This window comes from Streptomyces sp. DI166 (assembly GCF_900091315.1).
In the GTDB taxonomy this organism is placed as follows: domain Bacteria; phylum Actinomycetota; class Actinomycetes; order Streptomycetales; family Streptomycetaceae; genus Streptomyces; species Streptomyces fuscus.
This window is the reverse complement of record NZ_FLSP01000054.1, coordinates 1-56,376: the sequence shown is the minus strand read 5'-3', so window position 1 is coordinate 56,376 and position 56,376 is coordinate 1. Positions and strand designations below refer to the sequence as shown.

Below are 56,376 nucleotides of genomic sequence, written 5' to 3'. Positions count from 1 at the left end.
GGCCTCCTGGACCGCGGCGAGGGAGTGCATACCGGGGCGGCCGGCGAAGTATTCGAGCAGTTCGACCGTCCGTACCGCGGACTTGACCTGCGCGCCGCCCCCCGTCTCGCCTGCCGACATCGCGCTTGACCCCTTCGTTCGACGGGAAATAGTCTCACCAGCGTATTCACCATGAAAGACAGCGTTCAGTATATCGAACAACCCTGGTGAATGACCCCGTACCGCGCAATACATGTGGAGGGACCCGCGGTGGCAGCAGCACCAGTCTGGAGTGTCGACCCCCGAACCGGGAAGCAGCGCGAACAGGTTGCGGTGGAGGCCACAGCCCAGGAGGTGGACGCCGCCGTCCGCGCCGCCGACCAGGCACGCGGCGCCCTCACCGACCGCGCCGTCCGGGCCGCCTTCCTGCGCACCGCGGCCGAGCGGCTGGAGGCCGCCAAGGACCAGCTCGTCGAGGCCGCCGACGCCGAGACCGCCCTCGGGCCGGTCCGGCTGACCGGGGAACTCGCCCGCACCTGCTACCAGCTGCGCGCCTTCGCGGACATCGTCGACGAGGGCGCCTTCCTCGACGTCGTCATCAACCACCCCGACGACACCGCCACCCCGCCCATTCCCGACCTGCGCCGCTACAAGGTGCCGCTCGGCGTGGTCGCCGTCTACTCGGCCTCCAACTTCCCCTTCGCCTTCTCCGTCGCGGGCGGCGACACCGCGAGCGCGCTCGCCGCGGGCTGCCCGGTCGTCGTCAAGGCCCACCCCGACCACCCGGCCCTGTCCGAACTGGTCGCCAAGGTGCTGCGCACCGCCGCCAAGGCGCACGGCGTCCCGGCCGGTGTCGTTGGCCTGGTCCACGGCTTCGAGGCGGGCATCGCCCTCATCGAGCACCCGCTGGTCTCCGCGGCCGGCTTCACTGGCTCGGTACGCGGCGGGCGGGCCCTGTTCGACGCGGCGGCGGCCCGGCCCGTCCCGATCCCCTTCCACGGCGAGCTGGGCTCCCTGAACCCGGTACTGATCACCGAGGCCGCCGCCGCCGAGCGCGCCGAGGCCATCGGCGCCGGACTCGCGGGCTCCATGACCCTCGGCGTCGGACAGTTCTGTGTGAAGCCCGGCCTGGTGCTGGCGCCCGCCGGGGCCTCCGGGGACCGCCTGGTGAAGTCCCTCACCGACGCCGTCAGCGACACCGACCCCGGGGTCCTGCTCGACCACCGGATGCGGGACAACTTCCTCGCCGGAGTCGCCGAGCGCGCCGAACTGCCCGAGGTCGACTCCCCGGTCACCCCGGGCGCGGGCGGCGAGCACACGGTGAGCGCGGGCTTCCTGACCGTGCCGGCCGGGAAGCTGGCCCAGGAGGGCACCTACGACCTGCTGCTGGAGGAGTGCTTCGGCCCCGTCACCGTCGTCGCCCGCTACGAGGACGAGGCCGAGGCCAAGGCGGTGCTCTCCCGGCTGCCCGGCAACCTCACCGCGACCGTCCACCTGTCCACCGAGGAGGCCGCGGGCCAGGGGCGCGGCCCCGAGCTGCTCGCCGAGCTGACCCCGCTGGCCGGACGCGTGCTGGTCAACGGCTGGCCGACCGGTGTCGCCGTCGCCCCCGCCCAGCACCACGGCGGCCCGTACCCGGCGACCACCTCCACCTCCACCTCCGTCGGCGGCACCGCCATCGAGCGCTGGCTGCGGCCCGTGGTCTACCAGGGCGCCCCCGAGGCGCTGCTGCCGCCGGAACTGAGGGACGACAATCCGCTCGGACTTCCGCGCAGGTTCAACGGCCGTCTGGAACGCTGACCGGATGGACCTGGAACTCCCCGAGCTGCCCTTCCTCCTGCGCACCTACGGCCCCGACGGCCACTGGTCCTACGAGGACGGCGTGCTCACCGGATGGGCGGGACCCCGGCAGGACCGGTTCGTGCCGCCCACCGGCGAGGCCCTGGACCCGGCCGCCGACGCGCCCCGGCTGCTCGGCTCGCCCGAGGGCGACTTCCAGCTCATCGCCCGGGTCACCGTCGGCTTCGCCGGGTCCTTCGACGCCGGCGCGCTCTATGTGCACGTGGCGGAACGGGCCTGGGCGAAGCTGTGCCTGGAGTACTCCCCGGACGTGCCCACCGTCTGCACGGTGGTCACCCGGGGCCACTCCGACGACGCCAACTCCTTCACCGTCGAGGGAAGTTCGGTGTGGCTGCGGGTCAGCCGCACCGGGCGGGCGTTCGCCTTCCACGCCTCCCGGGACGGCAAGCGGTGGACCTTCGTCCGGCTGTTCACCCTCGCTGACGAGAAGGCGACGGGCGCGGCGCTGGTCGGCTTCATGGCGCAGTCACCGCTCGGCGAGGGGTGTGTCGTGACCTACGACCACCTGGAGTTCCGGGACAGCTGGCCGAGCGAGCTGCGGGACGGCTCGTAGGGGGCTGGGGGACGGCTCGTAGGGGCTCGGGAATGAACCCCGCCGCTTGAATGTTCACCTACTTCGCGGAGGGGGTCTCCGCATGGACGTTCGAGTGGGAGAGCCGAGAGAGATATGCGCGTCGAGATCTGGAGCGACATCGCCTGCCCCTGGTGCTACGTGGGCAAGGCCCGCTTCGAGAAGGCGCTCGCGGCCTTCCCGCACCAGGAGCGGGTCGAGGTCGTGCACCGCTCCTTCGAGCTGGACCCGGGGCGGGCCAAGGACGACACCGCCCCGGTGATCGCGATGCTCGCCAAGAAGTACGGCATGAGCGAGGCGCAGGCCCAGGCCGCAGAGGACAACGTCGGCGCCCAGGCCGCCGCCGAGGGCCTCACCTACCGCACCCGGGGCCGCGACCACGGAAACACCTTCGACATGCACCGGCTGCTGCACTTCGCCAAGGAGCACGGCCGCCAGGGCGAACTCGTCCAGGCGCTGTACGAGGCGAACTTCGCCGAGGAGGAGTCCGTCTTCGGCGACGACGAGCGGCTGGTGAAGCTCGCCGTCGGCGCGGGCCTGGACGAGAACGCCGCCCGCGCGGTGCTCGCCGACCCCACCGCCTACGCCGACGACGTCCGCGCCGACGAGCGCGAGGCGGCGCAGCTCGGCGCGAACGGTGTGCCGTTCTTCGTCGTCGACCGCAAGTACGGCGTCTCCGGCGCCCAGCCCACCGACGTGTTCACGCAGGTCCTCACCACGGCATGGGACGAGCGCTCCCCGCTCACGCTCATCGACCGGGCCGAGGGCGAGGGCGAGGGCGAGGCGTGCGGCCCCGACGGGTGCGCGGTGCCGCAGCACTGAAAGCCGCAGGTCGGGGCGGGCTCCCTCGGGACCGGCAAAGTCGCAGGTCGGCGCGGATCCATAAGGACTGCTTAGCGAAACCACGTAAAAATTCGCAATGGACGGGGAGTTCCCGGGCCTCCAGAGTGGTCCCATGGAGACCTTCGAGAGCCTCGTCCGTGCCGAGTTCGCCCCGGGGAACACCTACCTCAACACCGCGAGCAACGGCCTCCTGCCGGCCCGCACCGTCGACGCCGTACAGGCCGCCGTCCGGATGCGGGCCGAGGGACGGCCGCTCGGGTCCCTCTACGACGACGTGGAGACGGTCCGGGCCGCCTTCGCCCGGATCGCCGGGGTGCCCACCGAGCGGGTCGCGCTCGGCACCTCGGTCGCCGAGTACGGCGCGCTGATCGCCGCCGCACTGCCCGCAGGAGCCGAAGTCCTCACTGCCGAGGCCGACTTCGCCTCCCTGGTCAACCCCTTCCACATGCGCGGCGACCTGAAGGTGCGGGCCGTGCCGCTGGAGCGGCTCGCCGAGTCGGTGCGCCCGGAGACCGCGCTGGTCGCGGTCAGCGCCGTGCAGTCCGCCGACGGGCGGCTCGCGGATCTGGCGGCGGTGCGCGAGGCGGCCCGCGCCCACGGGGCCCGTATCTACGTCGACGCCTCCCAGTCGGTGGGCTGGCTGCCGCTGGACGCCGGCGCCCACGACTTCGTCGCCGCCGTCGGCTTCAAGTGGGTCCTGGGGCCGCACGGCAACACCTTCTTCGTCGCGCCCGAGGACTTCGGCGAGCTGACCCCGCTGCTGGCGGGCTGGGTCGCGGGCGAGGTCCCCTGGGACAGCTGCTACGGCCCGGTCCAGGAACTCGCCCACTCCGTACGGCGGTTCGACGTCAGCCCCGCCCTGTTCACGTACGCGGGCCTGCGCGCCTCGCTCTCCCTCGTCGAGGAGCTGGGCATCGACGCGATCCACGCCCACGACGTGGGCCTCGCCGACCGCTTCCGCACCGGCCTGGCCTCCCTCGGCCACACCCCGGTCCCGTCCCCGGGCTCGGCCATCGTCTCCGTCCCCGGCCTCGGCCACCGCCAGCCCGAGCTGAGCGAGGCGGGCATCGAGGTGTCCAACCGCGCGGGCAACCTGCGTGCCGCGTTCCACCTGTACAACACGGCCGCCGACGTGGACCGGCTGCTGGACGTCCTGTCGTCCTGAACCACTGGCGCGGCCCCGGCCGGGACGCTAGGAAAGGGGAGTGGAGTCCACGGGCGAGGTGCCGTCGAACCCGGCCGCCGACGAGGAGCTGCACCGGCGGCTGGTGTACGGCGACGAGTCCGCGCTGGCCGAGGTGTACGCGGCGTACCTGCCGCTGGTGCGCCGGATCGCGGTACGGGTGACCCGTACCCCGGGCGCCGCCGAGGACGTGGCACAGGAGGTCTTCGCCCAGCTGTGGAGCAGGCCGTACGCCTACGACCCGGGCCGCGGCACGCTGCGCACCTGGCTGTCCCTGCTCGCCCACCGGAGGGCCGTGGACTGGGTGCGCGGCGAGGCCCGGCACCGCAAGCACGCCCACGCCGACGACGACGCCCTGCGCACGGTCCCGGAACCCGGACCCGGACCGGACGAGACGGTCGTGGACCGGGAGCGCAGCCTGCTGCTGCACAGCGCGCTCGCCGAACTTCCCGAACCGCAGCGAGAGGTGGTCCACCTCGCCTATTTCGCGGGCCGCACCTACCGGCAGGCCGCCGTTGAGCTGGGCATTCCCGAGGGCACCGCCAAGTCCAGGCTGCGCACCGCGCTGCGCTCGCTGGCCGAAACGCTGGCCGACCCACCCGACCCCGCGCGGGCAAGAGGCGCATGATGGCAATAGGGGTCCGTGCTCCACGGGAAGGAGGCGTTCGGTGACCGAGCACGAGGACGTACGCGAACTGCTGGCCGCCTGGGCCTTCGGCGCCCTGGACGCGGCCGACGCCGACCGGGTCCGGCCGCATCTGGCGGGCTGCGAGAGCTGCGCGGCGGAGGCGGAACGGCTGCGCGAGACGGTACGGCTGCTGGACGGCCCGCCCATCGGCGGACTGCCCGCCCGCCCCGCCACCGGACTTCCACCCGCCCTGCTGGCCCGCCGCCCCACCGCGCCCCGCACCGCCGCCCACGCCGCCTGCTACGCCGCCGCCGTCCAGGCGCTACGGGCCCTGCTGCCCGAGGCGGAGGGCCGCTGGGCCACGCCGGTCGTCCACGACTGGGACGTCCACGCGACCGTCGCCCACCTGCTGGCCGCCGACGAGGCACTGGCCGGCCGCCTCGGCATCCCCGCGCGGGTCCCGGAGACCGTGCTCCCGCAGGACATGCGCTGGGAGGAGGCCTGGGCCCGGCGCACCGCCGACGTGATCGCCCACGAGCACGCCCGTACCCCCGGGGAGACCGTCGCGTCCTGGGCCGGGCAGGCGGACGCGCTGCTGGCCACCCCCGAGGCCCGCGACCCCGAACTGGCCGCGCGCGCCGAGCTGTTGATGGGCCTGCGTCTCCCGGTCGCCGACCACTTCGCGGTCCGGGCCTTCGAGACCTGGATCCACACGGACGACATCGGCCGCGCCCTGGGCCTGGTGGTCCCACCGCCCCCCGAGCCCCACCTGGACCAGCTGGTCCGCCTGGCGGTCCGGGTGCTGGGCCTCGCCCTGGGCCCCGAAGCGACCCCGGTCCTCTTCTCCGTCACCGACGGCGAGGAGTGGGTCCTGGGCTCGTCGGCCGAGCCCGTCGCCGCCGAACTCACCCTGGACCCGGTCGACTTCTGCCTCCTCATGGGCGGCCGAACGGCCCCCGAGGAGGTCCCGCGCGGCGCCACGGGCGACGCGGCCGCCGTCCGGAACGTACTGGAGGCGGCCGCGTCACTGGCGTGGCTGTAGGGGCTACCGGACCGGGGTGAAGTCCCGCGCCCCGATGAACTCCGGGCGGCGGACCGGGGCCGCGAACGGCTCGACCGCCTTGTTCTCCACGCTGTTGAAGACGATGAAGACATTGCTGCGCGGGAACGGGGTGATGTTGTCGCCCGAGCCGTGCATGCAGTTGCAGTCGAACCAGGTCGCCGAGCCCGCCCTGCCGGTGAACAGGCGGATGCCGTGCTCGGAGGCCATCCTGGTGAGGGCCTCGTCGGACGGGGTGCCCGCGTCCTGCATCTGGAGGGACTTCTTGTAGTTGTCCTTCGGGGTGGCGCCCGCGCAGCCCAGGAACGTCCTGTGCGAGCCCGGCATGATCATGAGCCCGCCGTTGGTGTCGTAGTTCTCGGTCAGCGCGATCGAGACGGACACCGTGCGCATGTTGGGCAGGCCGTCCTCGGCGTGCCAGGTCTCGAAGTCGGAGTGCCAGTAGAAGCCGCTGGCGCCGAACCCGGGCTTGACGTTGATCCGGGACTGGTGGACGTACACGTCCGAGCCGAGGAGCTGCCGGGCGCGCCCGACGACCCGCTCGTCGCGCACCAGGTTCGCGAACACCTCGCTGATCCGGTGCACTTCGAACACCGAGCGGATCTCCTTGGACTTCGGCTCGATGATCGAGCGTTCGTCGGCGCGGATCTCCGGGTCGGTGACCAGCCGCTCCAACTCGCGACGGTACACGGCGACTTCGTCGTCGTTGATCAGCTGCTCGACAGGCAGGAAGCCGTCACGCTCGTAGGCCTGGAGCTCCGGGCCGGAGATCGGGCCCGGCGTGCCGGGCGCGGACCACACCACCGGGTCCTGGCGCGGGAGCGTCACCTCGGTGGCGCCTCGGCTGGGGTACAGATCGGTCATCGTCATGATGCGTCACACCTCCTCGGGTTCGGTGAGCAGCGGATACACGCCGTTCTCGTCGTGGTCCTCGCGGCCGGTCACCGGCGGGTTGAAGACACAGATGCAGCGGAAGTCCTGCTTCACCCGCAGCGTGTGCCTCTCGTGGCCGTCCAGCAGGTACATGGTCCCGGGCGTGATCGTGTGGGTCAGCCCGGACTCGTGATCGGTCAGTTCGGCCTCGCCCTCGACACAGACGACCGCCTCGATGTGGTTCGCGTACCACATCGACGTCTCCGTACCCGCGTACAGAATCGTCTCGTGCAGGGAGAACCCGACCCGCTCCTTGGCGAGGACGATGCGTTTGCTCTCCCAGGTGCCGGACGCCGCCTTCACATGCCGGTCGGTGCCTTCGATGTCCTTGAACGAACGGACGATCACAGTTTCGGACGCCTCCTGATCAGATGGTTTCTCGGACGGCACGGGCGAGCACGCTCAGGCCCGCGTCGAGTTCCTCGGGGGTGATGGTCAGCGCGGGCAGCAGCTTCACGACCTCGCTCTCGGGGCCGGACGTCTCGATCAGCAGCCCGAGTTCGAAGGCGCGCCGCGCGATCCGGTCGGCCCGGTCCTTGGCGTGGAACTCCAGCCCCCACACCAGCCCGCGGCCCCGGTACTCCTTCACATCGGCGAGGTTCTCCTCCGTGATGGAGATCAGCGCCTGCTCGACCTGCTCCCCGCGGGCCCGGGTCTGCTTCTCCATCGCGCTGCCGTCGGCCCAGTACGTCTGCAGCGCGGCGGTCGCGGTGACGAAGGCGGGGTTGTTGCCGCGGAACGTGCCGTTGTGCTCGCCCGGCTCCCAGATGTCCAGCTCCGGCCGGAACAGACACAGGGACATGGGCAGTCCGTAGCCGCTGATGGACTTGGACACGGTGACGATGTCCGGCGTGATGCCCGCCTCCTCGAAGGAGAAGAAGGCGCCGGTACGGCCGCAGCCCATCTGGATGTCGTCGACGATCAGCAGCATGTCCTGCCGCTCGCACAACTCCTTGAGCGCGCGCAGCCATTCGGGCCGGGCGACGTTGATGCCGCCCTCGCCCTGCACGGTCTCCACGATCACCGCGGCGGGCTTGTTCAGCCCGGACCCCTGGTCCTCCAGCAGCCGCTCGAACCACAGGAAGTCCGGGACGGTGCCGTCGAAGTAGTTGTCGAACGGCATGGGCGTGCCGTGCACCAGCGGGATCCCCGCCCCGGCCCGCTTGAAGGCGTTACCGGTGACGGCGAGGGACCCCAGCGACATCCCGTGGAAGGCATTGGTGAAGGACACGATGGCCTCGCGCCCCTTCACCTTCCGCGCCAGCTTCAGCGCGGACTCGACGGCATTCGTGCCCGTCGGCCCCGGGAACATGACCTTGTACGGCAGATCCCGCGGCCGAAGCACCAGGTCCTGGAAGGTCTGCAGGAACGCCCGCTTGGCGCCGGTCGACATGTCGAGCCCGTGCGTGACGCCGTCCCGCTCCAGGTAGTCGATCAACGCCCGTTTCAGGACGGGGTTGTTGTGCCCGTAGTTCAGTGAGCCGGCCCCGGCGAAGAAGTCCAGGTACTCGTGGCCGTCCTCGTCGTACATGCGGCTGCCCCGCGCACGGTCGAAGACGGTGGGCCAGCCGCGGCAGTAGCTGCGTACCTCGGACTCCAGGGTCTGGAAGACGCTGAGGTCGGGCTGGGTGATGGTCACGACGAATCGCTCCTCGTTGTGGGGAGGTCAGTGGGAGAGGGGACCGATGCGGTACAGGACTTCCGAGTCGTGCGGCCCGTCGGGGAACAGGCCCGCCTCGAACAGCACCTCGCGCTCCAGAGCGGCGCCGTGCCGCTCGGCGAAGGAGGTGAACAGCCGCTCGGAGGCGGTGTTTCCGGGCGTGATGGTGGTCTCCACGCCGGTGACGCCGTACGCGCCGGCGACCCGTGCGACGAGCCCGTCCAGCAGCGCGGCGGCGACGCCGCGGCCACGGTGGGCGTCGTCCACCGCGACCTGCCAGACCAGCAGGGTCCGCGGGCGGGCGGGCCGGATGTACCCGGTGACGAAGCCGACCGGCCGCCCGTCCTCGTCGCGGGCGACGGCCGAGGTGCCGGCGAAGTCCCGGCACCACAGCAGATAGCTGTAGGACGAGTTCAGATCGAGCGTCCTGGAGTCCTTGGCGATACGCCACAGCGCGGCGCCGTCGGCCACCGTCGGCCGGTCGATTTGCAGGTCTGCTTGTGCGGCAGTCATGCGAATTGAACTTACCGAGCAGAATTCAAAATTGCATGGCGGGGAGGGGTTACGCGAGCTGGGCGGATGTGTTATCCGCGCGAGGTCGTACTGTCCCGATATGCACCGTGCGATTGGCGCAAACCGGACGCGATGTTGAACGCGTCACAGTCGTGTAATCTCGACGAATCGCGCCCGAATTGGACCCGCTTCGAGGCTCACAAAATCTCTGCGTTTACGCTCGCGGAAACCGGGCAGAAGACAACGGGGAGCTGCTCCGATAAAGAATTCAAGAATTGTCGTGGAGTGTGAATTCAGCTGCCGGTCGTGCCGTCGATGCGCTCACGCAGGATGTCGGCGTGCCCGTTGTGGCGCGCGTACTCCTCGATCATGTGCAGATACACCCACCGCAGACTGACCTCGGCCCCACCGAAGGGCCCGCCCCCGGGGATGTGCCCGACCGCGTCGAGCGCCCGCCCGCCGCACACGGCCTGCCCGAGCCCGATCTCCCGCCGCCACACGGCGAGCGCCTCCTTGAGCCCTCGCCCGTCGGTGAGCGTGTACCCGGTCTCGTCCTCGAACACGGTCTCCGCCCCGACGTCCCCGAACGCCCGCCGGAACCAGTTCCGTTCAACCTCGGCCATGTGCTGCACAAGCCCCAGCAGCGTGAGCGCGGACGGTTCCGCGGAGGCTTCCCGCACCTGCGCGTCGTCCAGCCCGGCGCACTTGACCTCAAGGGTGCCCCGATGAAAGTCCAACCACCCTTCGAGCATGCCCCGTTCGTCCCCAAGCCGGGGAGGGGCGACTCGTCCGTCGGGGAGGATGGCGGGGATCTGGTCATCAGCAGTCATGGATCCACCATGCCGGACCCGGCGACGCGGCAGTGAACTGACATCCATTTCAGGTCACTTGACCAAGACTTGCTCACTCGCGCAGGGGGCCCGGGATGTGACATCCCGAGGCGCACACGTAAGCTGCTGGCCCATTGGTGGACGATCTTGACGCATCGATGGACACGCATACGGGGGCCGTATGTCCGGTGAAGGTGACCGCACTCGGGCTGATCTCGACGTGATCAGAGAGATGGGTAACGGGCTTGCCCGGGTGAAGAAGGCCTTTGAGGGGCTTGAGAAGCTCGGTGGCAAGTACGGGGAGGACTTCGGCGACCGGGACGTCGCCGACAAGTTCGAGGATTTCGCGGGCAGTTGGGAAATCAACCGGGAGAAGCTCACCGAAGAGGTCGCGGCGCTCGCCAAGATGGCCAAGACCGCGGCGAAGACGTACGAGGACATCGATCACGCGCTGGCCGAGGCGATCCGGAATGCACAGGATCCCAAGTCGAAGAAGAAGGGGAAGTAGGGCGTGTCACCCCGACCTCGCGATTGGCACCCGCTCGCGGACAGCGACCCGATCCCCGGTGATCCCGACCGAGTTGCCGCGCTCGGCCGACAGCTGAGAGCCACTGCCGAGGAGTTGGAGCGGCAGATCCGCAACCTCAAGGCAGTCGCCGACGTCGACGCCTGGGACAGCAAGGCGGGCAAGGAGTTCCGCGAGAAGGCGACCGGCAACGTCAAGAAGCTTGAGGCCGCGCTGACCCGCTACGACAGCGCGGCGGACGCCCTCGGCGACAAGGTGACCGAGATCGCCGGCAGTCATCAGGACAAGGTTTGCGCGAAGCCCACGAACTATGCGTCGGACCTGAACCGAGCGCAGGAGATCGCCGACGCGGCTCTGCGGGAGGCGAAGGACGCGGAGGACCGGAAGGGGGCCGCCCAGCGGAGCCTCGACGGCCTCTCGGAGAAGGACAAGGCAGACAAGAAGAAGCTGGAGGAGCAGCGGGACCAGGCCGGAGACGAGATCGACGCCGCCCGAGCCAAGCTCGCCCAGGCCATTGAGATTCGCAATAACGCGGCAACTGCGGCTGGTGAGGCACTTAAGAGCATCGCCGGCATCAAGGACTCGCTGAAGGATGATTTTTGGGACAAGTTCGACGACTGGGTTGATTGGGTTGGCGAAAAAGCAGAGCTACTTGCCACCTATTTCGGCGTCGCCGCGCTTGCTGTCGGGTGGATTCCGATCATTGGTCAAGCGCTTGCCGGAGTTCTGGGCGCGGTGTCGACGTTTTTCACACTGGTGAGCACAGTCTGTACTGTCATCCAGGTAATCAGAGGCGACAAGGGACTGAAGGACCTGGCGTTCTCAATTCTGGGCCTCGCTGTCATGGGCGTGGGTAAGGCGTTTGCCAAGGTTGCCGGACGGTACGCCCAGGAAGCCCTTCGGGTGATGAACAAGGCTGGTTCGGCAAGAACGTCGAAACAAGTGGCTCGCGCTGGAAAGAAGCTGAACAAGTTTGCTCGGCGAGCAGACGAGTCCGAGGGGGTTCTGGCCAGTAGGCTGAGGACATTCAAGCTGGAGCCCGGAGATGGATGGAAGTCTGTCAAGGAGGTCTTCACCGAACCTTTCTCGAAGGCGTGGGGTGAGAATCTCAAGGTTCTGGACCCTAGGAGCGGCAACTATGGAGCCGCGTGGAACAGGATGGTCGTTCGAGGGGATGGAAATATTGCCCTCGGGGTCGGGCGGTCGGTCTCCGTGGCAGACCCAGGTATTGCATCTGACTTGAAGGACATCAAATTTGCCGCCCACGGGCTGGACAGCTACGGTGCCGTTAACGAAATTTCCATGAAGGCGACTGTGGCATCCGTAGTGGGTACTGGAGTGACATCGGTAGGCATGGCCTTGGACGGTAACCTCAACCCACTCCTGGATTGAGAGGAGATAGCGGTGGGCACTCGCGAATCGGGTGGAATGATGCGAGATTGTGAGTACCGGTTCGAATTTCAGCCAGGCTGGTTTGAATTGACCCTGACGGACAGGGTCGAGACAGAGGCTCTGATTCTGGCTGAGTCAATCAAGAAGCAGTTCAACCCGTTGGAGCTCGCCGTAAGTGAGCGCGATCTGCTCCGCGACCTGGCGCGTCGAGCGCTCCACCTGAATATTGATGAGCCTCTCCTCGCGTCTGCCTACTATACTGCGAGTGGAAATTGTCTCGCTAATTTCCGGCTTGATGCATTTGTTGAGGACGACGACAAGCCCCTGCCGACGCCTGCTGAGACGGTACCGTACATCTTGGGCTGGGTGGATGGGGATATTGCCGGTGAGCCGGATGTCAAGTACCTGGACTTGGAATTCGGTTCTGCTGTCCGCGTCCAGGCCATGGTGCAGAAGAAGAGGAAGCTGGGCTTTGGTCGCAAGTTGAGCGAGTTCATTGATTATGCAGTTTTTCCGCCGGGTGCGGATCATCTCGTCGTTGTCCATGTCGGATGGTGGAGCATGGCTCACACCGACGAACTGACCGCGCTGACCGACGAACTTGTTGCCACGATGAGGCGAGTCCCGGTGGACGCCAACGGTGACGAGATCAAGCCGAACAGTTGAGATGGGTGCGCTTGTGAAAACCGCTGACGAATTTTCGTCTCCGCCGGTCGACTACAACCTCATCGTCCCCGACGGCTGGTTTCAGATCTCGCTCCAGCCCGAGGAGCGGGACCGGTGCATCGTCGCGCTGGCCGACCTGCAATTCCGTGGAATCGACAACGCACCGCACCTCAAGCAAGAGTTCATGCGCGACCTTCAGAAGAAGGCGAAGAACGCATACGCGTCCGGCGGTACGGAGCTCTACCTCTCCCTGCTCACCGCCGGCCCCGTGCCCTTGGCGTCCTCGCTGCTCATCAGCGTGCCGGCGCCCGACGACTGCCCTCCGGTCTCGGATGCGGGCGAACTGGCGGAACACCTCGCCGGGCGAACCGAGCGAAGTAACGGAGACGGCGAGGAGGTAGGGGTAACCCGGTTGGAGGTGGCGGGCACAGCCGTCCGTGTGCGACGTCGCGACGCTGCCGTGCCCGAGGCGCAGATGGGCAACACCCTTCCCACTACAAACGTCACCTACTACGTGCCCATCCCGGCAACGAAGCGCTGGCTGATGCTGAACTTCTCAACTCCGTTGGATCCGCTGGCGGACCAGATGGTTCGACTGTTCGACACGGTGGCCAATACGTTGCACTGGTCGTGACGGCGTCCACCGACCCGCCGCCGGGTGCGCGGACTACCGCCCCCGCACCCCGAACTCCCCGAGCGCCGCGCCAAGGGCGGCCAGGCAGGACTCCACCACGTCCAACCGGGCAGCCGGGCCGTAGTGGTTCACGCGGATCATCTCGCCGGCCAGTGCGCCCCCGCCCGCCGCGAGGGGCAGCTCGGGGTTCAGGCTCAGGGCCTTGGCCACCAGCGCCGAGGCGTCGACGCCCGACGGGGTGCGCAGGGTCGTCGCGACCGGTGCTGCCTCCGTCGCCTTGTGCACGTACGGTTCCAGGCCGCCGCCCAGGGCGACCGCTCCCGCCCGGGTCGCCGCCGCGGCCGAGGCATGGCGGGTCATGACCGAGTCCAGGCCCTCCTCCTCGATGCGGGCCAGGCAGGCCTCCAGGGCGAGCATCTCCAGTTGGGCCGGGGCGTGGAGCAGGGCGCGGCGGCCCGCGTCGATCCAGCGTTCCTTCCAGTCGAGGAGGGAGAGGTACGAGCGGCGCGGCGCCCTCGGGTTGGCTGCCATGCGGGCCCATGCCCGCTCGCTCACCGACACCGCCGACACTCCCGCCGGGCCGCCCATCGCCTTCTGGGCGCCGATGACGCACAGGTCCACGCCCCACGCGTCCGGCAGCACCGGCTCCGCGCCGATCGAGGCGACCGCGTCCAGGTAGAACAGCGCCCCGTGCCGGCGTACCACCTCACCGATCTCCGCCACCGGGTTCGTGTTGCCGGTCGCCGCCTCCGCGTGGACCAGGGAGACGAAGTCGATCTCCGGGTGCTCGGCGAGGGCGTCGACGATCTGTGCGGCCGTGACCGCCGTGTGGAAGGGCACCGGCAGGTCGATCACCTCGGCGCCGCAGTCCCGCAGCCAGTCGCCGAAGGTCTGGCCGTAGGGGCCGGTGATCACGTTCAGGGCGGTGGTGCCGGGGCCCGCCGTCCCGCGGATCGCGCCCTCCAGCGGCAGCAGCGCCTCTCCCTGCATGATCACGACGTCCTGCTCGGTCGCCAGCAGCCGGGCCACCCGCTCCTCGATCGACGCGAACCGCTCCGCGCTCAGGGGGGCGAGGTCCAGGAAGGGGTGGGTCACGGCGGTGCTCTCTCTGCTCGGCCTGCGATCGACGACGGGATCGAGCGTAGTCCCCGCCCACGCCCCCTCCGACTGTCGCTCGCCGCACCCTTCCGCTTGCGAGTTCTTAGGCCAAACGCCGCTCCAACCATCGGTTTGATTTGAGAGACTCAAACTTCTCCTTATAATCGGAACGCACTGTTCCCCCACAGGAGGCTCCTCCGTGAAGACGACCCTCGGGCGCCGGACCCGCATTCTGGCCGCAACCACCGCGACGGCCGGGCTGGTGTTCGTGGCCGGCTGTTCCTCGGACGACGACGGAGGCAGTGGCTCCAAGACCGCCGCCGGCGGCGTCGAACTCGTCAAGGCGGGGCAGCTCACCACCTGCACCCACCTGCCCTACCCGCCCTTCCAGTCGGAGATCGACGGCAAGGTGCAGGGCTTCGACGTGGCTCTCGTCGACCTGGTCGCCGAGGACCTGGGGGTCAAGCAGGAGATCCTCGACACCCCCTTCGAGAACTTCAAGACCGGCGCGTTCCTCAACTCCGGCGAGTGCGATCTCGCCGCCGCCGGTATGACCATCACCGAGGAGCGCAAGAAGAACGTCGACTTCTCCGACCCGTACTTCGAGGCCACGCAGGCCGTGCTGGCCGACAAGGACGCCGGGATCACGTCCTTCGCCGACCTGAAGGGCAAGAAGGTCGGCGCCCAGGCGCAGACCACCGGTGAGGACTACGCCAAGAGCCAGGGCCTGGACCCGGTCTCCTTCGAGTCCTCCGACGCCGTCCTCAACGGACTGCGCACCGGCCAGGTCGACGCCGTCGTCATCGACTACCCGGTCGTCCAGGGCTGGCTGAAGGACAAGGCCAACGCCGACGCCTTCGTGGTCGCCGAGCAGATCAACACCGGTGAGCAGTACGGCTTCACGGTGAAGAAGGGCAACGCCAAGCTCCTCGCCGCCATCAACAAGGCGCTCGCCGAGGCCAAGGCGGACGGCACCTACAAGGAGATCTACGAGAAGTGGATCGGCCCGTACGACGAGTCCGCCGCCTCGCCGTCCGCGTCGGCATCCTGACCCCATGGCCGACACCGACGTACCGATCGAGCCGGTCCAGCCGAAGAAGAAGGGACTGACCCGGCGCCAGAAGCGCAAGCTGTCCCGCGGCATCCAGTACACGGTCTTCGTCGCGGCCGTGATCGCGCTCGCGGTCACGGCCGACTGGGGCCGGCTGCAGAACCAGTTCGCGCAGCCGGACATCGCCGAGCAGATGTTCCCGGACATCATCACGCTCGCGCTGAAGAACACCGTGCTCTACACCCTGTCCGGCTTTGTCTTCGGACTGGTCCTCGGCATGGTGATCGCGCTGATGCGGCTGTCCTCCGTGGGGCCGTACCGCTGGTTCGCCGGGATCTACATCGAGATCTTCCGGGGCCTGCCCGCCCTGCTGATCTTCATCTTCATCGGCGTGGCCATCCCGCTGGCGTTCCCCGGCGTCGAGATCCCGGGCGGCACGTACGGAAAGGTCGCCCTCGCGCTCGGTCTGGTGGCCGCCGCGTACATGGCCGAGACCATCCGCGCGGGTATCCAGGCCGTACCCAAGGGGCAGATGGAGGCGGCCCGCTCGCTGGGATTCTCGCCCGCCCGCGCGATGGTGTCGATCATCATCCCGCAGGCGTTCCGGATCATCCTCCCGCCGCTGACCAACGAACTCGTCCTGCTCTTCAAGGACTCCTCGCTGGTCCTCTTCCTCGGTGTCACCCTGGAGGAGCGCGAACTGTCCAAGTACGGCCGTGACCTGGCCAGCACCACCGCCAACTCCACGCCGATCCTCGTCGCCGGCCTGTGCTACCTGCTGGTGACGATCCCGCTCGGCTTCGTCGTGCGCCGTATGGAGTCCAAGGCCCAGGAGGCCGTGAAGTGACGTCCCGACCCGAGATCCACGTCAAGGACCTGCACAAGTCCTTCGGCGCCAACGAGGTCCTCAAGGGCATCGACCTGGAGATCCGGCAGGGCGAGGTGGTCTGCGTCATCGGCCCCTCCGGCTCCGGCAAGTCGACCCTGCTGCGCTGTGTGAACCTGCTGGAGGAGCCCACCAAGGGCCAGGTCTTCGTCGGCGGTACGGAACTGACCGACCCGGACGTCGACATCGACGCCGTACGCCGCCGGATCGGCATGGTGTTCCAGCAGTTCAACCTCTTCCCGCACCTGACGGTGACCGAGAACCTCACCCTGCCGCAGCGCCGGGTCCTCAAGCGGGGCAAGGCCGAGGCGGCGAAGGTGGCCGCCGAGAACCTGGAGCGGGTCGGCCTCGCCGAGAAGGCCTCCGCCTACCCCGCCTCCCTCTCCGGCGGCCAGCAGCAGCGCGTGGCCATCGCCCGAGCGCTCGCCATGGGACCGGAGGTGATGCTCTTCGACGAGCCGACCTCCGCCCTCGACCCCGAGCTGGTCGGGGACGTCCTCGCGGTCATGCGGATGCTGGCCGACGAGGGCATGACGATGATGGTCGTCACCCACGAGATGACCTTCGCCCGCGAGGTCGCCGACCGGGTCGTCTTCATGGACGGCGGTGTCATCGTGGAGGACGGCACTCCGGAGCAGGTCATCGGCAACCCCGGCCACGAGCGCACCCGCCACTTCCTCTCCCGGCTCCTCGACCCCGCGATGGCCGAGGTGGAGGAGGGGACCGGCGACCAGGTGGGGAAGTCCGGCTGACGGCTGGCTAAGGTGCCGTGCATGAGCGATCGCGCGGTGCTGCACGTGAGGGGCAGGGTCCTGGCCGGACCCGACGACGTCCGGGACGAGCTGTGGGTCGTCGGCGGCCGGATCACCTACGACCGGCCCACGGCCGCCCAGGACGTCCGTACCGTCGAGGGCTGGGCCCTGCCCGGCCTGGTCGACGCGCACTGCCACGTCGGGCTCGGCGCCCACGGGCCCGTCGACCGGGACACGGCCGAGAAGCAGGCACTCACCGACCGCGAGGCGGGCACCCTGCTCATCCGCGACGCGGGCTCGCCCTCCGACACCCGCTGGGTGGACGACCGCGACGACCTGCCGAAGATCATCCGCGCGGGCCGGCACATCGCCCGCACCCGCCGCTACATCCGCGGCTACGCCCACGAGATCGAGCCGGACGCCCTCGTCACCTACGTCGCCCAGGAGGCCCGCCGCGGCGACGGCTGGGTGAAGCTGGTCGGCGACTGGATCGACCGCGACCTCGGCGACCTCGCCCCGAGCTGGCCGCGCGCCGAGGTCGAGGCCGCCATCGCCGAGGCCCACCGCCTGGGCGCCCGGGTCACCGCGCACTGCTTCGCCGAGAACTCCCTCCGCGACCTGGTGGAGGCGGGCATCGACTGCATCGAGCACGCCACCGGCCTCACCGACGACCTGATCCCGCTCTTCGCCGAGCGCGGCGTCGCCATCGTGCCCACCCTGGTCAACATCGCCACCTTCCCCAAGCTCGCCAAGGGCGGCGAGGAGAAGTTCCCGCGCTGGTCGGCGCACATGCGGCGGCTGTACGAACGCCGCTACGACACCGTCCGCAACGCCTACGACGCCGGCATCCCCGTCTTCGTCGGCACCGACGCGGGCGGCTCCCTCCCGCACGGCCTGGTCGCCGCCGAGGTCGAGGAACTCGTCACCGCCGGACTCCCGGCCGACCAGGCGCTCTCGGCCACCACATGGGGCGCACGGCGCTGGCTCGGGCGCCCCGGACTCGACGAGGGCGCGCCGGCGGACCTGGTGGTCTACGAGACGGACCCGAGGGCCGACGTACGCGTGCTGGCGGCGCCGCGCAGGGTCGTACTGAACGGCCGTGTCATGAGTTGACCGGGTGACTGTGGAGAACGTGCGTGCCCAGGGATTCGAAGACCTGCACGGAAGAGTCACGTTGGAGTGAACCCTCGTCAGTTCGCTGACGGCCCCCTGTTCGCGCGACATTCTTACGGGGTCCCGAGCACTCTCTCTGGGGGTCCCCACCTTGAACGGCAACAACTTCCGCCTGCCCGCACGCCGTTTCGCGACCGTCGCGGCGGCCACGGCCCTCGCCGCCGGACCAGCGGCACTGGCCGGAGCGGGCGCCGCGCACGCGACCGGCGAGCAGGGCCGCGCGAGCGCCGTGGTGCTGCGCACCGGGCTCGACGTCTCCCTGCTCAACAAGACCGTGAACGCGCCGCTCGCGGTCTCCCTCAACGAGGTCCAGGCACCGCAGAGCGCCGAGAAGACCGCGCTGACGGCCCAGTTGGACGGTGTGGACGGCGGCAAGCCGTTCACCGTGCTGGGCGCCGAGGTCGCGAAGGCGCAGGCGACGGTGACCGACACCAAGGCCGAGGGCAGCACCAACCTGACGCACGCCAAGGTCCACGTCCCGGGCCTGCCCCTGCTGTCCCTGATCGAACTGGAGGCGGTGACCTCCAAGGCGACCTGCGAGGCGGGCAAGGCCCCGACCGCCAACTCCGACCTGGTCGGCCCGGTGACGGTCCTCGGCAAGAAGGTCACCGTCACGGCGGGCGGCCCGACCGACGTCAAGGTGCCCGGCGTCGGCGAGGTCCGCCTGGACCTGTCCAAGACGGAGACCACGAGCCGTACGGCGGCGGCCACCGCCCTCGAACTGACCGTCTCGGTCAACCCGTTGAAGCTGAACGTGGCCGAGGTGACCGGCACCGTCACCCTGGCGAAGGCGACCTGCGAGGCTCCGCCCGAGGTGGTCACGGAGGCCGAGCCCGCCCCCGCGGTCGAACCCCAGGGCAGCAGCGAACCCGTCCAGGAGGCGGGCCTCGCCGAGACCGGCGGCAGCTCCCTGACCCCGTACCTCGCGGGCGGCGCGGCCGTGCTGCTCGTGGCAGGCGGGGGAGCGGTGGCCATGGCCCGCCGCGGCAAGGGCTGAGCGGAGCCGCGCCTCACGGTCGGCGGTGACTCCACCCACCGCCGACCGAGGCGGGCACCGGTGCCGGTCGGGCCCCTCCTCGCCGGGGCCCTGGCCCGCCTGCGCCGCGAGCGGCTGGTCCGACGTCCCCGGAATGCCATCCGCCGTCGCCCGGCTCGGCGACGCCCCGCGGGCGGAGGAGCGCGTCCAGCGCCCCGGCTCAGCGAGCCGTCAACGCCCGGTCCAGTGCCGTGAGGAACGCGTCCACCGTCCCCCGGTCCCGCACCGCCAGCCGCAGCCACCGCTCGTCGAGCCCGGGGAACGTGTCCCCGCGGCGCACCGCGAAGCCCAGCTCCCGCAGGCGCCGCCGTACGGCCGCTGCTTCCGGCAGCCGTACGAGGACGAAGGGCCCCTCCGCCGGTTCCGCCACCCGCACTCCGCGTGCCGCGAACTCCCGCAGCCCGGCGACGAGATGGGCCCGGTCGGCGGCGATGCGATGGGCCGCGTGTCCGGCCTCGGCCAGCGCCCGCGGTTCCACGCACGCCTCGGCCGCGGCCAGCGCCGGGGTGGACACCGGCCACAGCGGCTGGGCCCGCTCCAGCTCCGTGATCGTCTCGGGGTCGGCCAGGACGTACCCGATGCGCAGCCCGGCGAGCCCCCAGGTCTTGGTGAGGCTGCGCAGGACCACCAGGCCGGGCACGTCCGTACGCCCCGCCAGGGCCTCGCGTTCACCCGGCACGGCATCCATGAACGCCTCGTCCACCACCAACGTCCTCCCGGGGCGCGCGAGTTGGACGAGCGACGCGGCCGGGTGGAGGACCGACGTCGGGTTCGTCGGGTTGCCGACGACCACCAGGTCCGCCTCCTCCGGGACCGCCGCCGGATCGAGCCGGAAGCCGTCCTCCTCGCGCAGCAGCACCCGGTCCACGGTGTGCCCCGCGTCCCGCAGTGCCGCCTCCGGCTCGGTGAACTGAGGGTGCACGACCACGGGTTGACGCACCTTCAGGGCCCGCGCCAGCAGTACGAACGCCTCCGCGGCGCCCGCCGTCAGCAGCACCCGCTCCACCGGCAGCCCGTGCCGCGCCGCCACCGCGGCCCGCGCCGCCCGCCCGTCCGGGTAGGCGGCCAGCGAGCCGAGCGAGCCGGCGATCCGCTCCCGCAGCCACGCAGGCGGGGTGTCCGCGCGGACGTTCACCGCCAGATCCACCAGCGCCGAACCGTCGTCCCGGACCTCCGCGTCCCCGTGGTGCCGCAGGTCATGGCCCTCAGTGCGCATGCGAGTGAGCCCCGTGGTGATGGCCGTGGTGGTGATGGTGGCCGTCGTCGTCCGGGTGGAAGTGCGGCTGCTGCGGCAGTCCCACCTTGTCCTCGAACCCGGGCAGCGCGATCCGGTACACGCACGAGTCGCAGTTCATCCGCAGATCGCCCTTGACGGCCTCCTCGTACCGCTCCATCACCAGATCCAGCAGCTCCGGCTCCGGACCGATCACCTCGGCCGAGGCCACCGCCACCTCGGGACGCGCGGCGGCCCACTCCTCGGTCTGCGCCTTCACCCGGTCCGGCAGGATCCCGGTGAACAGGAAGTACGGCAGCACCACGACCTTCCGCGCGCCCAGCTTCGCGCACCGGTCCAGGCCGCTCGGCACGTCCGGCGCGGCCAGCGACACGAACGCCGTCTCCACGCCCGCGTATCCGCGCCCCTCCCACAGCAGTCGGGCCGCCTTGTGCACCTCGGCGTTGGCGTCCGGGTCCGTCGACCCGCGCCCCACCAGCAGCACCGTCACCTCCGCGCGGTCCCAGTCGCCGAGCACCGCCTCAAGCCGCCGCTCCAGCACGTTCAGCAGCGACGGGTGCGGGCCCAGCGGGCGGCCGTAGGTGTACGAGATACCGGGGTGGCGCTCCTTCTCGCGGGCCAGCGCCGCCGGGATGTCGCCCTTGGCGTGCCCGGCGGAGACCAGCATCAGCGGCACCGCGGCGAACCGGCGCACCCCCTGCTGCACCAGCTCGGTGACCGCGTCGCCGAGCGGCGGCGGGGACAGCTCGATGAAACCGCCCGCCACCGGCAGGTCGGGGTGGCGGCGGCCCAGCTCCCGGACGAAGTCACGGAACGCCTCGGCTCCGGCGTCGTCCCGGGTGCCATGGCCGGCGATGAGCAGCGCGGGCGGGGTGGTCACGGTGTCTCCTCGGGTGAAGTGGGGTGGTACAGCAGGGCGTTGAGGGCGGCCGAGGCGACCGCCGAACCGCCCTTCTCGGACACGTTGCTCACGGCGGGCAGCCCGGTCTCGCGCAGCGCGGCCTTGGACTCGACGGCGCCGACGAAACCGACCGGCAGCCCGATCACCAGCGCCGGTTCGGCGTCCAGGGTCAGCAGTTCCTCCAGGGCGGTCGGCGCGTTGCCGATCACCCACAGGGCGCCGGGCCCGACCTGCTCGTAGGCGAGCCGGATGGCGTGCGCGGAGCGGGTCAGCCCGGGTCCGGCGACCGCGTCGCGCAGGCGGCAGACGGTCTCGCGCCGGGTGATCCCGGCCGCGACCATCTCCACGTCCACGACGACCGGCGCCCCGGCGTGCAGTGCCGCGTGCGCCCGCTCAAGCTCGCCCTCGTCCATGACGAGGTCGTCGGCGTAGTCCAGGTCGGCGGCGGAGTGGATGACCCGCTCCACGACCGCCCGGGTCAGCGGCGGGAAGTGCGAGGTGTCCAGGCGGGCGCGCAGCCGCCGGTAGGACTCCTCCTCGATGGGGTGGACGACTCGGTTCACTGCGCATCCTCCTGCGACGCCTGCCAGCGGTAGCCGCGCGGGGTGACCATGCGTCCGGCGATGTTGCGCGTGGCGGTGTTGCCGACGGTCACGACGGTCATCATGTCCACCCACGCCGGGTCCAGTTCGCCGAGCGTGGTGAGACGGCTGGATTCGTCCGGCCGGGAGGCGTTGCGTACGACACCGACCGGCGTCGACGGCTCGCGGTGCTCCGACAGCACGGCGAGCGCCTTGGGCAACTGCCAGTCACGGCCGCGGGAGCGGGGGTTGTAGAAGGTCACCACGAGGTCCGACTCGGCCGCCGCGCGTACCCGCCGCTCGATGACCTCCCACGGCGTGTGCAGGTCGGACAGGCTGATGGAGACGTGGTCGTGGCCCAGGGGAGCACCGAGGATCGCCCCGGCCGCGAGCGCCGCGGTCACCCCGGGCACCCCGACCACCTCGATGTCGTCGCTCGCCTCCGCCAGCGCGGGCGAGGCCATCGCGTACACCCCGGCGTCCCCGCTGCCGATCAGCGCCACGGCATGCCCCGCACGGGCCTCGGCCACCGCCGTACGCGCCCGCTCCTCCTCGGCGCCGAGCCCGGACTCCAGCACCCGGGTGCCGGGACGCAGCAGATCGCGGATCTGGTCGACGTACTGGTCGAGGCCCACCAGCACCGAGGCGCGCCGCAGTTCGGCCTTCGCCCGCGGGGTGAGCAGATCGCGGGCGCCCGGACCCAGGCCGACCACGGCCAGCCGGCCGCGCGCGGGACGCCGTACGACCGCGCAGGTGGCCATCGCCGACTTCCGCTTGGGGACGAGGAGTTCGCCGCCCTCGTACAGCGCCGACGCCTCGGCGACCGAGGGGGTGCCCACGGCGGCGAGGGGGTGCTCGGAGGGGTTGGGGACGTCGATCCGGGCCAGCTCCCCGGCCGGGTACGTCACCAGCGGCACCCCGAGCCGTTCGGCCGCCGCCACGATGCCGGGCTCCTCGGCCTTGGCGTCCACGGTGGCCAGATGCGCCACCGAGAGCGGGGAGAGCCCCTCCAGCGACCGGTGGATCAACCCGAGGACCTCGTCGACCGGGGCCCCCTTCGAGGCGCCGACGCCCACCACCAGCGACGGCGGACGCAGTACGGCCTCCCGCTCGGCGGGTTCGACGGCACGGTCCGTCACGCGCAGCGTGTACGCGCCCTCCCCGCCGGTCCGCAGCGCGGGCAGCGGCCACGCCAACTCCGCGCGCAGCGCCACCGGTTCGCCGTCCAGCAGGGCCCGTGACACGGCGGCCACATCGCCCTCCACCGGGAGGCCGAGGGTGTCCAGGCCGGGCAGCCCGACCGCGTCCGTCGCCGTCGTCACCACCGGCTGCGCCCCCAGCACCTCGGCGACCTCACCGGCCAGCGCATTGGCGCCCCCGCCGTGCCCGCCGACCAGCGACACGGCGAACCGCCCGCCCTCGTCGACGCAGACCACACCCGGGTCGGTCCGCTTGTCCCCGAGCAGCGGCGCCACCAGGCGCACCACCGCCCCCGTGGCCAGGAAGCACACGAGCTGCTCGCACTCCGCGAAGGCGGCCCGTACGGCGTCCGCCACCGGACCCTCGTACACGCGCGTCCGCTCCGGCCACGCCGCGGCCAGCCGGTCCCGCGCGGCCGCACCCGCCGCGGTGGCGGAAATCAGGCCGATCACTGAGCAACTCCTTCGTCGACAGGGGGAGTTCGCACACCCCAGAGCAGGAAAACGGGATTGGTCGCCGCCAGCCGGGACACATCCCCCGGCAGCGGCGCGAGCCGCGAGGACTGCAACAGCACCCCGTCGCAGTCGAACCCGGCCTCCGTGAGCGCGTCCCGCGCCGCCGGAACCCGGTCCAGGGCCGCCATGGCGACGACCACGCCGCGCCGGGCGCGCCGCGCGCACACCGACACGATCTTGGGCAGCTCGGCACCACCACCGCCGACGAACACCGCGTCCGGGTCGTCCAGTTCGGTGAGCGCGGCGGGGGCCGCACCGTGCACGGCGTGCACGTCGACCCCGTGCGCGGCGGCGTTGGCGCGGATCCGCTCCACACCGTCCCGGGTCTTCTCCACCGCGACGGCGGCGGCCCCGAGCCGCGCGCACTCCACGGCCACCGAGCCCGAGCCCGCGCCCACGTCCCACACCAGGTCACCGAGCCGGGGCCCGAGCCGGGCCAGTGCCAGCGCCCGCACCTCGAACTTGGTGATCATCGAGTCCCGGTGCGCGAACTCCGCCTCGGCCAGCGCCCACCCGGCGGGCCCGGCGGGCGGCCCCGCGACCGTGCGCACCAGCCCCAGCAGCCGCGCCTCGTCCAGACACAGCACGACACTCACCGCCGCACCCCAGTCCCGGTCCGCGGCCTCGGCGGGCGTGACCCGCTCCACGCGCTCCTCGGCCGTACCCAGCGCGGAGGCCACCAACAGCACGCGGGCCGAGCCGCGCAGCGCCGCCCCCAGCTCCGCCGGACCGGCCCCCGGCCCGGTCAGCACCGCCACCTTCGGCCGCGCCCGGCACACGTTCACGGCCGTACGCGGGTCCCGCCCGTGCGCGCTGACGACGACCGCGTCGTCCCACGGCACCCCCGCCCGCGCGAACGCGGCGGCCACGGACGACACCCCCGGCCGCACGTCCAGCGCACCGGACCCGAACCGCTCCGCCAGCACCCGCACGATCCCGAAGAACCCCGGGTCACCGGAGGCCAGCACGACCACCCTGTGCGCCTTGTCCAGATGCCGCTCGATGACGTCCAGGGCGGGAGCGAGCGACCCGAGCACGACCCGTTCCGCGTCCGCCGGAACCGGCGCCGCGTCCAGATGCCGGCGCCCGCCCACCACGAGCCGGGCCCCGGCCAGCACCCCCGCGTCGAGCGGCGCCCCCGTCCCCGTACCGACGACCGTGATCACGTTCCCGCCCCGCTCGCCCCGCGCTCGCGCAGCGCCCGCCGCGCCTGAGGATCGGCCTTGCGGAACCCGTGGAAGTGGCCGGGGTGGTACAGATGCGAACGCGTCCCGTGCGCCGACAGCGCCGGACCGACCAGGAACAGCGTGTGCTTCCACAGCTTGTGCTCCTTGACCGTCTCCTCCAGCGTGCCCACCGTGCACCGCACGATCAGCTCCTCCGGCCAGGTCGCCTGGTACGCGACCACGACCGGGGTGTCCGTCGGATAGCCGCCCTCCAGCAGCTCCCGCACCAACTGCCCGCTGCGGGCCGCCGAAAGGAAGATCGCCATCGTCGTCCCGTGCCGGGCGAACTCCCGCACCTCCTCACCCGGAGGCATCGGCGTCTTGCCGCCACCGAGCCGGGTCAGCACCACCGACTGCGCGACCTCGGGAATCGTCAGCTCGCGCTGCGCGAGCGCGGCCACCGCCGAGAACGCCGACACCCCGGGCACCACCTCGGTGTCGATCCCGATCTCCGCACACCTGTCGAGCTGCTCTTGCGTACCGCCCCACAGGGCCGGGTCACCGGAGTGAATACGGGCGACCCGCAACCCTTCCGCCCGCGCCCGCTCGTACACGGCCACCACGTCCTCCAGGGACATGGCCGCCGAGTCCAGGATCTCGGCGTCCTCCCGCGCGTGCTGGAGGACCTCCTCCTGCACCAGGCTGGCCGCCCAGATCACCACATCGGCCTCGGCGATGGCGCGCGCGGCCCGGAACGTCAGCAGATCGGCGGCGCCGGGACCGGCACCGACGAAGGTCACCTTGCCGTTGGGGGCATCGGCCATGGGGGAGGGTCCTCTCGTACGGGTGGTGCTGCGTAGGTGGGAAAAGTTCAGTGGCCGCGCGGGCGTCGGATTCGCCCCCGTGCGCCCGAATCCGGTAGCAAAGCCCTATGGCGGTCTTCGTCGCGCTCGGCGCGTTCCTGATGACGCTGGCCGGCGGCTGGACGGCGCAACGCGTGACGGACCGCCGCCACCTCGTGCTGGGCCTGGCCGGCGGACTGATGCTCGGCGTGGTCGGCCTCGACCTGCTGCCCGAGGCGCTTCGGGCGGCGGGGGAGGAGATCCACGGCGTCCCCGCCGCGCTGCTGCTGTTCGTGGCCGGATTCCTCCTGGCCCACCTGGTGGAACGCCTGCTGGCCGTCCGCCAGGCCGCGCACGGCGGCGAGGAGCACAACGGCCGGACCCCCGAGGTGGGCCTGACGGCGGCCGCCGCGATGGTCGGCCACAGCGCGATGGACGGCGTCGCCATCGGCGCGGCCTTCCAGGTCGGCGGCGGCATGGGCGTGGCTGTCGCCCTCGCGGTCATCGCCCACGACTTCGCCGACGGCTTCAACACGTACACGATCACCAGCCTGTACGGGAACGCCCGCCGCCGGGCCCAGCTCATGCTCCTCGCCGACGCGCTCGCACCCGTCGTCGGCGCGGCCTGCACGACCTTCGTGACCATCCCCGAGGCCGTACTCGGCGGCTATCTCGGCCTGTTCGGCGGCGCGCTGCTCTACCTCGCGGCGGCGGAGATCCTCCCCGAGGCCCACCACGAACACCCCGCCCGCTCCACCGTCCTGTGCACGATCGCCGGGGCGGCGTTCATCTGGCTGGTGGTGGGCGTCGCCGAGTGAGGCCGGACGCGGGCGGCTCACAACTTCCCACCCCGCCCGCCGTCGCGCCGCGCGGGCGCGATCAGCGTGGAGAGATACGGCAAGGGGGACCCGTCCATCTCACCGGCGGGCCGGATCGACTCCTCGGGCAGCCCGAGCGCGGCACCCCACACCGCGTCCCCGATCCGCCCGGTCTCCCGCAGCGCCTCGGCCACCTCGGCGGCCTGCCGCCCGAACTTGTACGCCACCACGGTCCCGGGCCCCGCCAGGGCGTCCTTGAGCACGGCGGCCCCGGCGGTCACCGGCACCAGGGTCAACGGCTCGGTCCCCTCGGTGAGCACGGCACCGGAACGCGCGGCGAGATCCTGCATGGCGGTGATACCCGGCACCGTCTCGACCACGGCGTCGGGCACCAGCTCGCCAATGGTGTGGGCGAGATAGGTGAAGGTGGAGTACACGTTCGGGTCACCGATGGTGGCGAAGGCGACGACCGCGTGCTCCCGCAGCAACTCGGCGACCCGAGCCCCGGCGGCGTCCCAGGCATCCTCCCGCCGCCGCCGATCGGTCCGCTCGTTCAGCGCGAACACGACCCGTACGATTTTCTCCGCACCGACATAGTGCAGAACCGTGGCCTCGGCCCGCCCCCGCTCCCCGGTGTCCATCACCGGCACGACGACGACATCAGCGTCCTGCAGCGCGCGCACACCCTTGACGGTCACCAGCTCCGGATCGCCGGGACCGACCCCGACACCGATCAACTTGCTGCTGCTCATGACGTCCGGCACCTCTCCACGAACCGACGGGCGACACCGGGCGCCGCCGCCCAGTGCGTGTGCAGATAACTCGCGTGCACACCACGCTGTACAAACCCCTCGACCCGCCGCTCCGGCGACAGCACACCCCAGGCGGGCGCACGCCCGGCCCCCGGCTCCACGACGGTCCGATGAAACTCGTGCCCCCGCATCCGCGTCCCCGCGACAGCGAGCGAACTGTCCCCCACGGCAACGGCCTCCCGATACCCGAGCGTCAGCCGCTCGCTCATCCGCGCCTCGGCCTCCAGCACCCCGCACATGGGCAGCCCGTCCAACTCCCGGCACAGATACAGCAACCCGGCACACTCGGCGGCAACGGGAGCGCCGGACCGGGCCAGTTCGGCAACGGCCTTGCGCAGCGGCTCATTGGCGGACAACTCGGAGGCGTACACCTCGGGGAACCCACCGCCGATGACGAGACCCCGGGTGCCTTCGGGCAGTTCCTCGTCGTGAAGCGGATCGAACGTGACGACCTCGGCCCCGGCAGCGGTGAGCAGCTCGGAGTGCTCGGCATAGGAGAAGGTGAAGGCGGGCCCACCGGCCACGGCGACTCTCGGCGACCGGCCGGCATCCTCAGCCCGTCCGGCGTTTGAGAACGCAGGCCGGTTGTGTCCAGCCCGTCCGGCGTTTGAGAACGCAGGCCGGTTGTGTCCAGCCTGTCCGGCGTTTGGGAACGCTGGCCGGTTGTGTCCAGCCTGTCCGGCGTTTGGGAACGCTGGCCGGTTGTGTCCAGCCCGTCCTGCGTTTGGGAACGCTGGCCGGTTGTGTCCAGCCCGTCCGGCGTTTGAGGACGAGGCCCGTTCAGGGCCGACAGGCGGGGGTCCGGGGGCGGCAGCCCCCGGGGACGGGACGGGAAGGGGCGGCGGGGGCGAAGAACCCAAGGCATCAGCCGCACACCAGGCCGCACCCGACACGGCCCCCGCGCTACGCGCCAGCGAAAGCAACCCCTCCAGATCACACCCGTCGGCAACCTGCGCCCCCATCGCAGCCACCGCAGAAACCGCCGCCGCACGCCGCTCCGCAACCGGCACCAACCCCAGATGCCGAGAAGGCGTATCCACCTGAACCGCCCGCCGCAGCACCCCCAGCACCGGCACCCCGACCGACTCCAACGCCTCCCGCAACAACTCCTCGTGCCGATCCGAACCGACCTTGTTCAGAATCACCCCACCGACCCGGACCTCCGGATCGAACGAGACGAACCCATGCACAAGCGCGGCCACCGACCGAGCCTGCGAAGACGCGTCGACGACAAGCACCACCGGCGCCCGCAACAACTTCGCGACATGCGCCGTGGACGCCAGCTCACCCCCGCCCGCGACCCCGTCGTACAGCCCCATCACACCCTCGACGACGGCCACGTCACACCCGCGCGCCCCGTGCAGGAACAGCGGCCCCACCAACTCGGGCCCGCACAGATACGCGTCGAGGTTCCGCCCCACCCGCCCGCACGCGAGCGCGTGATACCCGGGATCGATGTAGTCCGGCCCCACCTTGTGCGGGGACACGGCAAGCCCCCGCGCGGCGAACGCGGCCATCAGACCCGTGGCAACCGTGGTCTTGCCGCTGCCGGAGGCCGGCGCGGCGATGACCAGCCGAGGAACGGACGAGGACATCACCACTCGATGCCCCTCTGCCCCTTCTGACCGGCGTCCATCGGATGCTTCACCTTGGACATGTCGGTCACGAGATCCGCGAAGTCGACGAGCTTCTCGGGCGCGTTCCGCCCGGTGATCACGACATGCTGCGTCCCCGGCCGCTCCCGCAGCACTGAGATCACCTCATCGGTGTCCACCCACCCCCAGTGCATGGGGTACGCGAACTCGTCGAGCACGTACAGCTTGTACGTCTCGGCGGCCAGGTCCCGCTTGACCTGCTCCCAGCCCTCGCGGGCCTTCTCCTCGTTGTCCATCTGCTGATCGCGCTGCACCCACGACCAGCCCTCGCCCATCTTGTGCCAGTCGACGGAACCGCCCTCCCCGGACGCTCCCAGCACCCGCAGCGCGTTCTCCTCGCCGACCTTCCACTTCGCCGACTTGACGAACTGGAACACCCCGATCGGCCACCCCTGGTTCCAGGCCCGCAGCGCGAGCCCGAACGCGGCGGTGGACTTGCCCTTGCCGATCCCGGTGTGCACCACGACCAGCGGCCGGTTGCGCCGCTGCCGCGTGGTCAGCCCGTCGTCCGGCACCACACTCGGCTGTCCCTTGGGCATTACGCGGCCCTCCTCGTCGACGTCACGTCCCGCACCAGCCCGGCGATCGAGTCGGCCCGCAACTCGTCCAGCGTCACCGCCGTACCGCCCAGCTCCCCGGCCAACTGCCCGGCGAGCCCCAGCCGCACCGGCCCCGACTCACAGTCGACGACCACCGAGGCAACCCCCTCGGCCGCGAACAGCCGGGCCGCCCGCCCCGCTAGCGCGACCGGCTCCGGACCACCCGTGGCCCGCCCGTCGGTCACCACGACCACCAGAGGCCGCCGCGCCGGGTCCCGCAACCGCTCCACGCGCAGCACCTCATGGGCGCGCAACAGCCCGGCGGCGAGCGGCGTACGCCCACCCGTGGGCAGCGACTCCAGCCGGGCCGCCGCAGCGTCCACGGACGACGTGGGCGGCAGAGCGACCTCCGCAGCCGCCCCCCGGAACGTCACCAGCCCCACCTTGTCCCGCCGCTGATAGGCGTCCAGCAGCAGCGACAGCACGGCACCCTTCACGGCACTCATCCGCTGCCGCGCCGCCATCGACCCGGAGGCGTCCACGACGAACAGCACGAGGTTGCCCTCACGCCCCTCCCGCGTCGCCTGCCGCAGATCGTCCCGCCGTACGACCAGCCCCGGCCCGGACCGCCCACGGGCCCGCTGATGCGGAGCGGCGGCCTGCACGGTGGCGGCCAGATGCAGCTTGGTCAGCGCTCCCCGAGGACGCCGCGCACCGGTCGTCCGCCCGTGCTCGGTCCGCGCCCGCGAACGCCGCCCCGCGGCACCCTCACCGATCCCCGGCACGCTCAGCACCTTGGTACGGAACGGCTCGGCGGCCCGTACGGCCGACTGCTCACCGGCACCGGACGGCTGCGGCTGCCCGCCCTCGCCCTCCTCGGGCCGAGCCCCGGTGTCCCCGCCCTGCGGCCCCTGGTCCGGCGCGGGCTGCCCACCGCCACCACCGGGGCCACCGCCGTCGGGGTCGGGGTCGTCGTCCTCGGAACCGGAGAACTCCTCCAGGGTCTGATCCAGCTTGTCCTCGTCAAGTCCCGGCGCGTCAAAGGGATTGCGCCGCCGCCGATGCGGCAGCGCGAGCAGCGCCGCCTGCCGCACGTCCTCCGCGAGCACATCGGTACGCCCGGCCCAGGCCGCCAGCGCGGTCGCGGTACGCGCCATCACGATGTCGGCGCGCATACCGTCCACCTCGAAGGCGGCACAGGTCGCCGCGATCTGCCGCAGCGCCCCGTCCCCGAGCCGGACCTGCGGCAGCAACTCCCGTGCCGCGACGATCCGTTGCCGTACGGCGGCCTCCTCGTCGGCCCAGCGCGCCGCGAACCCCGCAGGATCGTCGTCGTACGCGAGCCTGCGCCGCACCACCTCCACCCGCTGATCGGGCTCGCGGGAAGCGGCCACCTCGACGGTCAGCCCGAACCGGTCCAGCAACTGCGGCCGCAGCTCGCCCTCTTCGGGGTTCATGGTCCCGACCAGCAGGAACCGCGCGGCATGCCGTACGGAGACACCCTCCCGCTCGACGTAGGAGGCGCCCATCGCGGCGGCGTCCAGCAGGAGGTCGACCAAGTGGTCGTGCAGAAGGTTGACTTCGTCGACGTAGAGGATGCCCCGGTGCGCGTCGGCCAGCAGCCCCGGCTCGAAGGCCTTCACGCCCTCGGCGAGTGCCCGCTCGATGTCGAGAGCGCCGACCAGCCGGTCCTCGGAGGCGCCGACGGGCAGTTCGACCATACGGGAGGGCCGCGCGGTGCCGTTGCCGGGCTCGTGCGGCCCGTCCGGGCAGGCGGGGTCGGGGGAGGCGGGGGCGCAGGAGAAACGGCAGCCGGGCACGACCGCCACCTCCGGCAGCAGCGCCGAGAGCGCGCGTACGGCCGTCGACTTCGCGGTGCCCTTCTCGCCGCGCACCAGCACACCGCCGACGGCGGGCGAGACCGCGTTCAGCAGCAGAGCGAGCCGCAGGTCGTCCTGGCCGACGACGGCCGTGAACGGAAACGGGGTGGTCACTTGTCGTCGCCCTCCAGATCGCCTTCCAGCTCCAGATAGGTGGCCCGCAGCCGCTCCAGCGTCTCCGCGTCCGGCTCCGCCCACAGGCCGCGGTCCGCCGCCTCCAGCAACCGCTCGGTGATGCCGCGCAGCGCCCAGGGGTTGGACTTCTTCATGAAGTCCCGGTTCTCCGGGTCGAAGACGTACTCCGCCGACAACTTCTCGTACATCCAGTCGTCGACGACCCCGGCCGTGGCGTCGTACCCGAACAGGTAGTCCACGGTCGCCGCCATCTCGAAGGCGCCCTTGTATCCGTGCCGGCGCATGGCGGCCATCCACCTGGGATTCACCACCCGCGCCCGGAACACCCGGTGAGTCTCCTCGCCCAGCGTCCGCGTCCTCACCTGATCCGGGGTCGCCGAGTCACCCACGTACGCCTCCGGGGAGGCGCCCGTCAGGTGCCGCACCATGGCGACCATGCCGCCGTGGTACTGGAAGTAGTCGTCGGCGTCGACCAGGTCGTGCTCTCTCGTGTCGACGTTCTTCGCCGCCACCGCGATCCGCTTGAACGCCGTCTCCATGTCCCCGCGCGCCGCCCGCCCTTCGAGCCCGCGCCCGTAGGCGTAGCCGCCCCACACCGCGTACACCTCCGCGAGGTCGGCGTCTGAGCGCCAGTTGCGGGCGTCGATCAGCGGCAGCAGACCGGCGCCGTACGCCCCCGGCTTGGACCCGAAGACGCGTGCCGTGGCCCGCCTGCGGTCCCCGTGCTCCGCGACGTCCTCCTCGACATGGGCCCGCACGTAATTGGACGACGCGGGCTCGTCCAGCTCCGCCACCGCCCGTACCGCGTCGTCGATCAGCCCGACCACATGCGGGAACGCGTCCCGGAAGAACCCGGAGATACGGACCGTGACGTCGATGCGCGGGCGCCCCAGTTCCTCCAGAGCTACCACCTCGAACCCGGTCACCCGGCGCGAGGCGTCGTCCCACACCGGACGGCACCCGAGCAGCGCCAGGATCTCCGCGATGTCGTCGCCCTGAGTGCGCATGGCGGACGTGCCCCACACCGTCAGCCCGACGGACTTCGGGTACTCGCCGGTGTCCTGCACGTACCGCTGCACCAGCGAGTCCGCCAGCGACTGCCCGACCTCCCAGCTCAGCCGGGACGGGATCGCCTTGGGGTCGACGGAGTAGAAGTTCCGGCCGGTCGGCAGGACGTTGACCAGACCGCGGGTCGGCGACCCGGACGGACCGGCGGGCACGTAACCGCCGCTCAGGGCGCGCAGGATGTGCCCGATCTCGTCCGTCGTACGGGCCAGCCGCGGCACGACCTCGTCGCAGGCGAACTCCAACACCGCCACCGCGTCCGGCAGTTCGACGCCGAGTACGTCCCGGACCAGCCCCGGTACCTCGGCGGTCCGCCAGTCCCGTTCCTCCATGCCCTCCGCGACCCGGCGGCAGAGTTGCTCCAGCAGGTCGATGGCGTCGGCGGCGGTCCGGGCCGGCCCCTCGACCAGGTCCGTCAGCTCCACCGGCACCTTCACGGGTGCGCCCGGCTCGGCCAGCAGTTCCTTCTCGACCAGCCCGAAATGGGCGGCGAGGGCGGACCGCAGCCCCGGCAGGGCGTTCGCCTGCCCGCCCCACACCTGGGAGGCGCGCAGGACGGCCAGCACGAGGTTCACGCGCGGTTCACCGACCGGGCCGCCGCCCAGGATGTGCAGGCCGTCGCGGATCTGCACATCCTTGATCTCGCACAGGTAGCCGTCGATGTGCATGACGAACTCGTCGAACTCTTCGTCGTCCGGCTGCTCGTCGACGTGCAGGTCGTGGTGCAGCTCGGCGGCCTTCACCAGCGTCCAGATCTGCGCCCGCACGGCCGGAGCCTTGGTCGGGTCCAGGTCGGAGACGAGCGCGTACTCGTCGAGGAGCTGCTCCAGCTTGGCCAGGTCGCCGTACGTGTCCGCACGGGCCATCGGCGGGACCAGGTGGTCGACGACCGTGGCGTGGCCGCGCCGCTTGGCCTGGGTGCCCTCACCGGGGTCGTTGACGATGAACGGGTAGATCAGCGGGAGTTCACCGAGCACCGCGTCCGGCGCGCAGCCCCGGCCGAGGCCGAGGCCCTTGCCGGGCAGCCACTCCATCGTGCCGTGCTTGCCCATGTGCACGATGGCGTCGGCGCCGAAGCTGTTCTCCAGCCAGCGGTAGGCGGCCATGTAGTGGTGCGAGGGCGGCATGTCGGGGTCGTGGTAGATGGCGATGGGGTTCTCGCCGAAGCCGCGCGGCGGCTGGATCATCACGACGACGTTCCCGAACTGGAGGGAGGCGAGCACGATGTCGTCGCCGTCCACGTACAGCGAGCCCGGCGGCTCGCCCCACGCCTCCAGCATCGCCTCGCGCAGCTCCTCGTCGAGCTTGTCGAACCATTCCCGGTAGTCCGCGAGCGGCACCCGCGCGGGCGCGGCGGCGAGCTGCTCCTCGGTGAGCCACTCCACGTCGTGGCCGCCGGCCTCGATGAGCCGGTGGATCAACTCGTCGCCGCCGGAGGGGTATTCGGTCAGGTGGTACCCGGCGTCCTTGAGCGCGTCCAGCACCTTCACCGCCGAGGCGGGGGTGTCCAGGCCGACGGCGTTGCCGACGCGGGAGTGCTTGGTCGGGTAGGCGGTGAAGACGAGGGCCAGCCGCCTCTCCGCGTTGGGCTTGTGCTTGAGCCGCGCGTGCCGTACGGCGATCCCGGCCACGCGCGCGGCCCGCTCCGGGTCGGCGACGTACACCGGGACCTCGTCCGGTCCCTGCTCCTTGAAGGAGAACGGCACGGTGATGAGTCGGCCGTCGAACTCGGGGATCGCGACCTGCATCGCCGCGTCCATGGGGGAGAGGGCGGCGTCGGACTCCTCCCAGGCCGCGCGGGAGGAGGTGAGGCAGAGCCCTTGCAGCACCGGGATGTCGAGGTCGGCGAGGGCGCCGATGTCCCAGGCCTCCTCGTCGCCGCCCGCCGAGGCCTGCGAGGCGTGGGTGCCGCCCGCCGCGAGGACGGTGGCGACGAGCGCGTCGGCCCGGCCCAGGATCTCGTACAACCCCGCGTCCGCGCCGCGCAGCGAACCGCAGTACACGGGAAGGGCGTTGGCCCCGCGCGCCTCGATGGCCTGGCAGAGGGTGTCCACGAAGGCGGTGTTGCCGCTGAGTTCGTGGGCCCGGTAGAAGAGCACGCCGACCGTGGGACGGCCCTCCTCCCACGCGGGGGTGCCGTGGACGCCGTACTCGGGCATCCTCTGCGGCTCGACGAAGCCCTCGCCGGTCAGCAGCACGGTGTCGGAGAGGAACCGGGCGAGTTCGGTGAGGTTGGCGGGGCCGCCCTCGACCAGGTACTTCAGCGCCTCGGCGACGACTCCGGCGGGTACCGAGGACTCGGCCATCAGCTCGGCGTCCGGGACGCTCTCCCCGCCCAGCAGCACGGTCGGAATGCCGGACGCCTTGAGCCCGGCGAGCCCGTCCTCCCAGGCCCGCTTACCGCCCAGCAGCCGTACGACGGCGATGTCGGCGCCCTCGACGAGTCCGGGCAGGTCCTGCTCGACGTCCACGCGGGTCGGGTTGCCGATCCGGTAGGAGGCGCCGGTCGCGGCCCTGGCCGCCAGCAGGTCCGTGTCGGCGGTCGACAACAACAACACTGTGCTCATGCGGGCGCTCCCGGTGGAATGAAAGGCAGTCCTGTCGGCGCGCCCGACTCGATGAGCCGCCAGAGCGCGTCGGTGTCCGCGTGCTGTTCGATCAGGTCGCCGAGCCGGTCGAGCTGCTCCTCGCGCAGCGCGGCGAAGGAGGTGTCGGCGGCCGGGACGAAACGCCGGCCGGCGGCGGCCGCCACCTCGCGCAGGAAGGCGCGCCGGAAGCCGTCCGACTCCAGCGAGCCGTGCCAGTGGGTGCCCCAGGTCTGGCCGACCCGGCACCCGTCCAGGAAGGGCTCGCCGCCTGCGACTTCGGCGACCCCGTGGTGGATCTCGTACCCCTCGACGCTCTCCCCGAGGGCCTCGCCGACGGGCCGGGTGAGGGTCTTCTCGCGGGCGAACCGCACCCGTACGGGCAGGATGCCGAGCCCGTCCACGTGCCCCCGGCGGCTCTCCACGTCGTCCTCGATGTGCTCGCCGAGCACCTGGAAGCCGCCGCAGATGCCGAGGACGGGCCGCTGTTCGGCGGCCCGGCGCACGAGAGCGTCCGCGAGCCCCCGCTCCCTCAGCCACTCCAGCGCCTTGACGGTGCCGCGGGTGCCGGGGACCACGACGAGGTCGGCGTCGGCCAGCTCCTCGGGCCGGTCCACGAACCGCACCACGACGCCGGGTTCGGCGGCGAGCGCGTCCACGTCCGTGAAGTTGGACATCAACGGCACGGCGCACACGGCCACGCGCAGCACGTCCTCGCCGACGGGGGAGGAGACCTCGGACTCCCGGACGGCCCCGCGCAGGGAGACCCGCAGCCCGTCCTCCTCGTCGATGCCGAGCCCGTACTGGAACGGCAGTACGCCGAAGGTGTGCCGCCCGGTCAGGCCGTGCAGCATGTCCAGGCCGGGTTCCAGCAGGGACACGTCCCCGCGGAACTTGTTGACCAGGAACCCGGCGACCAGCGCCTGGTCCTCGGGCGACAGCAGCGCCACCGTCCCGAAGAAGGAGGCGAAGACACCGCCCCGGTCGATGTCACCGACCACGACCACCGGCAGATTGGCGTTGCGGGCGATGCCCATGTTGACGATGTCGGTGCGCCGCAGATTGATCTCGGCCGGGCTGCCCGCCCCCTCACAGATCACCGCGTCATACGTGCCCCGCAACTCGGCGAGACAGTCGAGCACCGTGCCGAGCAACTGCTGCTGCCGTCCGCCGTGGTAGCCGCGTGCGCTCAACTCGCCCACCGGCTTGCCCATGAGCACGACCTGACTGCTCTGGTCCCCGCCCGGCTTGAGCAGCACGGGGTTCATCAGCGCGGTCGGCTCCACCCGGCACGCCTGGGCCTGCATGGCCTGCGCCCGCCCGATCTCGGCGCCCTCGCGGGTGACGAACGAGTTCAGCGACATGTTTTGCGCCTTGAACGGCGCGACCTTGACCCCCTGCCGGACCAGCCAGCGGCAGATCCCGGCGGTCACCACGCTCTTGCCCGCGTCGGAGGTCGTCCCGGCGACGAGCAGCCCCCCGCCGCTCATGACCGCTTCCCCCGCACCACGCGGCGCGCTGCGGCGCTGACCCCGAGCGCCAGCCAGCTCACCCGCCGCGACAGCCGTACGGCACGCTCGATGTCGGCGACTTCCACGGCCCGTCCTTCCTCGTTGAGCACCGGCCGGTGCTCCACACGCCCGCCGTACGACAAGGTCCCGCCGAGCCGCACCCCGAGCGCCCCGGCGAACGAGGCCTCCACGGGCCCGGCGTTGGGGCTCGGGTGCCTGTCCGCGTCGGCACGCCAGGCCCGTACCGCACCCCGCGGATCGCTCCCGGCGACGGTGGCGAGCACGGCGGTCAGCCGGGCTCCCGGCCAGCCGGCGACGTCGTCGAGGCGGGCGGAGGCCCAGCCGTAGCGCAGGTAGCGGGACGACTTGTGACCGACCATGGCGTCAAGGGTGTTCACGGCCCGGAAGCCGAGCAGCCCCGGCACGCCGCCCACGGCACCCCACACGAGCGCGCCGACGACGGCGTCGGAGGTGTTCTCGGCGACGGACTCCACCACGGCACGCGCGATCCCGTCGGCGTCCAGCGCCTGCGGGTCCCGCCCGCACAGATGCGGCAGCCGCGCCCGCGCCGCCTCGACGTCCCCCGCCTCAAGCGCACGCCCGATATTCCGGGCCTCGCGGGCAAGCGAAGTCCCGCCGACAACGGCCCAGGTGGCGACCCCGGTGAGCGCGACGGAAGCGAGCGGGGACCGGCGCACGACACGCGACGCGAGCGCCCCAACCGCCACGGCGCCACCGGCGCACACGACGGTGTGCAGCACACCCCGGCCGCGGTCGTCACGCCACAACCGCCGTTCCACGGCGCCCGCGGCCCGCCCGAACACGGCGACCGGATGCCCCCGGCGAGGATCGCCGAGCAGCAGGTCGCCCAGGAGGCCGGCGGCGGTGCCGTACGCGAAGACGCGATCGGCCCGCATCGGCTCAGCCGATCGTGGAGTCAGAAAAGGTTCTGGTGCTGGATGTCGATCGGCATGCGGGCATCGCGATATGTCCTCACTCAGGGTGTCCACGCCCTGGCTCGACTAGACCGGCGGTGAGAGTTCCTGGCTCCCGGGGGTTACTACCCCGGTGACAGTGGCGGGACCGCGCCGGATTCGCACCGGCTTCCTCTCCTGCCGCCGTAATTGGCTCGGGCAGTCCACCACGCCCCCGAATGAGCCGTCAACTTGCCGTTGACCTGCGAGGGGAGAGTGTGCTGAGGCTCATACCGGGTCTGTGGGGGCGACGATGCCTCAGGTGTTTCACCCACATGAGCTGACTACGGGGAATCACCTTGCGGCTGCGTGCGGTGACGAACTGGAATATCTGAACCGACCGAGCAGAGCCGAGGGGGAGGCCGGGTCCGTGGCGTACGTGGGCGAAATGGTGCTGGACGACGGGCAGGTCGTGCTGCTGGAGGTGGCGGGCGACGGACCGGCCGGAGTGCAGCGCGTGTCGCGTGGCGGCCAGGTCGCGGGCGCGGCGGAAACCCTGCAACAGGCCCTCGCCCGGGTCCGTCCGGCGCTGGGAGCGGTCCTGGAGAACGCCCGCGCCCTGCCCAGAACGCCCGACTCCGTCACGGTGGAGTTCGGGATCACCCTGAGCGCGGAGGCGGGCGTGGTCGTCGCCCGCGGCTCCACCGAGGCGCACTTCACGGTCACCATGAACTGGGCGAACGACCCCGAACTGCCCGCCCAGCGCACCACCGATGCCCGCCCCTGACGACGAACTCCCGCGCGGCATCGCCCGCTTCTGGAGCACGGACGGCGAGGTCACGGGCACGGGTTTCCTGATCGCCGAGAACACGCTGTGCACGTGCGCGCATGTGGTGGCGAGTGCGCTGGGAGTGCCCGACACGGACCTCTCGCCGCCGTCGGGGCCGGTGACGGTCGACTTCCCACTCCTGCCCGAGCCCTCCGCCCGCGTACCGACGACGGTCACGCACTGGCGCCCGGTGGCGTCGGACGGCGGCGGCGACATCGCGCTGCTGAGCGTGGACCCGGTGCCGGGGACGGCAGCGGTACGCCTGGCGGGCGGCACGTCGGTCTGGGACCACCCGTTCCGAGTCCTGGGCTTCCCCCTGCGCACCGACAACCACGGAGTCTGGGTGGACGGCCGCCTCCGCGCCCCGGTGGGCAAGGGCTGGACGTCGATGGAGCCGCAGGGCCGGGCGATCGGCCGGGGCTTCTCGGGCGGCCCGGTCTGGGACACGGAACAGGGCGGCGTGGTCGGCATGACGGTGGCCGCCGACACAGGGGCGGGCGCGAGCACGGCGTATCTCATCCCGGCCGCGCACCTCCTGGGCCTGGACCCGGCCCTGTGCCCGTCCCCCTTCCGGGGCCTGGAGGCCTTCCGGGAACAGGACGCGGCGGTGTTCTTCGCCCGCCAGGCGGACAGCGCGCGCATCGCGGAGGCGCTGCGCGACCACCCGTTCGTGCCGGTGGCGGGAGCGTCAGGGGTGGGCAAGTCCTCGCTGGTACGAGCCGGGGTACTCCCTCTGCTCCGCGCGGCGGGCTATTCGGTGACGGACTTCGCGGGCCAGCCGGACACGGACCCGGTACGGACGCTGGGGGAGGCGCTGGGGGCCGAGTTCCCGTCGGTACGGGACCTGGCGCGCGCCCTGGGCCATGACCGCGAGACGGCGACGCTGCTGGGCGCGGGTGTGCTCAGGGAGTCAGGGCCTGCCGGGCACGTGATCCTTCTGGACCAGTTCGAGGAGACGGTGGGGGCGCGCCCGGCCGACGCCCGTGCCCTGCTGGATGTCCTGCTGCCGATGGCCCGCGCCGCGCATCCGGGGGGCCGCCGCCTGCGGGTGCTGGCGACTCTGCGGTCGGCGTCCCTGGAGGAGTTGGTGACGGGTGGCCGTGCGGAGGCGCTGAGCGGCACGGTCCAGATGGTGGCGCCCATGACTCCCGCCCAGCTGGACGAGGTGGTCCGCCGCCCGATCGAGGCGATTCCGGGGGTGGACTTCGAACCGGGCCTGCCGGAGGCGCTGGTCGCGGAGGCAGGGGGCGAACCGGGGGCGCTCCCGCTGGTCGAGTTCGCGCTGGCGGAGCTGTGGGACCGGAGGGAGCACGGCCGCCTGACGCACGCCGCGTACCGGGAGATCGGAGGCGTGGAGGGAGCGCTGTCCCGGTACGCGGACCATCAACTCACCCAGGTCTGCAAGTCCCCCGGCGGCCCCGACGAGGCCACGGCCCGCCGCCTCTTCGAGCGGCTGGCCCGTCCGGTGCGGGGCAAGGAGTACGCCCGTGTCGCGCGGTCCTTCGACCAACTGCCGGCGGAATTGCGGGCGGCTGCACAGGCGTTGGCGGGGACTCGGCTGCTGGTCATCTCACGGGACAGCTCGGGGCGGGAGACGGTCGCGCTGGCCCACGAGGCCCTGGTCCGGCAGTGGCCCACCTTGCGGGGGTGGCTGGACGAGTCCCGTGACTTCCTGGCCTGGCACGAGAAGCTCCGGGGGCGGGTGCGGGAGTGGGAGGAGAGCGACAGGCACGAGGATTTGTTGCTGCGGGGGAGGGAGTTGGGGGTGGCTCGGGCTCGGGTGGGGGAGCTGTCCGACTTGGAGTCCGGGTTCATCCGCCTCAGCAGGCAGTATCAGCGGCGGTCGGTGCGGCGGAGGCGAACGGGCGTGGCGCTGGTGACGGTGCTGGCCGTGGTCGCGGCGACCCTGACGTACTTCATTACGCAGGCGGGGCGGGACGCGCAGCGCAGGGAGCGGGTGGCGGCGGCGAATGAGCTGGCGGAACGGTCGATGGAGCGGTTCGACGAAGACCCGGTCGAGGGAGCCGCGCTGGCGGTGCTCGCACATCGGACGGCGCCGACCGAGGAGACGCACAGGGCGCTGCTCAATGCCTATCCCGGTATGTCCATGGCCCGCAGCGTCCGCGAGGGGTTCCTGGACGGGCGGGTGAAGGCACTGGCCGCCTCGGCGGACGGGAGCCGGGTGGCGGTGCTGGAGGAGGGCGACCGGGGCGGGCTGCGGGGGTGGGCCGTCACCGGGCTGTCCGCCGGCAGACCGCGCAAGCACCGGCTGCCCGGGGTGCCCGAGGGCGTTGACTCGGTCGCGGTCAGCGATGACGGGGCCCGGATCGCGGCGGCGGGGCCGGACGGGCGGGGGAGGGTGTGGCGGTCTCGCGACGGCGGGATCGTGGACGAGTGGAAGGAGCGTCCAGGGCCGGCGGGGGCAAGCAGTGTCGCCCTGGACTTCTCGGGCGACGGCAGGGTGTTGCTGCACGTGGCGGCCGTGACGGAGGAGGAGTACGAGGGGGCGGGCACGTGCCTTGAGGGCACGAAGCAGGACCGGGTGCGGATACACCTGCGTGACACAGGTCGCGGGCGTACGACTGGACCGCCGCCCGGCGTACCCGGGGCGGACAAGTGTCTGATGGACGCTGCGCTGGTCGCCGGCCGGGACGAGGGCGAGTCGCTGATCGTCGTCCGTGAGGAGGCGCCCACGGGGGACGCCCGGGAGCCCGAGACCGTGCGTGCGCACGCGCTGAGTTCCGGCTCGCGGCGATGGACGGACGGGCCCTTCGACATGGCTGTGCTCGGTGCCGGGGGCCGGACGCTGGGGGCCGCAGGGGTGCGGGAATTCGACGGAGGCTATCGGAATCCGGCCACCGGCGACCGGATTTTGGCGGCGGGGAGATACCGGTCGCAGTCGGTCTCGGACGCGACGGGACGCTTCGTCGGCGGTGACGTGACACGTGATGCCGTCTGGCACGACACCGCGACCGGCGCGGACTACATGACCTCGCGGCCCGGCGCCTACGTGGGGATCCGGGAGGCGTGCCCCGACAACGCGCGCGACGTCATCACAGCGCGGGGCTCGGGCGGTCCGGTCCTGCACGTCCTGTGCGAGCGGGATCTCGTGTCCTTCCGGCTGGCCCCGGTCCACGACCTGCCGAGGCATGACTGGAAGGAGTCGGCCGCGTTCGCCCCGCAGGGCACGCTGGCCGTGGTCGGCGAGGCCCATGCCTCCGCGCTGTCGGAAGCCCGCCTGGTGATCGCGGTGGGCACCGGGAAGCACCGGCGGCAACTGCGTACCAAGAGGGCCGGTTTCAGCGCGGACTCCGACAGCGTCGTCTTCAGCAGGAGCGGACGCTTCCTGGTGGCCTTCGGGGACACGGGCTGGGCGCTCTTCGAGCGGGGGTCCACCGGGCTGCGTCTGGTCAGAAGAGCGATCGACGTGAAGGCCGACCCCGCCGTGCGGGACGTCCGCTCGCTGAGCGGCGACGACTTCCTCGTCCTCGGCAAGGGCGGCGTCCAGCGGCTCGACAGCCGGGGCGACCTCGCTTCCGCCCACGCGCCGGGCTGCGACGACCCGGAAAGCTCGCCCTGTCTGGCCATCGAGGTCTCGCCCAGGGACGGGACGGCCTGGGTGCTGCGACAGGACGGAACAGTCACCTTCTGGGACCCTGAGGAAGCCGAGGGGCGCGGCACCACGTGGCGACTGGGCCCACTCAGGGACGAACACCACCGGCTGGGGCTGCGGTTCCGCGACGACGGAGAGCGCGTGGCGGTGATGCTGCGCGACGGTTTGGCCGTGCTGGACCCCGACACGGGGGAGGAGCTTCGGCGGCTGCCCGTCGGAGATCAGCCCGTGGTCAGGGCCTACGGCGCCGACGGGCACATGGTGCTGACCTCCGTCCACAACTCAGGCTCCGGTGCCGGGCTTTGGTCCGAGGAAGGCGAGCAAGCGATCGGCCTGCTGGACGGCCTCTGGGAAGAGAGCGCCTGGCGCATCGACGAGGACGGGTTGCACTACGGCACGGACTGGGGGATCTGGCGCATCCCCTTGAACCCCGACGCACTCGTCAAAGCCCTCTGCGTCCCCCTGGCCGACTACGCCCTGCCGAACGGCGAAGCGCCCTGCCCCGCGAACCCCCACTAGAGGGGCCCCCGGAACAGGGCGCGAAAGAGTCGTTCAGGCCACGATCAAATAGATCCCGTACCCCACCGCCGCCGCGCAAGCCGCGAAGCACGCGTACGCCCCGGTGACGGCCGCAGCCGCGGACCCGCCCTGTTCCGCCGCCCGCTCGCGGCGCGCGAGGCCCGCGATGCCGAGGGTGAACAGGGCCACGAGGGCCACGGTGACCACGAGGCTGACGCCGAAGACGGAGCCGAGAGCCGCCCAGTCGATCTTCATGGTGGTGTTTCCTTCGCCGGGTGGGGGAGGTCAGACGGTGGTGGCCGGCGACGCGGCCGGGGCCGGAGACGGAGCCGGTTCGGTCACCGGGGCCGCGATCGTGGCCGTCAGGTCCTCGCTCACCGCCCCCGCGGTGGGAGGCGGAGCGACCGCCGCGACCGCCGTGGTCACGACACCCGCGGGCTCCTCCGGCTCGGGCTCGTTGACGTTGGTGTGGTCGACGACCTCGCGCCGCGAGATCTTCCAGATCGCCGCGCTGGAGGCGACCAGGAACGCCGCGACCAGCCCGGTGCCCCAGCTGCCGAAGCCGGTGACCCACTCCGCGATCGCACCCACCAGGGCGGCGGCCGGCAGGGTCAGACCCCAGGCGACGAACATCCGCGTGGCCGTCGACCAGCGGACGACACCGCCCTTGCGGCCGAGACCCGCGCCCATCACCGAGCCGGAGACGGAGTGCGTGGTGGACAGGGAGAAGCCGAGGTGGGAGGAGGCCAGGATGACCGTCGCCGCGCTGGTCTGGGCGGCGAAGCCCTGCTGCGGCTGGAGGTCGGTCAGGCCCTTGCCCATGGTGCGGATGATGCGCCAGCCGCCGAGGTAGGTGCCGAGCGCGATGGCGAGGCCCGCCGAGAGGATGACCCAGACGGGCGGGTCGGAGTCGGGGGCGACGGCGCCGCCCGCGACCAGGGCGAGGGTGATGATGCCCATGGTCTTCTGGGCGTCGTTGGTGCCGTGGGCGAGGGAGACCAGGCCGGCCGAGGCGATCTGCCCGGCGCGGTACCCCTTCTCGGACGCCTTGGACCCTTCGGCCTTCTTGCCGAAGGAGTACGTCAGCCGGGTGGCGAACATCGCCGCGACGCCCGCGACGATCGGGGCCGCGACGGCCGGGAGCAGGACCTTGGTGACGAGCACGTCGCCGTGGACCGCGCCGACGCCCGCCGAGGCGATGGTGGCGCCGATGAGGCCGCCCATGAGGGCGTGCGAGGAGCTGGAGGGCAGGCCCACCAGCCATGTCAGGAGGTTCCAGAGGATCGCGCCGACCAGGGCGGCGAAGATGACCTCGGGACGGATGCCGGCCTCGTCGACGAGACCTTTGGAGATCGTGTTGGCGACCTCCACGGAGAGGAAGGCGCCGACAAGGTTGAGCGCGGCGGACATGGCCACCGCGACCTTGGGCTTGAGCGCGCCGGTCGAGATGGTGGTGGCCATCGCGTTGGCGGTGTCGTGGAAACCGTTCGTGAAATCGAACGCGAGTGCGGTTACCACCACAATCGCGAGGATCAGCGAGAAGCTTTCCATTTACCCAGGCAATCGTTCGAAGTCATCGGTCGGCTGAAGGTAGGAAACCTGAGTGAACGGAAGGTGAACTGGGGCGGGCCGCGCGGTGTCGGAACACGGGGTCCAGGCATTCCGCTTTCACCGTGCGGTTCCGCTTGGTGACGTACGGCAGATGCGCGGCGGGATCAGGTGCCCCGGGCGAGCTTTTTGAGCTGTTTCAGGGAGCCGTTGAAGAGATTCTGATCACCCGGAAGGGTGCCGCCGTTGTCGTACTGCCAGAAGGTCCACGCCGACCATCCGGCGGGCAGCGTGCCTGCGTCGGAGGAGCTGTAGCGGGCCACCCACAGCGCGTGATCGGCGGCCAGGTCGCGGTTGCCGCCGGTGCAGGTGTTCCACCAGTGAGTGGTCGTGTAGATCACCGGGCGGCGGCCGGTGAGCCGTTTCACCTCGTCGCTGAACGCCTTGATCCAACCGACCGTCCGGGACCGGGACAGGCCGTAGCACTTGTGGTCCTTGTCGTACGGGTTGTATTCGATGTCCAGCGCGGGCGGCAGGGTCCAGCCGTCCGCGGTCCAGCCGCCGCCGTTGCGCACGAAGTGGGCGGCCTGCTTCCTGCCGGAGGACTTGTCCGGGAGCGCGAAATGGTAGGCGCCGCGGATGAGGCCGGCGCTGCGTGAACCGGTGTACTGCTGGTTGAAGTAGGGGTTGCGGTAGGTGTGGGACTCGGTCGCCTTGACGTAGACGAACCGGGCGCCCTTGGCCCTCGCCCGCTGCCAGTCGACGTTCTTCTGGTGCGACGAGACGTCGTGCCCCTTGGGCCTGCTCGCCGCGGCGGCCGGTGACTCGGCCAGCGCGGTTCCCGCTACGGCCAGCGCGGCCGCGGACGCCGCGAGGACGCGGGCGCGGTGGCGGGACGGTGTGCGATCACGAGCCATGTTTCCCCCCGGAATGGCGACGTGCACAACAAATCAGCCAGAGAGTAGGGGATGGGGCAAGAATGATCGGTGTTCCTCGGCCAAGTACGGATAGCGACCGTTTTGGGAGCCTATGCCCTCTTCCGGAGGTTGGGCTTCCGGCCTAAAGTGCCCCGACTCCACGGTGTTCGAGGGGCGGACTGGCAGGATCACGGCATGGCTGAGCGGCGAGGTGAGCAGCGGGACGTGGGGGAGCGGTGGCCGGAAGGTGTGGGTCCCGAGGAGGCGCGGGCCTGGGAGGAACTGGTCACGACGGCCCGGCGGACAGTGACCGAAGGGCTCGTCGTCGGCACCTCGGGCAATGTCTCGGTGCGCGTCGGCGACACCGTGCTGGTCACACCGACGGGAGTGCCGTACGACAGGCTCGGACCGGCCGACGTGACCGGCGTGGACCTCTCCGGCCGCCGGGTGCTCGGCACGCTCCGCCCGACCAGTGAGCTGCCGATGCATCTCGCGGTGTACGCCGCCACCGACGCGCGCGCCGTCGTGCACACCCACGCGGTCCACGCCACGGCCGTCTCGACGCTGGTCCAGCAGGTCCCGGCGATCCACTACATCACCGCGGACCTCGGCGGCCCCGTCCGGGTTGCCCCCTATGCGACGTACGGCACCGCGGAGTTGGCCGAGAACATGCTCCGCGCCCTCACCGACCGCACGGCCTGCCTGCTCCAGAACCACGGCACGCTGACCTACGGCACGACCCTGGCCCAGGCCTACGACCGCACCTCCCAACTGGAGTGGATGTGCCGGGTCTGGCTCACCGCGTCGTCGGTACCGGGCCTGACCCCGTCGCTCCTGACCCCCGCCCAACTGTCCGAGGTGGCGGCAAAGCTGAAGGGCTACGGCCAGCAAGGCTGACACGCCGAAATCCACGGCCCGGAATCCACGGCCCGGAATCCACGGCCCGGAATCCACGGCCCGGAATCCGCGTCCCGGAATCCGCGTGCCGAGATCCGCTCGCCCAAACCCACACGCCGGAATCCGCGCCACGGCCTTCCCGGCGCCGCCGCCCGGTCACCCCCCATCCCCCTCCCACTGGCCCCCCGAGCCGTCCGCCAGGACACTGGTGGGGTGCGCACTGTCACAGCGACGGCCGCTGCCGTCACCATGGCCCTGGCCGCCGGGGCGGCGAGCGTGGCCGCCGGGCGGCTGGCCAGCGATGCCGCGCTGAAGGCGCCCTCGGGCAGGCCGCTGCCCACCGAACCCCGGCTCACGGTGCACGGCACGGCGGCCGGGCAGATCACGCTCACCCGGGATCTCGCCTCGCTGCGGCCCGGTACCTACGGGCTCGGCGGCGACGGCTCGCACGCCGTCGTCGGCGCCGTGCTCGGAGCCGCGAGCCAGACCGCCGACACCGTCGTCCGCCGGCTGGAGCGCGTCACCCATGGCAGCCTCACCCCCGGCGACAAGGTCTGGCTGACCCCGAATCTCCATGTCGGCGACCCGGCCTCCGCACTCGGTCTCGACCACGCCGACGTCGAGATCCCCGGTGAACTCGGCATCCTGCCCGCCTGGTTCGTCCCCGGCAGTCGCGCCACCTGGGTCATCGCCGTGCACGGACTCGGCACCACCCGCGAAGTCGCCATGAACGTCATGGAGTTCCTCCATGCCCGCCACTTCCCGGTGCTCGCCCCCGCCTACCGCGGCGACCTCGGCGCACCCCGCCCCCCGGACGGCCTGAACCACCTCGGCGAGACCGAGTGGCGCGACCTGGACGCGGCGATCCGCTACGCCGTCAGCCACGGCGCCGAACAGGTCGTCCTGCTCGGCTGGTCCACCGGCGCCAGCATGGCCCTGCGCGCCGCCGCCCGCTCCGGGCTGCGCGGGCGCGTCTCCGGCCTCGTCCTGGACTCCCCGGTGCTCGACTGGGAGGCCACCCTGCGCGCCCTGGCGTCGGCCCGCCGCACCCCGGGCGCCCTGCTCCCGCTCGCCGTCCGCGCCGCCCAGGGCCGTACGGGCCTGTACGGCGACCACGCCGGCCCCGAGCACACCCCGGACACGCTCACCGTGCCGACCCTGATCTTCCACGGACCCGACGACACGGTCGCCCCTTGGGACCGCTCCCGGCGCCTCGCGGCCGCCCGCCCGAACCTGGTCGCGCTCCAGACGGTCAAGCGGGCACCCCACGGCGCCATGTGGAACGCCGACCCCACGGCCTACGAGGAATCCCTGCGCCGCTTCCTGACCCCGCTGATGTAGCACCTCCGGGAGGGCCGGTCGCACCCGTTCCGTTTAACCCTGTACGGCTGGCCTGATACCGGTGCCCCACCGCCCGCCGGACCCCGTGCGTTGGCCATCCCCGTCGCCCCTCGTGACATTCCGTTTGGGTTTTCGGACCGTCAACCGGAAGACTGCACCCGTGACGTCCCGTATCCCGCGCGACTCCAGGCTTCGACTCGTCCGCCCGCGACCCCTGGCCGCCGCCCCCAGAGCCGTGAACCAGCGGCGCCCACGCCGCGCCGCACCACGCCCGCCGGAAGGCACCCCGGCCCCCGCGGAACTGGCCGGAATGGCGCGTTCCCTCCTGGCCCCGGCGGCCCGCGTCGCCCGCTGGGCGGACGCCGCCCTGCGCCCCGGCCGCGACGGCACCCCCTCCGACGGCAAGGGCACCCTCTCCGACGCGACCGCCGAGAAGGCCGCCGCCGATCTGGGGCTGACCGTCGCCCAGGTCCGCGCCGACTGGGACACCGCCCGCCTCGCCGGGCTGGTCGAGGTGCACGGCGACAGCGCCCGCCCCGGCTGGCGGCTGCGCGCCTGGAACCGCGACGACAGCGCCGTACTGCGCGGCTGGGTCGCCCTCTTCGACGCATGGTCGCTCGCCTACCCGGAGCCCGTCGACCACGCGCCCGCCGCCGTCGCCGAGGTCGTCTCGGCCATGCCGCAGGTGCTCTCCTTCCTCCAGCTCTCCGCCGGGCCCGTGCCGGTGACCCAGCTCCTGGACCTCCTGGAGCAGCGCGTCACCGAACTGCGCACCGAGCGCTGCGAGATCCCGTACGGCCCCCAGCCCCTGCCCGACGCCGAGGCGCTCGGCGACCCCGCCGCCGACACCCCGCTCGCCCCCCTCCTCGACTGGGCGCTCACCGCCCTCGCCTCCGTCGGCGCCCTCACCTACGGCGACGGCCAGGCCACCCTGACCCCCCTCGGCAGCTGGGCGGTCTGGGTCAAGCTGGAGCAGATCTGCGTGGCCGCGCAGAGCCCCGCCGGGAACATCGAGCAGTCCGCCGAGGACATGCTCCGCGGCTGCGCCCAGTTGCGCCCGAACGCCGCCCGCGCCGAGTACCGGGCCTGGCTCGCCGCCCGGCCCGTCGGCAGCGCCGTCACCGAGCTGATCCACGCCGCCCGCGGCGAGGACGCCCTGACCCGCGGCCTGGCCTTCGAGGCGCTGCGCGTGGTCGGCGCCCCCGCCGAGCCCGACGTACGGGCCGTGGTCGACGAGCCCGCGCTGCGCCCGTACGCCCTGCTGTGGCTGGCCGAGCACGACGGGGTCGACCCCGAGGACGCCCACGAGGTCCTCACCCGGGAGGAGGCCACCTGGCTCTGGGTCGACACCGCCGCTGCGGTCGCCGACCACGGCGAGGCCCCCATGCTGGTACGCCATCTGGAGTCGGCGGTCCAGCCCACGGTCCCCGCCCTCCTGGAGGAGGTCCGCGCCGTCGGCCACCCCCGCACGGTCCAGGTCCTCGTGGCCCTGGCCGCGGCCCACCCCGACCCGGCTCTGGCCAAGGCGGTCCGTCGGGCCGCCTTCCAGGTCCACACGGGCGGCAGCTGACGCGGGCGCCGGCTCAGCGGAAGGTGTCGCAGCGGGCCATGTCCCCGCTCTCGTACCCCCGGTAGAACCACTCCTGCCGCTGCTGGGCCGAACCGTGCGTCCAGGTCTCCGGGGTCACCCGGCCCTGGAACCGCTCCTGGATCCGGTCGTCGCCCACGGCCGCCGCCGCGTCCAGCCCGTCCCGGATGTCCGCGTCGGTCAGCTCGGTGATCAGCGGGCGCCCGGTCGACTCGTCCGGGGTCGTCGTGGCGTGGTGCGCCCACACCCCCGCGTAGCAGTCGGCCTGGAGCTCCACCCGTACCGCGTTGCTGCCCGCGCCGGTCCGTCCGTCCCGCGACCGGCCCAGCGTGCCGGTCAGGTTCTGCACATGGTGCCCGTACTCGTGGGCCACCACGTACGCCTGTCCGAACGGCCCGCCCTGGGCGCCGAACGTCGTGCGCAGGTCCTCGAAGAAGCCCAGGTCCAGATAGACCTTGCGGTCGCCCGGACAGTAGAACGGCCCCACCGCGCTGGTCGCCGACCCGCACGCGGTACCGACTCGCTCGCTGAAGAACACCGTCGGCGAGCGCCCGTACGCGCCGCCGCGCCGGGTGAACTCGCCGTCCCAGAAGTCCTGCACGCTGTTGACGACGGCCACCATGCGGCAGTCGTCACGGGCGTTGGCGTCCTGCCCGGTCAGACACGCCTGCTGGACCTGCGCGAGACCCGACGCCGGGGCCGCGGGCTGCTCGCTGCCGTCGGTCAGTCCCAACTGGTCCGGCCCGACCCCGAACAGCAGCGCGAGCACCAGGGCCAGCAGCCCGGCCAGACCGCCGCCCACGGTGGCCCGGCCACCGGGGATCCGGCTGCCACGCACGTCCTGCACCTCGGAGGTGTCCAGCCTCGCGTCGTCGTCGAACTGCATGGGGCCTCCGCGCGCTCCGTGCCCCCGCGGCCATCCTCACCCCCCGTCCCGCCCCGGTCGCGGACAGGCCGCCGAACGGGGGACCGGGCCGGTGGCCGGGCGTGCCGTACGTCACGTGCGGGCCCGAGGCCGGAAAACCGCTTGCACGTCCCCGTTAGACTGGCCGCATGGCCATTCTCCTCGCGCATTAGACGGCGGGAACGCCCGCCCGTCACCCGCCACCGCCCATGCAACGGCGCGCTACGCGCGGCACCCCTCGATTCGCCCACCCCGCCAATCCACCCGCCCTGGAGTCTGACCGTGATCTCCGCCACCGGCATCGAGCTGCGCGCCGGCGCCCGCGTTCTCATCGAATCCGCAACCTTCCGCGTCGCCAAGGGCGACCGCATCGGTCTGGTCGGCCGCAACGGCGCCGGCAAGACCACCCTCACCAAGTGCCTCGCCGGACAGGGCATCCCGGCCGCCGGCACCATCACCCGTTCCGGGGAGGTCGGCTACCTCCCGCAGGACCCGCGCACCGGCGACCTCGACGTGCTCGCCCGTGACCGCATCCTGTCCGCGCGCGGCCTGGACGTCCTGATCCGCAAGATGCGCGAGAACGAGGAGCGCATCGCCAACGGCAAGGGCGCCACCCGCGAGAAGGCCCTCAAGCAGTACGAGCGCCAGGAGACGGAGTTCCTCACCAAGGGCGGGTACTCCGCCGAGGCCGAGGCCGCCACCATCGCCGCCGCGCTGAACCTGCCCGACCGGGTGCTCGGCCAGCCGCTGCACACCCTCTCCGGCGGTCAGCGCCGCCGTATCGAGCTGGCCCGGATCCTGTTCTCGGACGCCGACACCCTGCTGCTCGACGAGCCGACCAACCACCTCGACGCCGACTCGATCATCTGGCTGCGCGACTACCTCAAGACCTACCGCGGCGGCTTCATCGTGATCTCCCACGACGTCGACCTGGTCGACACGGTCGTGAACAAGGTGTTCTACCTGGACGCCAACCGCGCCACGATCGACATCTACAACATGGGCTGGAAGCTCTACCAGCAGCAGCGCGAGGCCGACGAGAAGCGCCGCAGGCGCGAGCGGCAGAACGCCGAGAAGAAGGCCGCCGCGCTCAACGCCCAGGCCGACAAGATGCGCGCCAAGGCCACCAAGACGGTCGCCGCGCAGAACATGGCCCGCCGCGCGGAGCGCCTGCTCTCCGGCCTCGAAGAGGTCCGCCAGTCCGACAAGGTCGCCAAGCTGCGCTTCCCGGAGCCCGCGCCCTGCGGCAAGACCCCGCTGACCGCCGAGGGCCTGTCGAAGTCGTACGGCTCCCTGGAGATCTTCACCGATGTCGACCTGGCCATCGACAAGGGCTCCCGGGTGGTCATCCTCGGGCTGAACGGCGCGGGCAAGACGACCCTGCTGCGGCTCCTCGCGGGCGTCGAGCAGCCGGACACCGGCGCCGTCATCCCCGGCCACGGCCTGAAGATCGGCTACTACGCCCAGGAGCACGAGACCCTGGACCCCGACCGCACGGTGCTGGAGAACATGCGCTCGGCCGCGCCCGACATGGATCTCGTCGAGGTCCGCAAGGTGCTGGGCTCGTTCCTGTTCTCCGGTGACGACGTCGACAAGCCGGCCGGGGTGCTCTCCGGCGGTGAGAAGACCCGGCTGGCGCTGGCCACGCTGGTGGTCAGTTCGGCGAACGTGCTGCTGCTCGACGAGCCCACCAACAACCTCGACCCGGCCAGCCGCGAGGAGATCCTCGGCGCGCTGCGCACCTACAAGGGCGCGGTCGTCCTGGTCACCCACGACGAGGGCGCCGTGGAGGCGCTCCAGCCGGAGCGGATCATCCTGCTGCCGGACGGGGTGGAGGACCTGTGGGGCGCCGACTACGCGGATCTCGTCGCCCTGGCTTGATCGAAAGCGTGATCCACAGCGTATGGATCATTCGGCCGATCCGTGATCCATCATCTGTGTGAGATCTCCTCGTACCGAGGTGTGTCCTACATCCATTGCGCGGCCGAGCCCTTGGCACACAAGGGCTCGGCCGCGGTGCGTCCGTGACCTGGCACTTTCCGGAACAACCCATTCGGCGGTACGGAGACGGCTTCTCGGAATTGTCGATTCCACTTGTGTGGACCGACTCCTGTCGTCAAATCCGTGTCTTACGGACCTTGCCGAATGGGTGGCCATCAGGCCCGGGAGGGGTGATCATGAGGAGACCAGAGCGCACTTCCCATGAGGAGGCACGGGTGGCCGAGACTCTGAAGAAGGGCAGCCGGGTTACCGGCGCCGCGCGCGACAAGCTCGCGGCAGACCTGAAGAAGAAGTACGACTCCGGTGCGAGCATCCGAGCGCTGGCCGAAGAGACCGGTCGCTCGTATGGCTTCGTACACCGGATGCTCAGTGAGTCGGGCGTCACGCTGCGTGGGCGTGGCGGGGCGACGCGCGGCAAGAAAGCCGCCGGCTGACCTCGGGCGGCCCCTGCGGCTTCGATGGTGGCCACCCGGTCGATCGGTCGACCGGCCGGGTGGTTACTGTGCAGTCACTTAGCTGACCGCACCCCATCGGAGGCGCCCCATGGCTTCGCTCGACCCGGTTCTCGACAAGGACGGCGTACGACTCACCGTCGACGACGCAGTCGCCACGGTGACGCTGACCAACCCCGCGAAGCGCAACGCGCAGAGCCCCGCTCTGTGGCGCGCGCTCACCGAGGCCGGTCGGCTGCTGCCCGGATCCGTCCGGGTCGTCGTGCTGCGGGCCGAGGGCAAGTCGTTCTCGGCCGGCCTCGACCGGCAGGCGTTCACGCCGGAAGGCTTCGACGGCGAGCCGTCGTTCCTCGATCTCGCACGCGGCAGCGATGCCGAGCTCGACGCGACCATCGCCGAGTACCAGGAGGCTTTCACCTGGTGGCGGCGGAGTGACATCGTCTCCATCGCCGCCGTCCAGGGACATGCCATCGGGGCGGGCTTCCAGCTCGCTCTCGCCTGCGACCTGCGCGTCGTCGCCGACGACGTGCAGTTCGCCATGCGCGAGACCAGCCTCGGCCTGGTCCCCGACCTGACGGGCACCCACCCCCTGGTGGGCCTCGTCGGCTACGCCCGCGCGCTGGAGATCTGCGCCACGGGCCGCTTCGTCACGGCCGAGGAGTCCGTGAACACGGGCCTCGCCAACGTCGCCGTGCCCGCCGACCAGCTCGACGGCGCCGTACGCGACCTCACCGCCGCCCTGCTCGCGGCCCCCCGCGACGCGGTCATCGAGACCAAGGCCCTGCTGCGCGGCGCCACGGAGCGCACGTACGAGGACCAGCGCACGGCGGAGCGGGCCGCCCAGGCGCGCCGGCTGCGGGACCTGGCCGGCATCGGCGAGTAGTCCGGCGCACAGCCGCTCACCCGGCGATGTCCGTGACCAGCACGGCCACCGTCGGGTGATCAGTGAGCGCCGCCGACACCGCGGTACGCACCTCGCGGGCCACGTCCACGGCCCGGTAGGCCCGGAACACCGCGATCTCCACGCGGACGTGGCGGCCCGGGAGGGACGTGCCGGCGGGGCGTTCCTCGATGTGTACCGGGCGGCCGAGGGCGGCCAGGGTCGCGGTCAGGGCCGTGACGCCCGGTACCGCGAGGGCGGCCTCGGCCACCCGGGCCTCGTCGCCGGGGGCCGGGTCCCTGGTGGGCGGCGGGTCCTGCGCGGTCCGCCCGGCGGGCTCGGGGGCCTGTTCCAGCAGCGCCGTCACCCGTAGGTCCACCTCCGTGACCGTCAGGCCCAGGCGCCGGTCCGCCGCCCCGGCGAGCGTGGCGCGCAGGGCGTCCGCCACCGTGGGCAGCGGCTCGGCCGCCGTCGCCGCGAACTCCGCCGACACCCGCAGGGGCCCCGGCCACAGCGCGCTCGGCGGGGCCGGTACGGCCGGTTCCGCCGCCCGCTCCGGATCCACCGGCGCGATCCGCACCGCTTCGAGGCGTACCCCCGGCAGGTCGTGCGCCGCGCGCTCCAGCACCGCCACGGCCGCCTGTTCCACGATCCACGCGCCGTCCCGCGCTCCGCCCAGCGGCAGCAGCCTGCCCAGCCCGAGCTGTCGCCGTACCGCTCGCGTCCATCCGTCCGCCGTCATTACTCCAGCCTGCCCCATCCCCGGGGCGCAACGGCGCAACCGCACTTACGGTGGTCGAAGGAGGACGAACCGGAAGGGACGTACTGCCATGAGCGAGACGACACCGAAGCCCCAGGGCGAGCAGGAGTCGACCGTACAGACCCGCAAGACCGTCCGGCGCGGCGGCGGTGACCCGTCCACCCGGGGACGCACCACCATCGCCGACGGCGTCGTCGAGAAGATCGCGGGGCTCGCCGCGCGTGACGTCGTCGGTGTGCACGCGATGGGCAGCGGGATCAGCCGCACCTTCGGCGCGGTGCGCGACCGCGTGCCCGGAGGCGGCTCCAAGTCCGTCACCCGCGGAGTCAAGGCCGAGGTCGGCGAGGTGCAGACCGCGCTCGACCTGGAGATCGTCGTCGACTACGGCGTGTCCATCTCCGACGTCGCCCGCGCGGTGCGGGAGAACGTGGTCGCCGCGGTGGAGCGCATGACCGGCCTGGAGGTCGTCGAGGTCAACATCGCGGTGAGCGATGTGAAGCTGCCCGACGAGGAGGAAGAGGAACTGGAGCCCAGGATCCAGTGACCCGGACCGGACGCAGTACCGCTGAGGGGAGCGCACCATGAGCATGGCCGTGGTCGGCATGATCGCCGGCATGGCGCTGGGCTTCGCCGGGTACTTCGGCGGCTTCGGTGCCTTCCTGCTGGTGGCCGCCCTGGGCGCCATCGGTTTCGTCGCCGGCCGGTTCCTCGAAGGGGACCTGGAACTCGGTGACTTCTTCCGCAGCCGCGACGACCGACGCGACCGGCGGTGACGGCCGGCCCCGGTGAGGTCCGCGTCCCGCGGGCCGCCGTGCCGCCCGGTGAGCGCGGCGCCACCCGGATCGCCGACCGGGTCGTGGCCAAGGTCGCCTCCCGGGCCGCCCGCGAGGCGCTCGGCGCGCTGCCCAAGAGCGCGTCGCCGCCGTACGCCGGGGTCACCGTGCACCACGACATCGCCCATGTCCGGATCCACCTCGAACTCGACTACCCCACCGACATCGGCGCCCGCTGCGCCGCCGTGCGTCGTCATGTCGCCGAGCGGGTAGGCGCGTTGGTGGGCATGGAGGTGCCGGAAGTAGCCGTCCAGGTGGAGCGGCTGCACGCGGCACACGGCACGGAGGTGAGGACGCGATGAGCGATTCCCAGGGCTCCGAGGGCACCACCCGGCCCCTTCCGGTGGTCGAGAAGGACACCGGCACCCTCGACCAGAACGCCTCCGCGGCCGGCTACGACGCCCCGCCGCCGGTCCTCGACGACGACGGCGCGAACGGCCGCTTCTGGTCCGCCCGCCGGGTCCCGGCCACCGTGGTCGCGCTGCTTCTGCTGCTCCTGACCGGCGTGTTCCTGTACGACGTCGCCGCCGTGCGCGCCGACCGGAACGCCATGGCCTGGCGCGGCGAACTGGCCGATCAGCTCGCCGAACGGCCCCTGGACGACACCTGGGTCCTGGTCGGCGCGGGTGTGGCCGCGGCGCTCGGCCTGTGGCTGCTCCTCCTGGCCACCACCCCCGGCCTGCGCGCCCTGCTGCCGATGCGCCGCACGCACTCCGACATCCGCGCCGGACTCGACCGGGACGCCGCCGCGCTGGTCCTGCGCGACCGGGCGATGGAGGTCGCGGGCGTGCAGTCGGTACGGACCCGGGTGCGCCGCAAGCACGCCGACGTGCGCGCGGTCTCCCACTTCCGCGACCTGGACGACGTACGCGAGGACCTGGACCGGATCCTCGCCGAAGCGCTCCGCGGCCTCGGCCTGTCCCGGCCGCCCGCACTGTCGGTGCACGTACGCCGGCCCGGACGGAAGGGGTGAGGGCGATGCTCAGGGCCGTCAACCGCGTCGTACTGGCGGTGCTCGGAGTCCTGCTGATCCTGCTCGGCGGCTCGGTGCTGGCCGTCGGCCTGGGGCTGAACCCGCCGTCCTGGTGGATCCACGGCAGCGAGCACGATGTCCTGCTCAGCGACTCCGAGCGCACCCGCTGGCGGGACGAGGGCTGGTGGTGGCCGGTCGTCATCGCGGTGCTCGCGGTCCTGCTGCTGCTCCTGCTGTGGTGGCTGACCGCCAACCTGCGGCGCCGCCGCCTCACCGAGGTCCTGGTCGACACCGGCGACGGCGAGGGCGCCCTGCTGCGGGGCCGCGCGCTGGAACACGTACTGACCGAGGAAGCGGGCCTGATGGAGGGCGTCCACAAGGCCCACACCCGTCTGACGGGCCGCAGGAACGCCCCCGAGGCCCGGGTGCGGCTCCTCCTGGAACCGCATGTGGACCCCGGTACGGCGCTGACCGACCTCACGGACGGCGCCCTGACCCACGCCCGGGACTCCGCCGGCCTGGCGTCGTTGCCGGCGGAGGTCAGACTGCGGGCGGCCAAGCACCGCGCGGAACGAGTGAGCTGACGGCTCGGAACCCCTGCCGCGGCCCCGTCCGGGTGCTGCCGGGGCGCCGGTGTCCCGCCCGGCGCGCGGGCTGGGCCGGCGCCGGGTGTGGCCCGGGGCCACGGGCGGCC

At 71.8% G+C, this 56,376-nt stretch carries 53 protein-coding genes, 1 pseudogene and 1 riboswitch (1 of these 55 only partly in view); of the genes and pseudogenes, 29 read left to right on the top strand and 25 right to left on the bottom strand.

The annotated features are described in order from the left end of the window. Positions 1-120, bottom strand: the 5' portion of a protein-coding gene (locus tag GA0115233_RS24610) for an IclR family transcriptional regulator (protein ID WP_093722471.1). The gene continues 654 nt to the left of window position 1, outside the view; only the first 120 of its 774 coding nucleotides appear in the window; the start codon lies at positions 118-120; the stop codon falls past the left edge of the window. Between the two features lie 129 nt (positions 121-249). Here GA0115233_RS24610 and GA0115233_RS24605 point away from each other — a divergent pair, with 129 nt between their 5' ends. From GA0115233_RS24605 to GA0115233_RS24580, 6 genes and pseudogenes are all read left to right on the top strand, one after another. Next, positions 250-1,779, top strand: coding sequence for an aldehyde dehydrogenase (NADP(+)) (locus tag GA0115233_RS24605; RefSeq protein ID WP_093722470.1), 1,530 nt, complete (start codon positions 250-252; stop codon positions 1,777-1,779). A 4-nt stretch (positions 1,780-1,783) separates the two neighbouring features. Further along, a complete protein-coding gene (locus tag GA0115233_RS24600; RefSeq protein ID WP_093722469.1) occupies positions 1,784-2,392 on the top strand; it encodes a DUF1349 domain-containing protein in 609 nt (202 codons plus the stop codon). Between the two features lie 93 nt (positions 2,393-2,485). After that, positions 2,486-3,232: pseudogene (locus GA0115233_RS24595) on the top strand (DsbA family oxidoreductase); the annotation flags it as partial. A 133-nt stretch (positions 3,233-3,365) separates the two neighbouring features. After that, positions 3,366-4,418: an aminotransferase class V-fold PLP-dependent enzyme gene (locus GA0115233_RS24590; protein ID WP_093722467.1), complete on the top strand. Its 1,053-nt coding sequence runs from the start codon at positions 3,366-3,368 to the stop codon at positions 4,416-4,418. 40 nt (positions 4,419-4,458) lie between these two features. Next, complete coding sequence (locus GA0115233_RS24585) at positions 4,459-5,064, top strand: RNA polymerase sigma factor (RefSeq protein WP_093722466.1); 606 nt, start codon at positions 4,459-4,461, stop codon at positions 5,062-5,064. A gap of 40 nt (positions 5,065-5,104) precedes the next feature. Continuing rightward, positions 5,105-6,106 carry a maleylpyruvate isomerase family mycothiol-dependent enzyme gene (locus GA0115233_RS24580; RefSeq protein WP_093722465.1) on the top strand — a complete coding sequence of 334 codons (1,002 nt, stop codon included), beginning with the start codon at positions 5,105-5,107 and terminating at the stop codon, positions 6,104-6,106. A gap of 3 nt (positions 6,107-6,109) precedes the next feature. Here the strand turns inward: GA0115233_RS24580 and thpD are convergent, their stop codons facing one another. The 5 genes from thpD to GA0115233_RS24555 all read right to left on the bottom strand — a co-directional run bounded on the left by thpD (position 6,110) and on the right by GA0115233_RS24555 (position 10,060). Beyond that, positions 6,110-6,994 carry an ectoine hydroxylase gene (gene thpD / locus GA0115233_RS24575; RefSeq protein ID WP_093722464.1) on the bottom strand — a complete coding sequence of 295 codons (885 nt, stop codon included), beginning with the start codon at positions 6,992-6,994 and terminating at the stop codon, positions 6,110-6,112. Between the two features lie 6 nt (positions 6,995-7,000). Continuing rightward, positions 7,001-7,405: an ectoine synthase gene (locus tag GA0115233_RS24570; protein ID WP_093722463.1), complete on the bottom strand. Its 405-nt coding sequence runs from the start codon at positions 7,403-7,405 to the stop codon at positions 7,001-7,003. A gap of 19 nt (positions 7,406-7,424) precedes the next feature. After that, on the bottom strand, positions 7,425-8,696 hold the full coding sequence (gene ectB, locus GA0115233_RS24565) for a diaminobutyrate--2-oxoglutarate transaminase (protein WP_093722462.1): 1,272 nt from the start codon (positions 8,694-8,696) through the stop codon (positions 7,425-7,427). A 27-nt stretch (positions 8,697-8,723) separates the two neighbouring features. Continuing rightward, on the bottom strand, positions 8,724-9,230 hold the full coding sequence (ectA, locus tag GA0115233_RS24560; protein WP_093722461.1) for a diaminobutyrate acetyltransferase: 507 nt from the start codon (positions 9,228-9,230) through the stop codon (positions 8,724-8,726). Positions 9,231-9,523: 293 nt separating this feature from the next. After that, positions 9,524-10,060: a DinB family protein gene (locus GA0115233_RS24555; protein ID WP_093722460.1), complete on the bottom strand. Its 537-nt coding sequence runs from the start codon at positions 10,058-10,060 to the stop codon at positions 9,524-9,526. A 181-nt stretch (positions 10,061-10,241) separates the two neighbouring features. Between GA0115233_RS24555 and GA0115233_RS24550 the strand changes: the two genes are divergently transcribed. The 4 genes from GA0115233_RS24550 to GA0115233_RS24535 are packed head-to-tail and all read left to right on the top strand — an operon-like array spanning position 10,242 to position 13,278. Beyond that, positions 10,242-10,568: a hypothetical protein gene (locus tag GA0115233_RS24550; RefSeq protein WP_141689566.1), complete on the top strand. Its 327-nt coding sequence runs from the start codon at positions 10,242-10,244 to the stop codon at positions 10,566-10,568. A gap of 3 nt (positions 10,569-10,571) precedes the next feature. Further along, positions 10,572-11,978 (top strand): hypothetical protein, encoded by a 1,407-nt coding sequence (locus tag GA0115233_RS24545; RefSeq protein ID WP_141689565.1) that lies wholly within the window; start codon positions 10,572-10,574, stop codon positions 11,976-11,978. Between the two features lie 12 nt (positions 11,979-11,990). Then, positions 11,991-12,644 carry a hypothetical protein gene (locus GA0115233_RS24540; protein WP_141689564.1) on the top strand — a complete coding sequence of 218 codons (654 nt, stop codon included), beginning with the start codon at positions 11,991-11,993 and terminating at the stop codon, positions 12,642-12,644. Positions 12,645-12,657: 13 nt separating this feature from the next. Continuing rightward, positions 12,658-13,278 (top strand): hypothetical protein, encoded by a 621-nt coding sequence (locus GA0115233_RS24535; RefSeq protein WP_141689563.1) that lies wholly within the window; start codon positions 12,658-12,660, stop codon positions 13,276-13,278. Positions 13,279-13,311: 33 nt separating this feature from the next. Here GA0115233_RS24535 and GA0115233_RS24530 read toward each other — a convergent pair whose 3' ends face one another. Then, on the bottom strand, positions 13,312-14,373 hold the full coding sequence (locus GA0115233_RS24530) for a pyridoxal-phosphate-dependent aminotransferase family protein (protein WP_093722455.1): 1,062 nt from the start codon (positions 14,371-14,373) through the stop codon (positions 13,312-13,314). A gap of 202 nt (positions 14,374-14,575) precedes the next feature. Between GA0115233_RS24530 and GA0115233_RS24525 the strand changes: the two genes are divergently transcribed. From GA0115233_RS24525 to GA0115233_RS24505, 5 genes are all read left to right on the top strand, one after another. Next, positions 14,576-15,427: a transporter substrate-binding domain-containing protein gene (locus GA0115233_RS24525; protein WP_093722454.1), complete on the top strand. Its 852-nt coding sequence runs from the start codon at positions 14,576-14,578 to the stop codon at positions 15,425-15,427. Positions 15,428-15,431: 4 nt separating this feature from the next. Continuing rightward, positions 15,432-16,274, top strand: a complete 843-nt coding sequence (locus GA0115233_RS24520) for an amino acid ABC transporter permease (RefSeq protein ID WP_093722453.1) — start codon at positions 15,432-15,434, stop codon at positions 16,272-16,274. After that, positions 16,271-17,065, top strand: coding sequence for an amino acid ABC transporter ATP-binding protein (locus GA0115233_RS24515; protein WP_093722452.1), 795 nt, complete (start codon positions 16,271-16,273; stop codon positions 17,063-17,065). Before GA0115233_RS24520 ends, GA0115233_RS24515 begins: the two co-directional genes overlap by 4 nt. 21 nt (positions 17,066-17,086) lie before the next feature. Then, a complete protein-coding gene (locus tag GA0115233_RS24510) occupies positions 17,087-18,178 on the top strand; it encodes an amidohydrolase family protein (protein ID WP_093722451.1) in 1,092 nt (363 codons plus the stop codon). 151 nt (positions 18,179-18,329) lie between these two features. After that, on the top strand, positions 18,330-19,235 hold the full coding sequence (locus GA0115233_RS24505; RefSeq protein ID WP_176711927.1) for an SCO1860 family LAETG-anchored protein: 906 nt from the start codon (positions 18,330-18,332) through the stop codon (positions 19,233-19,235). A gap of 199 nt (positions 19,236-19,434) precedes the next feature. Here GA0115233_RS24505 and cobC read toward each other — a convergent pair whose 3' ends face one another. Genes cobC through cobM form a run of 6 tightly spaced genes read right to left on the bottom strand, consistent with a single transcriptional unit; the run spans position 19,435 to position 25,695 of the window. Next, the gene (cobC, locus tag GA0115233_RS24500) at positions 19,435-20,490 is read right to left on the bottom strand and encodes an Rv2231c family pyridoxal phosphate-dependent protein CobC (RefSeq protein ID WP_093722449.1); all 1,056 of its coding nucleotides are present in this window, start codon (positions 20,488-20,490) and stop codon (positions 19,435-19,437) included. After that, positions 20,480-21,388, bottom strand: a complete 909-nt coding sequence (locus GA0115233_RS24495) for a sirohydrochlorin chelatase (protein WP_093722448.1) — start codon at positions 21,386-21,388, stop codon at positions 20,480-20,482. The genes cobC and GA0115233_RS24495 overlap by 11 nt, the downstream gene beginning before the upstream one ends. After that, entirely contained in the window at positions 21,385-21,972 is a 588-nt protein-coding gene (locus tag GA0115233_RS24490; protein WP_093722447.1) for a precorrin-8X methylmutase, read from the bottom strand. The genes GA0115233_RS24495 and GA0115233_RS24490 overlap by 4 nt, the downstream gene beginning before the upstream one ends. Next, a complete protein-coding gene (cobJ, locus tag GA0115233_RS24485; RefSeq protein WP_093722446.1) occupies positions 21,969-23,642 on the bottom strand; it encodes a precorrin-3B C(17)-methyltransferase in 1,674 nt (557 codons plus the stop codon). Before cobJ ends, GA0115233_RS24490 begins: the two co-directional genes overlap by 4 nt. Beyond that, positions 23,639-24,871, bottom strand: coding sequence for a precorrin-6y C5,15-methyltransferase (decarboxylating) subunit CbiE (cbiE, locus tag GA0115233_RS24480; protein WP_093722445.1), 1,233 nt, complete (start codon positions 24,869-24,871; stop codon positions 23,639-23,641). Before cbiE ends, cobJ begins: the two co-directional genes overlap by 4 nt. Further along, positions 24,868-25,695: a precorrin-4 C(11)-methyltransferase gene (gene cobM, locus GA0115233_RS24475; protein ID WP_093722444.1), complete on the bottom strand. Its 828-nt coding sequence runs from the start codon at positions 25,693-25,695 to the stop codon at positions 24,868-24,870. Before cobM ends, cbiE begins: the two co-directional genes overlap by 4 nt. Before the next feature lie 107 nt (positions 25,696-25,802). Between cobM and GA0115233_RS24470 the strand changes: the two genes are divergently transcribed. Beyond that, entirely contained in the window at positions 25,803-26,531 is a 729-nt protein-coding gene (locus GA0115233_RS24470) for a ZIP family metal transporter (protein ID WP_093722443.1), read from the top strand. A gap of 17 nt (positions 26,532-26,548) precedes the next feature. Here the strand turns inward: GA0115233_RS24470 and cobI are convergent, their stop codons facing one another. The 7 genes from cobI to GA0115233_RS24435 are packed head-to-tail and all read right to left on the bottom strand — an operon-like array spanning position 26,549 to position 37,630. Next, the gene (gene cobI, locus GA0115233_RS24465; protein ID WP_093722442.1) at positions 26,549-27,295 is read right to left on the bottom strand and encodes a precorrin-2 C(20)-methyltransferase; all 747 of its coding nucleotides are present in this window, start codon (positions 27,293-27,295) and stop codon (positions 26,549-26,551) included. Continuing rightward, positions 27,280-28,938 carry a cobyrinate a,c-diamide synthase gene (locus GA0115233_RS24460; RefSeq protein ID WP_093722474.1) on the bottom strand — a complete coding sequence of 553 codons (1,659 nt, stop codon included), beginning with the start codon at positions 28,936-28,938 and terminating at the stop codon, positions 27,280-27,282. The genes cobI and GA0115233_RS24460 overlap by 16 nt, the downstream gene beginning before the upstream one ends. Further along, positions 28,938-29,537, bottom strand: coding sequence for a cob(I)yrinic acid a,c-diamide adenosyltransferase (cobO, locus tag GA0115233_RS24455; RefSeq protein WP_093722441.1), 600 nt, complete (start codon positions 29,535-29,537; stop codon positions 28,938-28,940). Before cobO ends, GA0115233_RS24460 begins: the two co-directional genes overlap by 1 nt. After that, positions 29,537-31,531, bottom strand: coding sequence for a putative cobaltochelatase (locus tag GA0115233_RS24450; protein ID WP_093722440.1), 1,995 nt, complete (start codon positions 31,529-31,531; stop codon positions 29,537-29,539). Before GA0115233_RS24450 ends, cobO begins: the two co-directional genes overlap by 1 nt. Continuing rightward, positions 31,528-35,184 carry a cobaltochelatase subunit CobN gene (cobN, locus tag GA0115233_RS24445; protein WP_093722439.1) on the bottom strand — a complete coding sequence of 1,219 codons (3,657 nt, stop codon included), beginning with the start codon at positions 35,182-35,184 and terminating at the stop codon, positions 31,528-31,530. Before cobN ends, GA0115233_RS24450 begins: the two co-directional genes overlap by 4 nt. After that, positions 35,181-36,692, bottom strand: coding sequence for a cobyric acid synthase (locus GA0115233_RS24440; RefSeq protein WP_093722438.1), 1,512 nt, complete (start codon positions 36,690-36,692; stop codon positions 35,181-35,183). The genes cobN and GA0115233_RS24440 overlap by 4 nt, the downstream gene beginning before the upstream one ends. Beyond that, positions 36,689-37,630, bottom strand: a complete 942-nt coding sequence (locus GA0115233_RS24435; protein ID WP_093722437.1) for a cobalamin biosynthesis protein — start codon at positions 37,628-37,630, stop codon at positions 36,689-36,691. The genes GA0115233_RS24440 and GA0115233_RS24435 overlap by 4 nt, the downstream gene beginning before the upstream one ends. A 100-nt stretch (positions 37,631-37,730) precedes the next feature. After that, positions 37,731-37,871: riboswitch (cobalamin riboswitch) on the bottom strand. 186 nt (positions 37,872-38,057) lie between these two features. Between GA0115233_RS24435 and GA0115233_RS24430 the strand changes: the two genes are divergently transcribed. Both GA0115233_RS24430 and GA0115233_RS24425 read left to right on the top strand, forming a co-directional pair. After that, positions 38,058-38,414 carry a CU044_2847 family protein gene (locus GA0115233_RS24430; RefSeq protein ID WP_250746993.1) on the top strand — a complete coding sequence of 119 codons (357 nt, stop codon included), beginning with the start codon at positions 38,058-38,060 and terminating at the stop codon, positions 38,412-38,414. Beyond that, positions 38,401-42,588: an nSTAND1 domain-containing NTPase gene (locus tag GA0115233_RS24425; protein ID WP_093722436.1), complete on the top strand. Its 4,188-nt coding sequence runs from the start codon at positions 38,401-38,403 to the stop codon at positions 42,586-42,588. Before GA0115233_RS24430 ends, GA0115233_RS24425 begins: the two co-directional genes overlap by 14 nt. 33 nt (positions 42,589-42,621) lie before the next feature. Here GA0115233_RS24425 and GA0115233_RS24420 read toward each other — a convergent pair whose 3' ends face one another. From GA0115233_RS24420 to GA0115233_RS24410, 3 genes are all read right to left on the bottom strand, one after another. Further along, the gene (locus GA0115233_RS24420) at positions 42,622-42,843 is read right to left on the bottom strand and encodes a hypothetical protein (RefSeq protein WP_093722435.1); all 222 of its coding nucleotides are present in this window, start codon (positions 42,841-42,843) and stop codon (positions 42,622-42,624) included. A gap of 30 nt (positions 42,844-42,873) precedes the next feature. Then, complete coding sequence (locus tag GA0115233_RS24415) at positions 42,874-44,139, bottom strand: inorganic phosphate transporter (protein ID WP_093722434.1); 1,266 nt, start codon at positions 44,137-44,139, stop codon at positions 42,874-42,876. 164 nt (positions 44,140-44,303) lie between these two features. Further along, positions 44,304-45,053 carry a lysozyme gene (locus GA0115233_RS24410; protein WP_093722433.1) on the bottom strand — a complete coding sequence of 250 codons (750 nt, stop codon included), beginning with the start codon at positions 45,051-45,053 and terminating at the stop codon, positions 44,304-44,306. Between the two features lie 195 nt (positions 45,054-45,248). Here GA0115233_RS24410 and GA0115233_RS24405 point away from each other — a divergent pair, with 195 nt between their 5' ends. The 3 genes from GA0115233_RS24405 to GA0115233_RS24395 all read left to right on the top strand — a co-directional run bounded on the left by GA0115233_RS24405 (position 45,249) and on the right by GA0115233_RS24395 (position 48,861). After that, positions 45,249-45,950 (top strand): class II aldolase/adducin family protein, encoded by a 702-nt coding sequence (locus GA0115233_RS24405; protein ID WP_093722432.1) that lies wholly within the window; start codon positions 45,249-45,251, stop codon positions 45,948-45,950. A 213-nt stretch (positions 45,951-46,163) separates the two neighbouring features. After that, entirely contained in the window at positions 46,164-47,291 is a 1,128-nt protein-coding gene (locus GA0115233_RS24400; RefSeq protein ID WP_093722431.1) for an alpha/beta hydrolase, read from the top strand. Between the two features lie 160 nt (positions 47,292-47,451). Continuing rightward, a complete protein-coding gene (locus GA0115233_RS24395) occupies positions 47,452-48,861 on the top strand; it encodes a hypothetical protein (RefSeq protein WP_176711926.1) in 1,410 nt (469 codons plus the stop codon). A 13-nt stretch (positions 48,862-48,874) separates the two neighbouring features. On the opposite strand, the gene GA0115233_RS24390 is transcribed toward GA0115233_RS24395, so the two are convergent. Then, positions 48,875-49,765, bottom strand: coding sequence for a KPN_02809 family neutral zinc metallopeptidase (locus GA0115233_RS24390; protein ID WP_093722429.1), 891 nt, complete (start codon positions 49,763-49,765; stop codon positions 48,875-48,877). Between the two features lie 300 nt (positions 49,766-50,065). On the opposite strand from GA0115233_RS24390, the gene abc-f reads away from it, so the two are divergent. The 3 genes from abc-f (at position 50,066) to GA0115233_RS24375 (ending at position 53,119) form a co-directional block, all read left to right on the top strand. Further along, complete coding sequence (abc-f, locus tag GA0115233_RS24385) at positions 50,066-51,664, top strand: ribosomal protection-like ABC-F family protein (protein WP_093722428.1); 1,599 nt, start codon at positions 50,066-50,068, stop codon at positions 51,662-51,664. 335 nt (positions 51,665-51,999) lie between these two features. Beyond that, positions 52,000-52,218, top strand: coding sequence for a helix-turn-helix domain-containing protein (locus GA0115233_RS24380; protein WP_019758351.1), 219 nt, complete (start codon positions 52,000-52,002; stop codon positions 52,216-52,218). A 109-nt stretch (positions 52,219-52,327) separates the two neighbouring features. Beyond that, entirely contained in the window at positions 52,328-53,119 is a 792-nt protein-coding gene (locus tag GA0115233_RS24375; RefSeq protein WP_093722427.1) for an enoyl-CoA hydratase/isomerase family protein, read from the top strand. A gap of 16 nt (positions 53,120-53,135) precedes the next feature. Here GA0115233_RS24375 and GA0115233_RS24370 read toward each other — a convergent pair whose 3' ends face one another. Beyond that, complete coding sequence (locus GA0115233_RS24370; protein ID WP_093722426.1) at positions 53,136-53,858, bottom strand: nucleopolyhedrovirus P10 family protein; 723 nt, start codon at positions 53,856-53,858, stop codon at positions 53,136-53,138. 88 nt (positions 53,859-53,946) lie between these two features. Here GA0115233_RS24370 and GA0115233_RS24365 point away from each other — a divergent pair, with 88 nt between their 5' ends. The 5 genes from GA0115233_RS24365 to amaP are packed head-to-tail and all read left to right on the top strand — an operon-like array spanning position 53,947 to position 56,266. Next, complete coding sequence (locus tag GA0115233_RS24365) at positions 53,947-54,420, top strand: Asp23/Gls24 family envelope stress response protein (RefSeq protein ID WP_093722425.1); 474 nt, start codon at positions 53,947-53,949, stop codon at positions 54,418-54,420. A 37-nt stretch (positions 54,421-54,457) separates the two neighbouring features. Beyond that, positions 54,458-54,649: a hypothetical protein gene (locus GA0115233_RS24360; protein ID WP_093722424.1), complete on the top strand. Its 192-nt coding sequence runs from the start codon at positions 54,458-54,460 to the stop codon at positions 54,647-54,649. Further along, positions 54,646-55,011 (top strand): Asp23/Gls24 family envelope stress response protein, encoded by a 366-nt coding sequence (locus tag GA0115233_RS24355; protein ID WP_093722423.1) that lies wholly within the window; start codon positions 54,646-54,648, stop codon positions 55,009-55,011. The genes GA0115233_RS24360 and GA0115233_RS24355 overlap by 4 nt, the downstream gene beginning before the upstream one ends. Further along, entirely contained in the window at positions 55,008-55,682 is a 675-nt protein-coding gene (locus GA0115233_RS24350) for a DUF6286 domain-containing protein (protein ID WP_093722422.1), read from the top strand. The genes GA0115233_RS24355 and GA0115233_RS24350 overlap by 4 nt, the downstream gene beginning before the upstream one ends. Further along, complete coding sequence (gene amaP, locus GA0115233_RS24345; protein WP_093722421.1) at positions 55,679-56,266, top strand: alkaline shock response membrane anchor protein AmaP; 588 nt, start codon at positions 55,679-55,681, stop codon at positions 56,264-56,266. Before GA0115233_RS24350 ends, amaP begins: the two co-directional genes overlap by 4 nt. Positions 56,267-56,376: the final 110 nt, after the last annotated feature.

Excerpts from the sequence above, each read along its gene's own strand:
- GA0115233_RS24600 (WP_093722469.1), top strand. The coding sequence starts at position 1,784 with ATGGACCTGGAACTCCCCGAGCTGCCCTTCCTCCTGCGCACCTACGGC.
- GA0115233_RS24590 (WP_093722467.1), top strand. The coding sequence starts at position 3,366 with ATGGAGACCTTCGAGAGCCTCGTCCGTGCCGAGTTCGCCCCGGGGAAC.
- thpD (WP_093722464.1), bottom strand. The coding sequence starts at position 6,994 with ATGACGATGACCGATCTGTACCCCAGCCGAGGCGCCACCGAGGTGACG.
- ectA (WP_093722461.1), bottom strand. The coding sequence starts at position 9,230 with ATGACTGCCGCACAAGCAGACCTGCAAATCGACCGGCCGACGGTGGCC.
- GA0115233_RS24555 (WP_093722460.1), bottom strand. The coding sequence starts at position 10,060 with ATGACTGCTGATGACCAGATCCCCGCCATCCTCCCCGACGGACGAGTC.
- GA0115233_RS24550 (WP_141689566.1), top strand. The coding sequence starts at position 10,242 with ATGTCCGGTGAAGGTGACCGCACTCGGGCTGATCTCGACGTGATCAGA.
- GA0115233_RS24520 (WP_093722453.1), top strand. The coding sequence starts at position 15,432 with ATGGCCGACACCGACGTACCGATCGAGCCGGTCCAGCCGAAGAAGAAG.
- GA0115233_RS24510 (WP_093722451.1), top strand. The coding sequence starts at position 17,087 with ATGAGCGATCGCGCGGTGCTGCACGTGAGGGGCAGGGTCCTGGCCGGA.
- cobC (WP_093722449.1), bottom strand. The coding sequence starts at position 20,490 with ATGCGCACTGAGGGCCATGACCTGCGGCACCACGGGGACGCGGAGGTC.
- cobM (WP_093722444.1), bottom strand. The coding sequence starts at position 25,695 with ATGGCCGATGCCCCCAACGGCAAGGTGACCTTCGTCGGTGCCGGTCCC.
- GA0115233_RS24470 (WP_093722443.1), top strand. The coding sequence starts at position 25,803 with ATGGCGGTCTTCGTCGCGCTCGGCGCGTTCCTGATGACGCTGGCCGGC.
- GA0115233_RS24460 (WP_093722474.1), bottom strand. The coding sequence starts at position 28,938 with ATGTCCTCGTCCGTTCCTCGGCTGGTCATCGCCGCGCCGGCCTCCGGC.
- cobO (WP_093722441.1), bottom strand. The coding sequence starts at position 29,537 with ATGCCCAAGGGACAGCCGAGTGTGGTGCCGGACGACGGGCTGACCACG.
- cobN (WP_093722439.1), bottom strand. The coding sequence starts at position 35,184 with ATGAGCACAGTGTTGTTGTTGTCGACCGCCGACACGGACCTGCTGGCG.
- GA0115233_RS24440 (WP_093722438.1), bottom strand. The coding sequence starts at position 36,692 with ATGAGCGGCGGGGGGCTGCTCGTCGCCGGGACGACCTCCGACGCGGGC.
- GA0115233_RS24435 (WP_093722437.1), bottom strand. The coding sequence starts at position 37,630 with ATGCGGGCCGATCGCGTCTTCGCGTACGGCACCGCCGCCGGCCTCCTG.
- GA0115233_RS24425 (WP_093722436.1), top strand. The coding sequence starts at position 38,401 with ATGCCCGCCCCTGACGACGAACTCCCGCGCGGCATCGCCCGCTTCTGG.
- GA0115233_RS24420 (WP_093722435.1), bottom strand. The coding sequence starts at position 42,843 with ATGAAGATCGACTGGGCGGCTCTCGGCTCCGTCTTCGGCGTCAGCCTC.
- GA0115233_RS24415 (WP_093722434.1), bottom strand. The coding sequence starts at position 44,139 with ATGGAAAGCTTCTCGCTGATCCTCGCGATTGTGGTGGTAACCGCACTC.
- GA0115233_RS24410 (WP_093722433.1), bottom strand. The coding sequence starts at position 45,053 with ATGGCTCGTGATCGCACACCGTCCCGCCACCGCGCCCGCGTCCTCGCG.
- GA0115233_RS24405 (WP_093722432.1), top strand. The coding sequence starts at position 45,249 with ATGGCTGAGCGGCGAGGTGAGCAGCGGGACGTGGGGGAGCGGTGGCCG.
- GA0115233_RS24390 (WP_093722429.1), bottom strand. The coding sequence starts at position 49,765 with ATGCAGTTCGACGACGACGCGAGGCTGGACACCTCCGAGGTGCAGGAC.
- GA0115233_RS24375 (WP_093722427.1), top strand. The coding sequence starts at position 52,328 with ATGGCTTCGCTCGACCCGGTTCTCGACAAGGACGGCGTACGACTCACC.
- GA0115233_RS24370 (WP_093722426.1), bottom strand. The coding sequence starts at position 53,858 with ATGACGGCGGACGGATGGACGCGAGCGGTACGGCGACAGCTCGGGCTG.
- GA0115233_RS24365 (WP_093722425.1), top strand. The coding sequence starts at position 53,947 with ATGAGCGAGACGACACCGAAGCCCCAGGGCGAGCAGGAGTCGACCGTA.
- GA0115233_RS24360 (WP_093722424.1), top strand. The coding sequence starts at position 54,458 with ATGAGCATGGCCGTGGTCGGCATGATCGCCGGCATGGCGCTGGGCTTC.
- GA0115233_RS24350 (WP_093722422.1), top strand. The coding sequence starts at position 55,008 with ATGAGCGATTCCCAGGGCTCCGAGGGCACCACCCGGCCCCTTCCGGTG.